Origin of the sequence: Lentzea sp. NPDC051838 (assembly GCF_040681245.1) — a bacterium.
Classification (GTDB): Bacteria; Actinomycetota; Actinomycetes; order Mycobacteriales; family Pseudonocardiaceae; genus Lentzea.
Genome location: NZ_JBFAYI010000001.1, coordinates 115,344 through 173,014, shown reverse-complemented (window position 1 = coordinate 173,014; position 57,671 = coordinate 115,344). Strand labels below are relative to the sequence as shown.

Annotated in this window: 49 protein-coding genes (1 of these 49 only partly in view); 22 read left to right on the top strand and 27 right to left on the bottom strand. The window is 69.2% G+C overall.

What is annotated here, in order from left to right:
- Positions 1-5 precede the first annotated feature (5 nt).
- Entirely contained in the window at positions 6-1,166 is a 1,161-nt protein-coding gene (locus AB0M24_RS00660; RefSeq protein WP_363758813.1) for a cytochrome P450, read from the bottom strand.
- Positions 1,167-1,168: 2 nt separating this feature from the next.
- Positions 1,169-2,839, bottom strand: a complete 1,671-nt coding sequence (locus tag AB0M24_RS00655; RefSeq protein ID WP_363758810.1) for an FAD-dependent monooxygenase — start codon at positions 2,837-2,839, stop codon at positions 1,169-1,171.
- Positions 2,840-3,049: 210 nt separating this feature from the next.
- Here AB0M24_RS00655 and AB0M24_RS00650 point away from each other — a divergent pair, with 210 nt between their 5' ends.
- On the top strand, positions 3,050-3,805 hold the full coding sequence (locus AB0M24_RS00650; protein WP_363758807.1) for an alpha/beta fold hydrolase: 756 nt from the start codon (positions 3,050-3,052) through the stop codon (positions 3,803-3,805).
- 58 nt (positions 3,806-3,863) lie between these two features.
- Here AB0M24_RS00650 and AB0M24_RS00645 read toward each other — a convergent pair whose 3' ends face one another.
- Genes AB0M24_RS00645 through AB0M24_RS00620 form a run of 6 tightly spaced genes read right to left on the bottom strand, consistent with a single transcriptional unit; the run spans position 3,864 to position 10,945 of the window.
- Positions 3,864-4,340 carry a flavin reductase family protein gene (locus AB0M24_RS00645; protein WP_363758804.1) on the bottom strand — a complete coding sequence of 159 codons (477 nt, stop codon included), beginning with the start codon at positions 4,338-4,340 and terminating at the stop codon, positions 3,864-3,866.
- Positions 4,337-5,554 carry a cation:proton antiporter gene (locus tag AB0M24_RS00640; RefSeq protein WP_363758801.1) on the bottom strand — a complete coding sequence of 406 codons (1,218 nt, stop codon included), beginning with the start codon at positions 5,552-5,554 and terminating at the stop codon, positions 4,337-4,339. The genes AB0M24_RS00645 and AB0M24_RS00640 overlap by 4 nt, the downstream gene beginning before the upstream one ends.
- 13 nt (positions 5,555-5,567) lie before the next feature.
- Complete coding sequence (locus AB0M24_RS00635; protein ID WP_363758798.1) at positions 5,568-7,106, bottom strand: tryptophan halogenase family protein; 1,539 nt, start codon at positions 7,104-7,106, stop codon at positions 5,568-5,570.
- 34 nt (positions 7,107-7,140) lie between these two features.
- Positions 7,141-8,139, bottom strand: coding sequence for a methyltransferase (locus AB0M24_RS00630; RefSeq protein ID WP_363758795.1), 999 nt, complete (start codon positions 8,137-8,139; stop codon positions 7,141-7,143).
- On the bottom strand, positions 8,139-9,356 hold the full coding sequence (locus AB0M24_RS00625) for an FAD-dependent oxidoreductase (protein ID WP_363758792.1): 1,218 nt from the start codon (positions 9,354-9,356) through the stop codon (positions 8,139-8,141). Before AB0M24_RS00625 ends, AB0M24_RS00630 begins: the two co-directional genes overlap by 1 nt.
- The gene (locus AB0M24_RS00620; RefSeq protein WP_363758789.1) at positions 9,353-10,945 is read right to left on the bottom strand and encodes a tryptophan halogenase family protein; all 1,593 of its coding nucleotides are present in this window, start codon (positions 10,943-10,945) and stop codon (positions 9,353-9,355) included. Before AB0M24_RS00620 ends, AB0M24_RS00625 begins: the two co-directional genes overlap by 4 nt.
- Before the next feature lie 375 nt (positions 10,946-11,320).
- Between AB0M24_RS00620 and AB0M24_RS00615 the strand changes: the two genes are divergently transcribed.
- Complete coding sequence (locus AB0M24_RS00615) at positions 11,321-12,724, top strand: NAD(P)/FAD-dependent oxidoreductase (RefSeq protein WP_363758786.1); 1,404 nt, start codon at positions 11,321-11,323, stop codon at positions 12,722-12,724.
- Positions 12,721-15,561: a ferritin-like domain-containing protein gene (locus tag AB0M24_RS00610; protein ID WP_363758783.1), complete on the top strand. Its 2,841-nt coding sequence runs from the start codon at positions 12,721-12,723 to the stop codon at positions 15,559-15,561. The genes AB0M24_RS00615 and AB0M24_RS00610 overlap by 4 nt, the downstream gene beginning before the upstream one ends.
- 56 nt (positions 15,562-15,617) lie before the next feature.
- On the opposite strand, the gene AB0M24_RS00605 is transcribed toward AB0M24_RS00610, so the two are convergent.
- The 3 genes from AB0M24_RS00605 to AB0M24_RS00595 form a co-directional block, all read right to left on the bottom strand.
- Positions 15,618-16,325 carry a class I SAM-dependent methyltransferase gene (locus AB0M24_RS00605; RefSeq protein ID WP_363758780.1) on the bottom strand — a complete coding sequence of 236 codons (708 nt, stop codon included), beginning with the start codon at positions 16,323-16,325 and terminating at the stop codon, positions 15,618-15,620.
- 12 nt (positions 16,326-16,337) lie between these two features.
- Positions 16,338-17,435, bottom strand: coding sequence for a cytochrome P450 (locus AB0M24_RS00600; RefSeq protein WP_363758777.1), 1,098 nt, complete (start codon positions 17,433-17,435; stop codon positions 16,338-16,340).
- A 94-nt stretch (positions 17,436-17,529) separates the two neighbouring features.
- On the bottom strand, positions 17,530-20,370 hold the full coding sequence (locus AB0M24_RS00595) for a LuxR C-terminal-related transcriptional regulator (RefSeq protein ID WP_363758774.1): 2,841 nt from the start codon (positions 20,368-20,370) through the stop codon (positions 17,530-17,532).
- Positions 20,371-20,889: 519 nt separating this feature from the next.
- Here AB0M24_RS00595 and AB0M24_RS00590 point away from each other — a divergent pair.
- The 3 genes from AB0M24_RS00590 to AB0M24_RS00580 all read left to right on the top strand — a co-directional run bounded on the left by AB0M24_RS00590 (position 20,890) and on the right by AB0M24_RS00580 (position 25,875).
- Complete coding sequence (locus tag AB0M24_RS00590; protein ID WP_363758771.1) at positions 20,890-23,589, top strand: BTAD domain-containing putative transcriptional regulator; 2,700 nt, start codon at positions 20,890-20,892, stop codon at positions 23,587-23,589.
- On the top strand, positions 23,586-24,356 hold the full coding sequence (locus AB0M24_RS00585; RefSeq protein ID WP_363758768.1) for a crotonase/enoyl-CoA hydratase family protein: 771 nt from the start codon (positions 23,586-23,588) through the stop codon (positions 24,354-24,356). The genes AB0M24_RS00590 and AB0M24_RS00585 overlap by 4 nt, the downstream gene beginning before the upstream one ends.
- 109 nt (positions 24,357-24,465) lie before the next feature.
- A complete protein-coding gene (locus AB0M24_RS00580; protein ID WP_363761524.1) occupies positions 24,466-25,875 on the top strand; it encodes an alpha/beta fold hydrolase in 1,410 nt (469 codons plus the stop codon).
- A 19-nt stretch (positions 25,876-25,894) separates the two neighbouring features.
- Here the strand turns inward: AB0M24_RS00580 and AB0M24_RS00575 are convergent, their stop codons facing one another.
- The 3 genes from AB0M24_RS00575 to AB0M24_RS00565 all read right to left on the bottom strand — a co-directional run bounded on the left by AB0M24_RS00575 (position 25,895) and on the right by AB0M24_RS00565 (position 30,032).
- The gene (locus AB0M24_RS00575; RefSeq protein ID WP_363758765.1) at positions 25,895-27,667 is read right to left on the bottom strand and encodes a CocE/NonD family hydrolase; all 1,773 of its coding nucleotides are present in this window, start codon (positions 27,665-27,667) and stop codon (positions 25,895-25,897) included.
- Positions 27,668-27,790: 123 nt separating this feature from the next.
- Positions 27,791-28,909: an acyl-CoA desaturase gene (locus tag AB0M24_RS00570; RefSeq protein WP_363758762.1), complete on the bottom strand. Its 1,119-nt coding sequence runs from the start codon at positions 28,907-28,909 to the stop codon at positions 27,791-27,793.
- Positions 28,910-28,976: 67 nt separating this feature from the next.
- Positions 28,977-30,032: a ferredoxin reductase gene (locus AB0M24_RS00565; RefSeq protein ID WP_363758759.1), complete on the bottom strand. Its 1,056-nt coding sequence runs from the start codon at positions 30,030-30,032 to the stop codon at positions 28,977-28,979.
- A gap of 86 nt (positions 30,033-30,118) precedes the next feature.
- Between AB0M24_RS00565 and AB0M24_RS00560 the strand changes: the two genes are divergently transcribed.
- Positions 30,119-31,258, top strand: coding sequence for a helix-turn-helix domain-containing protein (locus AB0M24_RS00560; RefSeq protein ID WP_363758756.1), 1,140 nt, complete (start codon positions 30,119-30,121; stop codon positions 31,256-31,258).
- Here AB0M24_RS00560 and AB0M24_RS00555 read toward each other — a convergent pair.
- The 3 genes from AB0M24_RS00555 to AB0M24_RS00545 all read right to left on the bottom strand — a co-directional run bounded on the left by AB0M24_RS00555 (position 31,251) and on the right by AB0M24_RS00545 (position 35,599).
- Positions 31,251-31,562, bottom strand: coding sequence for an EthD domain-containing protein (locus AB0M24_RS00555; protein WP_363758753.1), 312 nt, complete (start codon positions 31,560-31,562; stop codon positions 31,251-31,253). The two genes, AB0M24_RS00560 and AB0M24_RS00555, sit on opposite strands and share 8 nt — an antisense overlap.
- 20 nt (positions 31,563-31,582) lie before the next feature.
- Positions 31,583-32,854, bottom strand: coding sequence for a M14 family metallopeptidase (locus AB0M24_RS00550; RefSeq protein ID WP_363758750.1), 1,272 nt, complete (start codon positions 32,852-32,854; stop codon positions 31,583-31,585).
- Between the two features lie 63 nt (positions 32,855-32,917).
- Positions 32,918-35,599, bottom strand: a complete 2,682-nt coding sequence (locus tag AB0M24_RS00545; RefSeq protein ID WP_363758747.1) for an AAA family ATPase — start codon at positions 35,597-35,599, stop codon at positions 32,918-32,920.
- Between the two features lie 110 nt (positions 35,600-35,709).
- Between AB0M24_RS00545 and AB0M24_RS00540 the strand changes: the two genes are divergently transcribed.
- The 8 genes from AB0M24_RS00540 to AB0M24_RS00505 all read left to right on the top strand — a co-directional run bounded on the left by AB0M24_RS00540 (position 35,710) and on the right by AB0M24_RS00505 (position 42,518).
- Positions 35,710-36,030 (top strand): hypothetical protein, encoded by a 321-nt coding sequence (locus AB0M24_RS00540; RefSeq protein ID WP_363758744.1) that lies wholly within the window; start codon positions 35,710-35,712, stop codon positions 36,028-36,030.
- The gene (locus tag AB0M24_RS00535; protein ID WP_363758741.1) at positions 36,027-36,536 is read left to right on the top strand and encodes a YceI family protein; all 510 of its coding nucleotides are present in this window, start codon (positions 36,027-36,029) and stop codon (positions 36,534-36,536) included. The genes AB0M24_RS00540 and AB0M24_RS00535 overlap by 4 nt, the downstream gene beginning before the upstream one ends.
- 9 nt (positions 36,537-36,545) lie before the next feature.
- The gene (locus AB0M24_RS00530; RefSeq protein ID WP_363758738.1) at positions 36,546-37,346 is read left to right on the top strand and encodes an IclR family transcriptional regulator C-terminal domain-containing protein; all 801 of its coding nucleotides are present in this window, start codon (positions 36,546-36,548) and stop codon (positions 37,344-37,346) included.
- Positions 37,347-37,422: 76 nt separating this feature from the next.
- On the top strand, positions 37,423-38,850 hold the full coding sequence (locus AB0M24_RS00525; protein ID WP_363758735.1) for an amidohydrolase family protein: 1,428 nt from the start codon (positions 37,423-37,425) through the stop codon (positions 38,848-38,850).
- Positions 38,850-39,983 carry a CoA transferase gene (locus AB0M24_RS00520; RefSeq protein ID WP_363758732.1) on the top strand — a complete coding sequence of 378 codons (1,134 nt, stop codon included), beginning with the start codon at positions 38,850-38,852 and terminating at the stop codon, positions 39,981-39,983. The genes AB0M24_RS00525 and AB0M24_RS00520 overlap by 1 nt, the downstream gene beginning before the upstream one ends.
- Complete coding sequence (locus AB0M24_RS00515; RefSeq protein ID WP_363758729.1) at positions 39,976-40,743, top strand: citryl-CoA lyase; 768 nt, start codon at positions 39,976-39,978, stop codon at positions 40,741-40,743. The genes AB0M24_RS00520 and AB0M24_RS00515 overlap by 8 nt, the downstream gene beginning before the upstream one ends.
- A 3-nt stretch (positions 40,744-40,746) precedes the next feature.
- Positions 40,747-41,613 (top strand): dioxygenase, encoded by an 867-nt coding sequence (locus AB0M24_RS00510; RefSeq protein ID WP_363758726.1) that lies wholly within the window; start codon positions 40,747-40,749, stop codon positions 41,611-41,613.
- Positions 41,598-42,518: a zinc-binding alcohol dehydrogenase family protein gene (locus AB0M24_RS00505; protein ID WP_363758723.1), complete on the top strand. Its 921-nt coding sequence runs from the start codon at positions 41,598-41,600 to the stop codon at positions 42,516-42,518. The genes AB0M24_RS00510 and AB0M24_RS00505 overlap by 16 nt, the downstream gene beginning before the upstream one ends.
- Here the strand turns inward: AB0M24_RS00505 and AB0M24_RS00500 are convergent.
- The 5 genes from AB0M24_RS00500 to AB0M24_RS00480 all read right to left on the bottom strand — a co-directional run bounded on the left by AB0M24_RS00500 (position 42,515) and on the right by AB0M24_RS00480 (position 46,908).
- Entirely contained in the window at positions 42,515-43,513 is a 999-nt protein-coding gene (locus AB0M24_RS00500) for a hypothetical protein (protein ID WP_363758720.1), read from the bottom strand. The genes AB0M24_RS00505 and AB0M24_RS00500 overlap by 4 nt on opposite strands.
- Positions 43,514-43,577: 64 nt before the next feature.
- On the bottom strand, positions 43,578-44,096 hold the full coding sequence (locus AB0M24_RS00495) for a hypothetical protein (RefSeq protein ID WP_363758717.1): 519 nt from the start codon (positions 44,094-44,096) through the stop codon (positions 43,578-43,580).
- Positions 44,089-45,180 carry a hypothetical protein gene (locus AB0M24_RS00490; RefSeq protein ID WP_363758714.1) on the bottom strand — a complete coding sequence of 364 codons (1,092 nt, stop codon included), beginning with the start codon at positions 45,178-45,180 and terminating at the stop codon, positions 44,089-44,091. The genes AB0M24_RS00495 and AB0M24_RS00490 overlap by 8 nt, the downstream gene beginning before the upstream one ends.
- 10 nt (positions 45,181-45,190) lie before the next feature.
- Positions 45,191-45,580: a FixH family protein gene (locus AB0M24_RS00485; protein WP_363758711.1), complete on the bottom strand. Its 390-nt coding sequence runs from the start codon at positions 45,578-45,580 to the stop codon at positions 45,191-45,193.
- Positions 45,577-46,908: a hypothetical protein gene (locus AB0M24_RS00480; protein WP_363758708.1), complete on the bottom strand. Its 1,332-nt coding sequence runs from the start codon at positions 46,906-46,908 to the stop codon at positions 45,577-45,579. Before AB0M24_RS00480 ends, AB0M24_RS00485 begins: the two co-directional genes overlap by 4 nt.
- A gap of 135 nt (positions 46,909-47,043) precedes the next feature.
- Here AB0M24_RS00480 and AB0M24_RS00475 point away from each other — a divergent pair, with 135 nt between their 5' ends.
- Genes AB0M24_RS00475 through AB0M24_RS00465 form a run of 3 tightly spaced genes read left to right on the top strand, consistent with a single transcriptional unit; the run spans position 47,044 to position 49,135 of the window.
- On the top strand, positions 47,044-48,180 hold the full coding sequence (locus tag AB0M24_RS00475) for a histidine kinase (RefSeq protein ID WP_363758705.1): 1,137 nt from the start codon (positions 47,044-47,046) through the stop codon (positions 48,178-48,180).
- A complete protein-coding gene (locus AB0M24_RS00470) occupies positions 48,177-48,830 on the top strand; it encodes a response regulator transcription factor (RefSeq protein ID WP_363758702.1) in 654 nt (217 codons plus the stop codon). Before AB0M24_RS00475 ends, AB0M24_RS00470 begins: the two co-directional genes overlap by 4 nt.
- An 11-nt stretch (positions 48,831-48,841) precedes the next feature.
- Positions 48,842-49,135 carry a nucleoside triphosphate pyrophosphohydrolase gene (locus tag AB0M24_RS00465; RefSeq protein WP_363758699.1) on the top strand — a complete coding sequence of 98 codons (294 nt, stop codon included), beginning with the start codon at positions 48,842-48,844 and terminating at the stop codon, positions 49,133-49,135.
- Here AB0M24_RS00465 and AB0M24_RS00460 read toward each other — a convergent pair.
- A complete protein-coding gene (locus AB0M24_RS00460) occupies positions 49,128-50,381 on the bottom strand; it encodes a prenyltransferase/squalene oxidase repeat-containing protein (RefSeq protein WP_363758696.1) in 1,254 nt (417 codons plus the stop codon). The genes AB0M24_RS00465 and AB0M24_RS00460 overlap by 8 nt on opposite strands.
- Before the next feature lie 10 nt (positions 50,382-50,391).
- Complete coding sequence (locus AB0M24_RS00455) at positions 50,392-51,030, bottom strand: class I SAM-dependent methyltransferase (protein ID WP_363758693.1); 639 nt, start codon at positions 51,028-51,030, stop codon at positions 50,392-50,394.
- 70 nt (positions 51,031-51,100) lie between these two features.
- Between AB0M24_RS00455 and AB0M24_RS00450 the strand changes: the two genes are divergently transcribed.
- Both AB0M24_RS00450 and AB0M24_RS00445 read left to right on the top strand, forming a co-directional pair.
- Positions 51,101-52,219 carry an aminotransferase class V-fold PLP-dependent enzyme gene (locus AB0M24_RS00450; protein ID WP_363758690.1) on the top strand — a complete coding sequence of 373 codons (1,119 nt, stop codon included), beginning with the start codon at positions 51,101-51,103 and terminating at the stop codon, positions 52,217-52,219.
- Positions 52,213-52,839, top strand: coding sequence for an HIT domain-containing protein (locus AB0M24_RS00445; RefSeq protein WP_363758687.1), 627 nt, complete (start codon positions 52,213-52,215; stop codon positions 52,837-52,839). The genes AB0M24_RS00450 and AB0M24_RS00445 overlap by 7 nt, the downstream gene beginning before the upstream one ends.
- On the opposite strand, the gene AB0M24_RS00440 is transcribed toward AB0M24_RS00445, so the two are convergent.
- Genes AB0M24_RS00440 through AB0M24_RS00430 form a run of 3 tightly spaced genes read right to left on the bottom strand, consistent with a single transcriptional unit; the run spans position 52,820 to position 56,083 of the window.
- On the bottom strand, positions 52,820-54,325 hold the full coding sequence (locus AB0M24_RS00440; protein WP_363758684.1) for a glycosyltransferase family 39 protein: 1,506 nt from the start codon (positions 54,323-54,325) through the stop codon (positions 52,820-52,822). The genes AB0M24_RS00445 and AB0M24_RS00440 overlap by 20 nt on opposite strands.
- A gap of 28 nt (positions 54,326-54,353) precedes the next feature.
- Complete coding sequence (locus AB0M24_RS00435) at positions 54,354-55,502, bottom strand: PrsW family intramembrane metalloprotease (protein WP_363758681.1); 1,149 nt, start codon at positions 55,500-55,502, stop codon at positions 54,354-54,356.
- Entirely contained in the window at positions 55,499-56,083 is a 585-nt protein-coding gene (locus tag AB0M24_RS00430) for a hypothetical protein (protein ID WP_363758678.1), read from the bottom strand. Before AB0M24_RS00430 ends, AB0M24_RS00435 begins: the two co-directional genes overlap by 4 nt.
- Before the next feature lie 97 nt (positions 56,084-56,180).
- Between AB0M24_RS00430 and AB0M24_RS00425 the strand changes: the two genes are divergently transcribed.
- Together AB0M24_RS00425 and AB0M24_RS00420 are read left to right on the top strand one after the other, a co-directional pair.
- Positions 56,181-57,260, top strand: a complete 1,080-nt coding sequence (locus tag AB0M24_RS00425) for a dihydrodipicolinate reductase (protein WP_363758675.1) — start codon at positions 56,181-56,183, stop codon at positions 57,258-57,260.
- Positions 57,257-57,671, top strand: partial view of a carboxymuconolactone decarboxylase family protein gene (locus tag AB0M24_RS00420; protein WP_363758672.1) — the 5' portion only. The gene runs 68 nt beyond the window's last position; 415 of the gene's 483 nt are visible here — the first part of the coding sequence; its start codon is at positions 57,257-57,259; the stop codon falls past the right edge of the window. Before AB0M24_RS00425 ends, AB0M24_RS00420 begins: the two co-directional genes overlap by 4 nt.

The window sequence follows — 57,671 nt, the reverse complement described above, 5'->3', positions numbered from 1 at the left end:
GCCACCTAGCGCGATCGACTCACCAGGACCTTGTGCGGTCCGTGGAAAACCATGTCGTACGGGTACTCCACACCGTCCACAACAAACTCTCCGAGGCTCTCCAGCAGCAGCCCGAGGCCGATCTCCAGCTCCACCCTGGCGAGCGTCGCGCCGAGGCAGTAGTGGATGCCCAGCCCGAAGCTGACGCTCCTGCCGCCGTCCCGGTTCAGGTCCAGCTCGGTGGGTGCGTCGAACTTCGCCGGGTCGCGGTTCGCGGCGCCGAGCATCACCATCACCTTGCTGCCCTTGGGAATCATCGTCCCGGCCACGGTGACGTCCTCGTAAGCCCACCGGCTGATCGCCTGCACGGGAGAGTCGAAGCGCACCAGCTCCTCGACCGCCGCGGCCGTCACACCCTCGCGCAACGCCTTGAGCGCCTCCGGCCGCGTCGACAACGTCAGGACGGCCTTGCTGAACACGTTCGTCGTCGTCTCGTGCCCCGCAGTCATCAGGTGCACGCAGGTCGCCACGATCTCGTCGGTGTCCAGCGCACCGACCATCAGTGAGATCAGGTCGTCCCCGGAGCGTCGTTCCGCCGCCAGCACGGAGAAGTAGTCGTGCAGCTCACGTGCGGCGGCCTCGGCGATCTTGTGCGCGTCAGGGTTTCGTGCGGCACGGCTGCTGCTGCCTTCCTGGAGCGCCACGGCCTGGCTGCGCAGCCAGTCCCACTTCTCCCGAGGCACGCCGAGCAGTTCGGAGATCACCAGGATCGGGAACGGCGCGGAGAACCGTTCCACCAGGTCGAACTCCGCCGGCAGATCGGCGAGCAGATCCCGCGCGATCGCGGTGATCCGGTCGCGCAGGTTCGTGACGACTGACGGCGAGAACTCCCGGTTGAGCACCGATCGCAGTTCGGTGTGCCGGGGCGGATCCAGGAACACCAGCCAGTTGTTCACCATCGTGCGCAGGATCGAGTGCCCGGCCGGGATCGGGCCACCACCACCCGACCGGCGCCCGAACACCTGACTGGACAGGACAGTTGACGCGGCCGCATGGCTGAAGACGTAGTAGGTGGCGTCAGCTACGTGGATCGGCGACTCGGCGAGGTAGCGCGCGAAGACCGGGTAGGGGTTGCGGACGTCGGCGTCGGCCCAGTCGCGCAGGTCGAACGGAGGCAACGTGGACACGCTCATCGAGCACCGCCACGAACCTGGTCGGCGATCGCACCGGCATCGGCGGGGAGTAGGCGCCCGCGCCAGGCGACGTGGCCGTCCGGCCGGACGAGAACGAAGGGGCGCTCGTAGACCTCGGCGATCTCGGGAACGTCCAGAACGACGGAGCTGAACGGGATGCCACGTTCGGCGAAAGCCTGCGCGAACGCTTCCAGCCCGCCCGCGCCGAACCCGTCCTGCCGATCCGCGCCGCCCACGCCACTGCGCCCAGCCCCGGTCTCGGCGCCGTCCACTCCCTCTTCTTCCCCGAGGCACAGCAACACGAATCCCTCACCGAACAAGTCCAACGTGGACATCCCCGGCTTCACCCAAGCGTGTGGCGCCCTCGATCCCGGCCGGGTGTTCGGACGACGATCCTCGGTCTGCTCAGCGGTCGGATCAGCCACGATCAGCGGCGAACCGGCGTAGGTGAAGCCCAGGTGGATCTCCGGCGCGTCGAACTCCCGCGCCACTCCCCCGCGCTCCAGCCCTTCCCGGACCTTGCCCCGCAGGAACTCGCCCTGCGGAGTGTCGTCGTTCAGCTCGTCCGGCACCTGGCGCTTCATCGCGCGTTCCAGGTTCCGGTTGGCTTCCTCCAACCCTTCGAACGCGACGGGCTGTCGTTCGAGCGTGTAGCTGTCGAGCAGCCCGGGCCCGGCCCACCCGGCGATCTCCGCCGCCAGCTTCCAGCCGAGGTCGGCAGCGCCGCAGATGCCGGTGTTCATGCCGAACCCACCCGACGGCGACAGCGTGTGCGCCGAGTCGCCGACCAGGAACACCCGCCCGGAACGGAAATCGGCGGCAACCCGGTGCACCAGGTGCCATTCGTTGTCGGACAGCACCTCGACCGGCGTGTCGAAGGCGATCGCCTTGCGCACCAACGTCTCCGCGTCCTGCAACGACTCCGGATCGCCCTGCAGTCCAACGGTGAGCCGGTAGAGCCGCTCGCCGTCCAAAGCACGCATCGGGAACCGCAGAGCGGAAGAGATCATCAGGTAGTAGAAGTTCGCGCTGCTGTCTCCGAGGCGGGACCGCAGTTCCGGCGCGCTGAAAAGAATGTTCCGGAAGACCTGGGTCTCGTGGACGGTCGCCGCGGGGATCCCGCAGGCCTTGCGGATCGGCGATCCCGTGCCGTCACAGGCGACCAGATACCGCGCACGCACCTCAGCCACCTCGCCGGACACCAGGTCGGTGAGAGAAGCCGTGACACCGTCGTCGTCCTGGACGAAGTCGTCCATCCGGGTCTGCAGGCGCACGACGTCGCCGAGCTCCTCGCGCAGCAGCGGGCCGAGCCAGTGCTGCGGGCAGATCGCGTCGGGTTCGGGGGTGTGGCGGAAGTCGGCGCGGGTGTCCATCGTGGCGCGCTTCAGCCTGAACAGCTCGTGGCCGCCGATGCGCGTGGTCCAGACGCAGTCCAGCGGATGGTCGCCGGGCCAGCCGGAGTGCCGGACGCGGTCGGCGATTCCCCAGCGGCGGAAGAACTCCATCGAGCGCGGGCCGATGCTGCTGACCTTCGGGTGGCCGACCGCGCCGTCGCCCTCCTCGACCAGGACACAGGAGACACCGCGGTAGCGCAGCTCCAACGCCATCGCCATGCCGATCGGGCCACCGCCGACGACGAGCACGTCGGTCGTGAGCTGCGAGGTCATCTGGTTTCCCCTTCGAGGCGACGGCATCAGGCCTGTCCATCCTCGTGAGCGGCGCACCGGCCCCACATCCCCACAACGCACGGTTTCCAACGCTCACAACCACTCCGAGTTGAGACGCCACCCCACGCGAGCCAACGGGTTCTCGCGCACGCACGCGGAAAAGGAACCCGCGGGCGCGACACTGCAGCAAAACGAGGACAGGAGGACGCGATGCCAGCGCGCACCGCCGACACCCAGCAGCGCACCACCGTGCGCACCCACGACGGCCTGCGGCTGGCCGGCACGCTGGTCGCACCCGACCACCCGAAGCACGTGGTCCTGCTGCTGCACGGCGAGGGATCCGACCGCGACCAGGACGGCTTCTACGCCAGACTGTCCACCGAGCTCGCGGACCACGGCGTCGCGAGCCTGCGCTTCGACCTGCCCGGCCACGGCGAAAGCGAAGGCCGCCAAGAGGAACTCACGCTCTCCGGCCTGCTCAACACGATCAACGCCGGACTCACCCACCTGCGCGAGCACGTCGCCGACACCCCGGCCACCCTGCTCGCCACCGGTCTGACCGGCGGTGTCGCGGCGGGATACGCCGCCCGCAAGGCACCCGAGGTCGACCGGCTCGTGCTGGTCAACCCGATGATCGACTACGACCGCCACCTCGGCGGCCTCCTCACCGAGCAGGCAGGACGCGACCTGATCACCCGCGGCCGGGTCGAGGTCTCCCCCGCGTTCGCCGTCGGCCGCGCCATGCTCAACGAGGTCTTCTGGCTCCAGCCACGTGGCGCCCTCAACGCCATCGCCGCCCCGACGCTGATCATCCACGGCGCCGGCCCCACCGACATCCCGCGCGACTCGTCGATCTCCGCCGCCGAAGCCCTGACCTGCGCCCACCGCTTCGTCGAGATCACCGGCCCCCAAGCAGCCCACTGGCAGGCCCCGGCAATCCGCGAAGCAGTGGAGTGGATCAGCTGAAAACGATGAAGGGAACCTTCATCCACGTCAGGTGGATGAAGGTTCCCTTCATCGTTTGCTAGGCGGAGGCGGGCCAGGCCGCGTATTGGCGTTTGCCGTAGAGGAGAGGTTCCTCGGCGGAGCGGTGGGTGACGTCGTGGACCGAGCCGAAGACGACCACGTGAGTGCCGACTTCCTGGATGTGGGAGACGGTGCAGTCGGCTACCGCGTGGGCGTCGAAGACCAGGTGCGGGCCGCCCAGCGACGGCCGTTCCCAGGTGACCTGGGAGAAGCGGTCCGGATCGCCCGAGCAGAACAGCTCGGCTGCCGGCCGGGCCGCCTGGTGCAGCAGGTTCACCGTGAAGGAACCCCTGCGCAGCAACGCGTCCAGCGTCGGGCTGCCGTTGCGCACGCACACCAGCAACGTCGGCGGATCCATCGACACGCTGCACACCGACGAGATCGTCATGCCCCACGGCGTGTCGTCGACGTCGAACGTCGTCAGCACCGCGACCCCGGTGGGAAACCCGGCCATCAGCTCCCGGAACGACGTCATCGCACACCTACCAGCACCCGGCGGTCGATGAAGTCGATCACCGGACCGGTCAACGTGGTCGTCACCAGAGCCATCACCAGCAGCGCCACGAACAGCCCTGGCGTCAGCAGGCCCGCCGTGTAGCCGACCTGCAGCACCACGATCTCGGTGAGGCCACGCGTGTTGACCAGCACACCGATCTTCAACGACGTCAGCTTGGTCTCACCACCCCACCGCGCGCCCAGATATCCGCCGCCGACCTTGCCCACCACACCCAGCACGATCGCCAGCACCACACCGAACCACGGCAGTGCACCGATTCCACTCGTCGCCAGCGTCATGCCCGCGACCACGAAGAACACCGGCACGAACACCCGACCGACCCGGCTGATCAACCCGACGACCCGTCCCCACGCCGGCCCCTTGGGGATCATCAGCCCGGCGAGGAACGCACCGAAGATCGACGTCAGGCCCAGCGCGTGCACCCCGTTGCCGGCACCCAGCGCCACCAGCCCGAGCACCACCGCGAAGATCCGCGGATACGTGCTGGCCTGCGCGGAGAACCCGCCGAGGAACCGGTGGCCCGCAAAGGCGAGCACGCCACCGACAGCGATCGTCGCGAACGCGATCCACACTCCGCCCAGACCACCGGCGGCGAGCCCCAGCGCCACGGCCAGCAGCAACCACGCGGGCGTGTCGATCAGCATCGACGACATCATCGAAAGGTCACCGGCACGACCGAGCTCGGCCTTGCGTTCCTCGATGATCCGCGCCAGCACCGGCACCGCGGTCACGCTCATCGCCACGGCCAGCATGAGCACCAACGCCCACACGTCCGCCGTGCCGCGGACTTCCGCCGGTGCGAGCCACAGCACCCACGCCGAGAACACGAGCCCGGTCAGCAACGGCACCAGGAACGAACCCAGGGTGATCCGCCCGACGGTCCTGCTGCGCAACCCGTTCGTGCCGTGGTCGAGCTGGTGCACGATCCCGACCAGGAACAGCACCAGCCCGGCCTCACCGATCTGCTTGAGCAGCCCGGTGACGTCGCGAGGCACCACCGCCGCGAACACCGACGGGCCGAACGCGTGCAGCAGCACAGGTCCGAGCAGGACGCTCAACGCGATCTCGCCGATCACCGACGGCAGCCGCAGCAACCGGGCGAGCACGCGTCCGGCCGCCGCCACCACGAACAACGCGCCTAGCAGCACAACAAGATGAAGTACGTTCTGCATCGGGCGACACTCCTCAGTGGAACTGCGCGAAGTACTCGTACTGGGTGGGCAGCGTGCGTTCGAGCTCGGCGGCCTGTTCCGCGACGAGCTTGAACTCGTGCTGCGCCGACGACGGGTCGAGCAGCCCCAGCGCCGCCGACGGCTTCAGCGAGATGCCGCCGAGGCCGAGCAGCATGCAGACGTACGAGTAGGCCTCGAAACCGTGGTAATGCGGGTAGACCGACTCCGAGTCGGGAATCCGCGCCTGCCACCGCTCCAGCCGTTCCGCCAGGCCGTCCGGCAGCTCGCGCTTCTTCGTGTCGACCCAGTACTGGTTGTCCGCCCGCTTGGCCGCGTAGTAGTGCAGCACCAGGAACTCGCGCACGCCGTCCATGCAGCGGTTCACGAGCGTGTTGTAGGAGTGGCGCAGGCCCTCGTCCCAGTTCGCGTCCGGGAAGTGCTTCACCAGCTGCTCGATGCCGTGCTGGATGAAGAAGATGCCCGTCGACTCCAACGGCTCGACGAAGCCGGACGACAGTCCGATCGCGACACAGTTGTTCACCCAGTGCCGTCGCGAACGACCGATCCGCATCTTGATGTGGTTCGCCTCGAGATCTTCCGCGGCTGGGCCGATGAACTCGCGCAGCCTCTTCTCGGCCTGCTCGGGCGTCGAGTACTCGCTCGCGTAGACGTACCCGGTGCCGATCCGGTCGAACAGCGGAATCGTCCAGATCCAGCCGGCTTCCTGCGCGGTCGCCGTGGTGCAGGGCCTCAAACCCTTGCGCTCCATGTCGAGCGGCACCCGCAACGCCACCGCGGAATCGTTCGGCAACGAGGACTGATACGACTCGAACGGTTCCTCCAGCGCCTTGCCCAGCAACAGGCTGCGGAACCCGGTGCAGTCGATGAACAGATCACCGGTCAGGTCGCCGTGTTCCTTGGTGACGACGTGGCTGATCCAGCCGCGGTCGTCCAGCGCGACGTCCACCACGTCGTCGAGCACGTGCTTCACACCCCGCGCGACCGCGTAGTCGCGCAGGAAGTTCGCGACCAGCGTGGCGTCGAAGTGGTAGGCGTACGGGAACTGCGTCGACTGCTCCGACAACGTCGTCCGATACGTCGACCGCTCGCCGAGCCCGCCCTCGAACAGCGTGCCATCCAGGTTGCGCGGCGACTTCAGGCTGTCGCACAACGTTCCCACGAGGAAGCAGTCGCGGTCGAAGCGGTCCGACGACGGGTTGCGCAGCCACCAGTCCGGCAGTGTGAAGCCGTCGACCACGCGCTGCCGTTCGAACGGGTGGTAGAAGTGATGGCCTTCCTCACGCCAGTTCTCGAACCGGATCGCGAGCTTGTAGGTCGCGTTGCACTTCGGCATCCAGTCCTTCTCCTCGAGCCCGAGGTACTCGAAGAAGTGGCGGACGGTGCTGAACGTGGCCTCACCGACCCCGATCGCGCCGACGCGGGCGGACTCGACGAGCGTGACGTTGATCCGGTCGCCGAACGCGGCGGTCAGGTACGACGCGGTCATCCACCCCGACGTTCCCCCGCCGACGACAACAACACTCTTCAGCATGAAAAGAATCCTCCGAAGTGGACGAACCGCGTTCTCAGAGAGCTGCGGCTTCGATCAGGCTTTGCGGGGAACGGGTGGGAACGACGGACGTCAGGCGCAGACCGGCCTGGGCGAACAACCCCTCGTAGTGCGCGAGGTCGCGTTCCCTGCCCGGCACCACGGCGAGCATGTTGAGGTCGAGCAGCGGCGCGAAGCCGGGCTCGCCGATCGGGCCGAGCGGCATCTCCACCACCACGACCCGGCCGCCGGGGTTCAGCGCTTCACGGCAGCGGGTGAGGATCTTGACGCACGACTCGTCGTCCCAGTTGTGCAGCACGGCCTTGAGCAGGAACAGGTCACCGTGCGGGACGGGTTCGAAGAACGAGCCGCCGACGAACTCACACCGCTCGCTCAACCCGGCTTTCTCGGCCTCGGCGATCGCGGTCGACTCGACGCTCGGCAGGTCGACCACCACGCCGCGAACGTCCACGTTGGACTTCAGCAGCGCGTGCAGCAAGGCGCCGTTCGCGCCGCCGATGTCGACCGCGGTCTCGACGCCGGTCAGGTCGAGGAGTTGCGCGATCTCGCGCGACAGGCCGTCGGTCAGCTCGGTCATCGAGTTGGAGAACGTCTCGAACTCGGCAGGGTGGTTCGCGAAGTGCGTCCAGACGTCGCTGCCCAGGGCGGCTTCGGTCTGGGGCTCGCCGGCGCGGACGGCGTCGGGGAACTTGCCCCACGACAGCCAGTGCGCGGGTGAGCCGTGCACGATCGCGATGTCCCGCAACGAACCCGGGACGCCCTCGCGCAGCATCTCCAGCAAGGGGGTGGTGCCGAACCGTCCGGAGCCGTCGTAGGAGGCCAGGTCCAGGGATGCCGCGGTGCGCAGGAGGCGGAACATCGCGTCGGGGTCGGACTTGGTGAGCGCGGCGAGCTCCTCGGGGGTGAGGAGGTCGTCGGAGAGATGGTCGGCGACTTTGAGGTCGGCGAGGGCGTGGACGATCTGGGTCACCCAGTACCCCGTGATCATCTGCATCATGCGTGCCTGAGGTGGCATCAGGTCGTCCTTTCGCGTGTGCGCACGTGTTCCGGCCGGAACCCGAGCCCGATGACCCGGCTCATCAACCACTGCGCCGGTGCGAACTTCTCGAACAACTTGGGCGCGGGCGGCTGACCCGACCCGCCGAGCGCCTCGTCGATCCCGAACCGCTGCGTGGCCCGCTGCAGCGCCTGGGACAACGTCGTCGTGAGCCGCCGGCGCTTCCGCACCTTCGCGAGCCGCGAGTCGTCGAACGTCGCCCCGGTCAGCTGTGTGTTCAGCAACGGCTCGACCAGGGCGTTGGCCGTGGCCACCGCGTCTTGCACGGCGAGGTTCACGCCGAAGCCCGCCACCGGCGACATCGCGTGGGCGGCGTCCCCGATGAACAGCAGGCCAGGCGCGTGCCACCGTTCGAGGCGGTCGATCCGTGCCTCCAGCAACCGCAGATCATCCAAAGAGGACACTTCGTCGACCCGATCTGCGAGGAACGGCACGGTAGCGGCCAGGTCCGCGCGGAACTTCTCGATCCCGTCGCGGCAGACCTTCTCGTAGCCGCCTTTCGGCGTCTCGGTGAACATCTGCCAGTACGTACGACGGTCGGTGGCGCCGAAGATCTTGCCGTCGCCGACCCGCACGCACAGTCCCTCGTCCGGATCCGTTGCCCGGCGGGAGATCCGGAAGAAGATCACGTCCAGCGTCTTTCCGACCAGCTTCGGCACCACACCGACATCGCGCCGGATCACCGAATGCCGTCCGTCCGCGGCCACGACGAGCGTCGACCGGATCTCGAACTCCCCTTCCGGCCCGCGTGCCCGCACACCGGCGATGCGCCCGCTGTCCCGCACCACGCCGAGGACCTCGGTGCTCATCAGCAGCCGGAAGCCCGGATACCGCTTGGCCTCCGTGGCCAGCAGGTCGAGGAAGTCCCACTGCGGCACGAACGCCATGTACGGGTAGGGCACCCGGAGCCGCCGGAAGTCCGCGATGTCGATGCGCTTGCCGTCCTGCACCACGCCGATCGTGTGCACCCGCTGGTGCGGCAGCTCGTGGAACCGTTCGACCAGGCCGAGCTCGTCGAGGATCTGCAGCGTGGCAGGGTGCACGGTGTCGCCGCGGAAGTCGCGGTGGAAGTCGGCGTGCTTCTCCAGCACCGTGACGTCCACACCGGACCGCGCCAGCAGCAGCCCCAGCATCACTCCCGCGGGACCACCGCCCGCCACGACGACCGTGGTCATCGGCCGTGCAGCTTGCGCAGGTGGTCGTGGTGCGTCGGCAGCGTGGCGAGCAGTTCCTTCTGCTTGCGCTTCATCTCCGCGAACGCGACCTCGGCGCCGGCCACCAGGTCGCCGCGCTGCTCCAGCAACGGCAGCGGGTGCTCGGGCAGGTAGTCGAGTCCCGCGAAGATGCAGTAGTAGCTGGAGTTCGTCCAGTAGTTGCGGAACTCGGCCTCGAAGTTCGCGTAGTACGTGGTCTCGTCGACGGCCGGCATGTTGACCGCGAGACCCGCGCGGTAGGCGGCGAGCTTGTGCTTGAAGTCCGGCGCCAGCTCCAGTTCCTTGCAGGCACGCCAGAACGGCGAGTCGTCGCGCGGCGCCAGGGAGAAGTGCGCCTGCAGGAAGTCGCGGCTGTCGTCGAACATGGTGTTGATCTCGCGGTTGAACGACTCGGCGAGCACCGGGTCGAACCGCTTGTCCGGGAAGTGCTTGGCCAGCTGGTACAAAGCGGCCGTGATGAAGTAGATGCCGGTCGACTCCAGCGGTTCCAAGAAGCAAGACGACAGTCCGATGCTCGCGACGTTGCGCACCCACGTGCGGCGGTTGCGGCCGACGCGGAACCTCACGTGGTTGAGCGGCTGTGTCTCGGGGTCGAGGCCCCACATGTCGCACAGTTCCCGCGTCGCCTCGTCCGGCGTGGTGAAGCGGCTGGAGTAGACGTAGCCGGTGCCGAAACGGCCCAGCATCGGGATCTTCCAGGTCCAGCCGTTCTTCATCGCGATCGCCGACGTGTACGGCTCGACGCCGTGCGCGTCGTCGTCGTGCGGCACGGCGGTCGCGACGGCGCTGTCGTTGAGCAGGTGGTCGCTCATGTCGAGGAACGGCTCGCGCATGGCCTTGTTGATGAGCAGGCCTCGGAAACCGGAGCAGTCGACGAAGAAGTCGCCCTCGATCACGCGGCCGGACTTGGTGCGCAGCGCGGTGATGTGGCCGCGGTGGTCGATGACCGGCTCGGTCATCTCGTCCTCGACGTGGATCGCACCCTGCCGCTCGGTGGCGAACCGGCGCAGGAAGTCCGCGACGAGGTGGGCGTCGAAGTGCCACGCGTAGTTCGTCCAGCGCGAGCCGTCGGCGTGCCGGGGCGCCAGCTTCGCGTCGAGGACCGGCGACTCGCGGTAGCAGGCGTAGTCGAACTGCTCGTCGGTGCGCCCGGCGAGCCGCTCGGCCGTCCAGTAGTGCGACAGCGGCCAGTTCGCGTGGTTCGGGAGCAGCCCGAAGAGGTGGTCGAAGTGGTCGGGCTTGCCGTGGTGCTCGCGCGCCTTGCCCTCGCCGACACCAGGAGTCCGCCAGTTGATGAACCGGACGCCCATCTTGTAGGCGGCGTTGCACTCCCGCATCCACTCGTCTTCTTCGAGGCCGAGGAAGTCGAAGAACGTCTTGTGCAGGTTCGGCACGGTGGCCTCACCGACGCCGATCCTCGGGATGGACGGCGCTTCGAGCACGGTGACCGTGACGTCCGGGCCGAGCGCCTTGCCGAGGTAGGAGGCGGTCATCCAACCCGCGGTGCCACCGCCGAGGACGGTGACCTTCCTGATCCGATGATCTTCCACCAGAGATCCCTTCGTCCCGGTTCACGATTTCGATCTGGTGTCGTGAGCCGGCCCGTTGGCGACCGAATTCACGCTCAGCAGGGCGCCTCGCGGCACCGCCCCCGCGCCCCCGTACAACCAGTACGAGGACGCGGGGGCGGCACCACGATGCACCCGTCTGACCGCGAATTCGCCCGGCAACGTTCCGGCTCACGACACCGCCGAAGCTAGCCACGCACGCCGTCGTTGAGACGCGCGTGGAGGAGATCCCCTCCGATTACGCGGGGTCAGCGATTTGAGACGCAGCGTGTCGTCAACGGAACCTGCGCATCGGCTCTCAGAACCGCGCAGGATCACGTGATGTGGTGGCGACGCACCCGGCGACAAGATGCTCTGGTGATGTCACCACGGAAGAAGGTCACCGTTCTCGGTGCGGGTATGGCAGGTCTCGCGGCCGCGTACGAGCTCGAAGCGCTGGGCCACGAGGTCGAGGTGATCGAGGCCAGCCCGCGCGTCGGCGGCCGGGTCTACACCCACCGGTTCGGCGACGGGCCGGACGCACCGCTGGTCGAGCTGGGTGCCATGCGGATTCCCGCGCAGCACCGGCACACGCTGGACTACATCGAGAAGCTCGGGCTGTCGCACAAGCTGCGCGAGTTCAAGACGTTGTTCTCCGACGACAGCGCCTACCACCGCACCCGCGCGGGGTTCGTGCGCGTGCGGGACGCGGCGAAGGTTCTGGTGGAGGACTACCAGGATCTCCTCGCGGACGACCTGAAACCCGAGACCGTCCTGTTCGGAGCGTGGATCACCGCCATCGGCGACGCGATCGCGCCCGGCAGCTTCATGCGCGAGCTGCGGCCGGACTTCGCCGCGCTGCTCGACGCCGTGGACCGCATCGACATCACGCCGTTCCTCGTCGGCGAGGCGCACGACCAGATCGACCTGCACGCGTTCTTCGTGGCGCATCCCGAGGTTCGCAACGCGGGCACCGGGCGGATCAACCACTTCATCGGCGACATCCTCGACGAGACCAGCTCGGGACTGCGCCGACTGGAAGGCGGGATGGACCAGATCGCGACCGCGTTGGCCGACCGGATCCGCGGGCCGATCCGGACCGGCCAGGAGGTGTGCGGGATCGCCGTCCACGACGACCACGTGGCCGTGACCGTCCGAAGTGGACAGGTGCTGCGGTGCGAGCACGTGCTGAGCACCATCCCGTTCTCCGTGCTGCGCAAGCTGGAGCTGTCGGGATTCAGCCAGGACAAGCTCGCGGTGCTCGACGAGGTCACGCACTGGCCGGCCACCAAGATCGGGTTCCTGTGCCGGGACGCGTTCTGGGAGCGCGACGGGATCAACGGGGGCGCGTCGTACGGCGGCGGGCACATCCGCCAGACCTACTACCCGGCGGTGGAAGGCGATCCAGCGCGGGGCGCCGCCCTGCTGGCCAGCTACACGATCGGCGCCGACGCGGCCGTGCTCGACGACCTGCCCGAGTCCGAGCGACACGCGCTGGTGCTCGACGAGGTCGCCGGCATGCACCCCGAGCTGCTGGAGGACGGGATGTTCGTCGAGGCGGTGAGCCTGCCGTGGGGCAAGTACCCGTGGAGCTCCGGCGCCGGTGTGCTGCGGTGGAACAAGGACGAGGCCGCGTGCCTGGAGGAACGGGACAGGGCCGCCCGTCCCGAGCGCGGCAGGTTGTTCTTCGCGGGTGAGCCGTGCGCGACCGTCACCGGGTGGATCGACGGCGCCATCGAGTCCGCGCTGCGAGCAGTGAAGTTCGTCGAGGAGACCTCATGAGCGTGTTCGACCTGCCCCGGCTGCACTTCGCCGGTGTCGCGCTGACCAGGTTGCCGACGGGGCCGCGCAACGGGCTCGTCGACTTCACCACCCACACCGCGTTGATGGACGGCAAACCGTTCCCGCGCGACCGTCCCGCCGCCGAGTACCACGCGTATCTGGAAAGCATCGGCGCCAAGGGAGAAACGTTCGGCGCCAACGGCACGTTCAACTTCGACGCCGGGATCACGGGTGTCGAGATCGTGGCGGGCGACGTGCAGACCGACGATCTGGTCGTCGGGCGTGCCGTCGACGTGTGGGGGCACTACAACGAGTACCTCGCCACCACGTTCAACCGGGCGCGGATCTTCGACGTGGACCCTGCGTCCACGACCTCGACGACCGTGATGATCGGCCAGTTCGGGTTCGGCAGGCTCGGGCGGTCGCACGACGTCGAGTACATGTTCTCCGGTGGCGTGCACGGGATGCAGCCGCCGCGCTGGCAGCAGGACGGGCGGGTGCTCTACCAGTTCGTCGTGCCCGCGGGCGAGGAGATGACCTGGCTCGACAGCGCGGCCTCCTCCCCCGCCGTCGACCGGTTGCGTTCGGTCGCGGCCGACGGGCTCGTCGTGCAGTACGCGATGGCTGATCCCGGGCCCGCGCCGATGCCCGGCACCATGGCGTGGCAGCTGCGCGGGACCATCGCGCCCTGGCACGCCGATGAGCCGCGGACGTTTCCCGCGGGAAGGGTGCTGGGAGACCTGACCGTTGAGCTGCGGGACGGCGCGGCGACGTTCAACCGCTTCGCTCCCGCGGCCGATCTTCAGCTGTGCACCGAGTCCGGCGTCGTTCTCGCCACCGTGCCCGGAGATGTAGGCATCACCACTGTTCCGTGCCCGGCGACCGACGAAGCGTTGTGCCTCACCGGTGCGGAGGGCGTCGTGGCACGGGAGCAGGAGGTGGTGGTCGTGGTCGACGACGCGAGCCTGATCCTGGAACACCCGCGCGATGCCGGCGACAGCTCGCAGGACGTCGAAGTCGAGGTCCGCACGTTCGTACGCGGGGTTCCGGCCGCCGCGGACGTCCACATCAGACAGATCCACAACCCGCGCGCGTTCCCGCTCGACCAGCGCGAGCACATCGATGTGGTGCGGCTGAGCACCGACGCGATCAGCACCGACGAGCACGGTCGCGGAACGTTCGTGGTTCGGGGCGCGGAGGCCGGTGCGACCAGGCTGGAGTTCTCGCCCGGCGGGTCGATGACCGTGCGGGTGCTGCCGAACCACTGGTGGATGGACGACGTTCCGCAGGACGAGGTCACGTTCGACCTGCTGTACCGCGAGGTCTTCTCGTTCTACGAGCTGATGTACTCGTTCATGGCGGACGAGGTGTTCAGCCTCGCCGACAAGTTCCGGATCGACACGTACTACCAGATCACCTGGAACATGTGCGATCCGCGCAACCGGATGAAGACGTACTACATGCCGCAGACCCGCGACCTCACCGGTCCGCAGGCCCGGCTGATGCTCAAGTACCTGCGTGCCCGGCGGGCCGAGGTGGCAGTGCCGACGATCGAGCTGTCCGCGCCTCGCTCGTCTCGGCCGATCACCACTCGCGCGGAACTGATTCGCGCCCTCAAACACGGCGTGACCATCGAGCTGGCCGTGATGCTGCAGTACCTCTACGCGGCCTACTCGGTGCCCACCTACGGGGCCGGCGAGGAGCTGGTGCGGCGCGGTGACTGGACGCCTGAGCAGCTGACGTTGATGTGCGGCGACGGTGGCGAGACCCGCGAAGGCGGCCTGCGGGCGAGCCTGATGGACGTCGCCCGCGAGGAGATGATCCACTTCCTGGTCATCAACAACGTCCTGATGGCCACCGGCGAACCGTTCTACGTGCCGGACATCGACTTCGGCACGCTGAACGAGACCCTGCCGGTGCCGCTCGACTTCTCGCTCGAAGCGCTCAACCTCGGCAGCGTGCAGCGGTTCATCCAGATCGAGCAGCCTGAGGGGCTCGTCGGCGCGGTGCGGCTGGGCGACCTACCCGCTCCGTCCTCATCGGACGGTCACGAGTACGCGTCGCTGAGCGAGCTGTACGGTGACATCAGGGAAGGCCTGCAACGGGTTCCGGACCTGTTCCTCGTCGACAAGGGCCGTGGCGGTGGCGAGCACCGGTTGTTCATGCGCGAGTCGGTGAACGCCAAGCACCCCGACTACGTGCTGGAGGTCGACGACCTGCGCAGCGCGTTGTTCGCCATCGACTTCGTGACCGAGCAGGGCGAGGGCCACGTGCTGACCGAGGACTCCGCGGAGGACTCGCACTACGACACGTTCGTGCGGATCTCCGAGCTGCTGATGAAGGAACGTCTCACCGCCACCGAGAAGGGGCGCGCCCAGTGGAACCCGGCCTACCCCGTGGCCCGCAACCCGACCCTCCACGAAGGACAACGTTCGAAGGAGCTCGTGACCGACCCGGTCGCCAGAGACCTCACGGCTCTCTTCAACGGCTCGTACTACATGGTCCTGCAACTGATGGTCCAGCACTTCGGCAACCCGGACGCTAGCCTGCGCCGCTCGAAGTTCATGAACACCGCGATCGACGTGATGACCGGCGTGATGCGCCCGCTGGGCGAACTCCTGGTCGCCGTCCCGTCCGGCCGTCACGGCCGCACCGCGGGCCCGTCGTTCGAACTGGACGAACAACCAGCCTTCATCCCGAGGCCCGATGTCGCGCAACGAGCACTCTCGATGAGGTTCCAGAACCTCCTGGACGCCGCCCGCAAGTGCCCTCTGGTCCCAGAAAAGGTGATCGGCAACCTCGCCCACTTCTCCGAACAGCAGTTCTCGAACGGGTGATCGATGAAGGGAACCTTCCTCCACCTGAGGTGTATGAAGGTTCCCTTCATCGAGAACTACACCCGGCGGAGGCGGGCCAGCCAGGCTGGGAGCTGCACCTGGCCGTCCGCAGGTAGGCCTGCCTTGGCGGCCTCCTGGGCGATGAGTTCGGTGACGCGGGCCTGGTAGGTGGACAGCTCCAGGGACTCGACCTCCCAGCCGTCCGCGAAGGACTCCTTGATCACCGAGTCGCTGATGCCCGAGCTGAGGCCGGGTCCGGAGTCCGCGTGAGCCAGGATGTGCACGAGCGCGCCGGGGTTGCAGATCGAGTGCAGCACGGCCGCGTACTGCTCGGCCACGTCGAGGTTGTCGCCGTAGGCACCGAAGCCGTGAAACATCGCGACGTCCACGACCGTGTCGAACTTGGGGCTGAGGAACGGATAGTCCGACGGGCGCAACATGTTCGCGACCTCGAACCTCGCCGCGGGCACACCCTTCGAGGCCGCGGTGCGACGGGCGTACTCCACCGCACTCGGTGAGAGATCGGTGCCGAGACAGTCGTAACCCAAGCCGGTGAACAGGATCGTGTGCTCACCGGAGCCGCAGCCCGGTTCGAGCACGCGGCCGCGAATCAGCCCCTGACCCTCGAGGTCCGCGATCACCGGCTGCGGGCCGTCGATGAGCCAGGGGGCGGATTCGTCGTCGTACATGAAGTTCCAGAAGTCCGGGTTGTCGAAACCCAGATCTCCCTGTGCTTTGTCGAATCCGGGGCGGCGTCCGGACATGCAGGACCTCCTCTAGTTCAGTTGTACGGGGAGCGAGCTCAGCGCCGTGATGAGCGGCGTCTGCCTCCAGGACACCTCCCCCGCCGTGGCGCCGGGGTAGCGGCTGAAGAACGCGGTGATGCCGACCTGGCACTGGAGTTCCGCGAGGTTGGCACCGATGCACCGGTGCAGGCCGTGACCGAACCCGAGGTGCTGGCTGTCGCCCTTGCGGATCTCGAACCGCTCGGGGTCGGTGAACCTGGCCGGGTCGCGGTTCGCGTCCTTCAACGCGCACACGACGATGTCCCCGGCCGGCACGGTCTGGCCGTCCAGCTCGATCGGTTCGGTCGACATCCGGAACGACGTCATCTGCAGCGGCGGGTCGATCCGCAGCACCTCGTGCACGGCCGACGGCAGCAGGCTCCAGTCCGACAACAGCAGTTCCAGCTGATCCGGATGGGTCAGCAGCAGGTACAACGCCTTGGCGAGCAGCTGGGTCGTCGCGGTCTGGCCGCCGATCACCAGCGTGAAGACCGTGGACGCGAGCTCCTCGTCGTTGAGGCGGTCCTCGTCGTCGCGCATCGACACGAGCCGGGACACCAGGTCGTCGCCCGGGTTCCGGCGGCGATCCTCCACGAGCTTCAACGTGTAGTCCGAGAGCTTGTGGGTGGCGTCGATCGCCTCGTCGTTGCGCGTCAACAGGTCCAGCACGAACAGCTCGGACCAGTACCGGACGTCGGCGGCGTCCTCGGCGGGAATGCCCAGCAGCACACCGAGGACGGTGGTCGCGAGCGGGCCGGCGTAGTCCCCGACCAGATCGGGGTTCGAGCCGAAGCCGTCGATCAGCGAGGCCGCGACCTGCTCGACGTACGGGCGGTGGTCGGCGATCCGGCGCACGGTGAACGTCGGCGTGACGAGCCGCCGCAGCCGGGTGTGGGAGGGCGGGTCGTTGTTGAGCATGTCGTGCGCCATCACCGAGGCGACCGACTCCGGGAACGCCGAGAACGGCGCCTTGTCGCCCATGCGCAACGGGTCGGTGGAGAGCCGCGGGTCGGTCAGGACGCTCCGCGTGCCCGCGTAGTCCGAGACGAGCCAGACCTTCTTGCCGTCGGGAAGCTGGATCTGTTCCACGCCAACGACGCTAGGGGCACGCGGCCATTGCCCGACACTGCACGTTCACGCAGGTAGGTGGTCGTGAGCACGTTCCCACGACCACCTACCTGCGTTAGGGAGCGATGCGAGCCAGGTCCACTCGCGACTGGATGTTGAGCTTGCGGTAGATCTGCCGCAGGTGGAAGCCGACGGTGTGCGGCGACACGAACATCTCGCTGGCCACCTGCCGGTTCGTGAGCCCCCGCGCGACCAGCCGCGCGACCTTCGCCTCGGTGCTGGTCAGGCTGTCCCACCCGGTCTCCGGCCGCGCCTCGTGGTTCCAGTGCCGCCGGCGCACCCCGAGCCTGCGCAGCTTGCGCCGCACCCGAGCCGAGTCCCACTCCGCACCGAGCTCGTCGAACGCGGCCATCGCCCGGTTCAGCTCGCAGATCGCCGTCTCGCGATCGTCGTCGCGCAGCATCGTGCCGGTGTCCTCGATGACGGACGCCGCCGCCCACGGGTCGCCGTAGCTCTCCTCCAGCCCGGCCAGGACGCTGACATCGTTGTCCAGCAAGGCCCTGCCGTGGCGCGCGGCGGCGACGAGCGTGGTGTAGCACTGGTTTCCGGCCGCGATCTGCTCCGCGGCGACGACCACGGTCTGCGCGATGTCACGGGCACCGGCGGACAACGCGGTGCGGACCGACCACGCCGTCATCGACGGGTCCTCCAGCAGCAGGACGCGGCACTGCTCGGGATCCGACAGCACCTCGCGGAGCTCTTCCATCGCCGCCTGCACACCGCGCCGCGCCGACGTGACGAGAGCCGACAACACCCGCACCAAAGCCGACCAGGGTTGCGAACGCTCGGCGGGCGCGCACTCCTGCAGCCGCCGCAAGCCGTCCGACGCCACGGCCAGGTCTCCGCGCCGCAACGCCGAGATCACCAGCACCGCGCGCAACTGCGGTTCGTACAAAGGCATCTCCGCGCGCTCGGAAGCGGCGAGGCCGGCCGTCGCGTCCGCTTCAGCGGCGTTTAAATCACCTTGGGCCAGCAGGATCGTCGAGCGCAGCGCAAGCGGAACCGGGCTCAGCACCCCGTTGCGCTCGGTGTCGATCGCCTGGCGCGCGGCCTCGGCGGCGGCCAGGGCCTCGTCGAGCCGGCGGACCCTGGTGAGCAACCAGGCGCGAGTCCACAGTGGATCGCACTGCCACGCTCGGGTCAGCGGGCCGCGCAACCGCACCGCCTCGTCGACCGCGCCCATGGCCGCGTCCAGCCTGCCTTCACGCCAGTGCGCCATCGCCCGCACGTTCAACGCTGCCGCGCGCACGTCGTCGCTGTGCGGTCCGGGAACGTCCAGCACCCGGTTCGCCACCGCGACGACCTTGTCGTGGTCGTTGTGCGACATCGCGTTGAGCAGCAGCAGCTCCGGGCAGGGCTCGGTGGAGACACTGCGCGTCTTGGTGACCGCGATGGTCTCCTTCGAGACGTCGAACGCCGCCGCGGTGTCGCCGCGCAGCATCAACGCCGTGGCGAGCCACGTCCGCAACGGCCGGGTGAACTCGGGACAGGAGCCCGCGTGCACCCGCAGCTGCTCCTCGGCGAGCTCGACCGCGTCGCTGAGGTTGCCGAGCCGGACGAGTGCCGCGGTGGCCGTCGTCGCGAGCGCCACGTGGTCCTTGCTGTCCGGCGGCGCGATCCGCAGTCCTCGCGTCGCGAGGGCGGACGCGGCCTGCGGTGAGGCGGCCAGCATCCGTTGCGCCGCTTCACGAATCGTGCCGATCTCCTTCTCGTCGCCGGGCACCGCGCAGTGCACCAGGTGCACCGCCGCGGCCTCGATCCGGCCACGCGGGTGGTTCAGCAGCATGGTAGCGGCCTGCCGGTGCAGCATCGAGCGCAGCAACTCGGGGACGGTGTCGAGGACCGCGCGCCACACGGGTTCGCGGTGGAAGACGAACTGGTCGGACTCGCTGCCGATCAACCCGGCGGCGAGCGCCTCCTGCAACGGGCCGAGCAGCTGGGCGGGGCGTTCCCCGAGCATCTCCGCGAGATCCTGCGGCGCGAAGCTGTGCCCGAGGACGGCCGCGACCTGCAGCACCTCCTGGGCGCGGGTCGACAGCTCGCGCAACCGCGCCTGCATCAGCCGCACGAACGGGCGGGGCAGCGGGGCGCCGGGATCCGGTTCGACCGCCGAGGAGATCCCGGTCGACATCGGCCCGGACGCGAGCCGCGCGACCTGGTCGGTGACCGTGACGCAGCCTTCGCGCCGCACGTCGAGCACCAGGTCGACGATCGCCTGCGGGGTGCCGCCGACGCTCTCGCACAACGCCACGACGTCGTCGCCGGGGGTTGCGTCGAGCAGGTCGCACGCGATTCCGACGATCGCCTCACCCGTCAACGGTTCCAGCGGGCCCAGCCACTCGGCACGATGCTTGCGCGCGAGGGTGCGCAACACGGCGCTGTTGGGCGAGTCGGCGTGATCCGCGTGGACCGTGAACACCCAGAAGACCGGTGAACCGTCCAACTTGGACACAACGGCGCCGAGCGCCTGCAGCAGGGCCTGGTCGGTCCACTGCGCGTCGTCGACGGCCACCAGCACGGGGCCGCGGCGCAGGTGGCCGGCCAGCTGGGCCTCGAACCGACCGGCCAGCGTGCTGACCCGGTCGTCCTCCTGCCTGCCGTTGCGCGGGTTCACCAGGGTGACGGCCCGCACGAGGCCCGGCCGGTCGGACGCGCCGTTCACCACCGAGAACCCGCGCCTGGCAGCGGTGGCCATGACCTCCAGCAGCAGCCGGGTCTTGCCGGTACCGGCACCGGACTCGATGACGGCGACCTGTGCCCTGTGTCTCTCGACGCTTTCTCGCATCAGCTCTTCGATGCGACTGACCTGACCCGCCCGGCCGTGCAACGACCACCTGGGGCCGCCCGTTTCCGGTATCGCCGAGTCCGTGAACTCTTCCAGAATCCGACGCTCCACACTCTCTCCCCGTCGGCTGTGCAGTCACTTCGGCGGCGGCGTGCAATTGAGGATAGGTATGACAATTGACCTGAGGCTAGATACACGTCTCAGTAGGCCACCTTCTCACCCAATCACCAGCAGATACCCTGTTCAGCACATTTCAAACCCGTTTCCGCAGGCAGGGAACGCCGTTCCTGTGCCGTTAAACCGCCGGCCGCCAAGATGCTTCGTACATGAATTTAAGGTTGCCCTGACATTGTATGGGCTAGACCAAAAGGACCGAAACGGCCTCACCAAGACCATAATGACCAAAACTCTAGGGGAACACCCAGACCGGCGTAACACTTCCCAGAACAGGCCCGACGGTCCCGCCAAATGAGACGCGACCCTCACTGGAAATATCGTGGACAGTGGGTTTTGCCTAAACTTCGTTCGGGACCGAATCTTGCGAATTGCTGCTTTCCGATTCCCAGGCGAATTCCGCCGGGACCGCCCGCTCCGGCCTGGTCGATAGGCTTCGGTCCGGGACGGAAGAGGGTGGGGACACTGCTGCGCCTACTCGGGGAAGTGGCCGCGCACGCGGACGGGGTGCCGATCGACCTGGGGCACCCCAAACAGCGGTGCCTGGTCGCCGCGCTGGCGGTCGACGCGGGTCAGGTCGTGCCCGCCGACCGGCTGTTGGAGCGCGTGTGGGGTGACGACGCGCCGCAGCGGTCCACCCTGCACAGCTACGTCTCCCGGCTGCGGCTGGCGTTGGCCCGCGTCGAGGGCCTGACGGTCGAGCACAGGTCCGGCGGTTACGCGTTGATGGGCGCCGCGGTGGACCTCGTCCGGTTCCGCGAGCTTCGTGCCGAGGCACGATCGGCTCCAGACCACGCCGTGAAGCTGCTGACCGAGGCGTTGGACCTCTGGCAGGCGGAACCGCTGGCCGGACTGCCCGGCGAGTGGGCAGAGTCCGAACGCGCGCGGCTGGAGCTGGAACGGCAGGAGGCCCGGCACGACCTCGCCGACGCCCGGCTCCGGCTCGGCCACGGCGCCCAGCTGGTCGTCGAGCTGTCCGCGCGCGCCACCGAGCTCCCGCTGGACGAACGCGTCGCGGGCCAGTACGTGTTGGCGCTGCACCAGGCCGGCCGCACCGCCGACGCGCTGGAGCAGTACCGGCAGGTGCGCGACAGGCTGGTCGAAGAGCTCGGCACCGAACCCGGCGCCCGGCTGCGCGAACTGCACGGGAAGCTGCTCGCCGACGACACGCCCGCGACTCGGCTCGTACCCCGCCAGCTGCCCGCCGCGCCGGTGCCGTTCGTCGGCCGCGGCGAGGAGCTGGACAGCCTCGACGCCACCGGCGGAACCGTGGTGATCTCCGCGGTCGCCGGCGCGGGAGGCATCGGCAAGACGTGGCTCGCACTGCACTGGGCCCACCGGCACGCCGAACGCTTCCCGGACGGGCAGCTGTTCGTGGATCTGCGCGGCTTCTCCCCCGACACGTCACCGCTCGAGCCCGGCACCGTGCTGCGCGGGTTCCTCGACGCGCTCGGGGTCGAGGACGACCGAACGCCGTCCGGCACCGACGAGCGGGCCGCGTTGTTCCGCAGCCTGGTCGCCGACCGCCGGATGCTGATCGTGCTGGACAACGCCGCCACCGCCGACCAGGTCGTCCCGCTGCTGCCCGGCGCAGGGCAGTGCACGGTGGTCGTCACCAGCCGCCGAGTCCTGAACGGCCTGGTCACCCGGTACGGCGCCCGGCACCTCGACCTGCACCTGCTGTCCGACGCCGAAGCGCACGCGTTGCTGGAACAACGACTCGGCGCGGCCAGGCTCGCCGCCGAACCGGACGCGGTCACCGCGTTGCTCGGCTACTGCCGCCGTTTCCCGCTCGCCCTCGGCATTCTGGCCGGACGCGCGGCCACCCAGCCGCACCTGCGACTCGCCGATCTCGCCGGCGAGGTCCGCGAGTTCGGCGTCGACGCCCTGGACGACGACGATCCGGCCGCGAGCCTGCCCGTCGTGCTCGCCACCTCCTACCAGGCGCTCACCGCCGAGCAGCAGGAAGTGTTCGGGCTGCTGGGAGTCGCGCCCGGACCGGACATCGGTCTGGCCGCCGCCGCGAGCCTCACCGGACTGTCGCAGGCGCGTGCCTCGCGGGTGCTGCGCGCGTTGCAGGAGGCGTCGCTGCTGGAGCGCGGCGCGGACGGCCGGTACTCGATGCACGACCTGATCCGCAGCTACGCCGCTACCAAGGCGCCAGGAGACCTGCGCGACGCCGCGCTGGACCGGGTGGTCGACTTCTACCTGACGACGGCCCACGCCGCGGATCGGCTGCTCAACCCGGCCCGTCCCCCGATCCAGGTGTCCGCTCATGGATCCCCGCATCCGTTGGAAGACGCCTCGGCCGCGTTGTCCTGGCTCGCCGCCGAACACGCGTGTCTGCTGGCCGCCCAGCACACCGCCGCGGCCCGGCAGCGTCACGAGGTCGTGTGGCAGCTGGCGTGGACGCTCGCGACGTTCCACTACCGGGGAGGTCACCCGCACGACGAGGTCGCCGTGTGGAAGGTCGCGGCCGAGAGCACCGCCCGGCTGCCCGATCCGGGCAGCCACTGCCGTGCCCTGCGCAGCCTCGGTTCCGCCCACGCCCTGCTCGGAGAGCAAGAGGAAGCCGTCCGGCAGCTCAAACAGGCGCTCGTCCTGGCCGAGCAGCACGGCGATCTCACCCAGCAGGCCCACACGCACCACGCCCTCACCTGGACGCTGACGCGCTCGGGCGACGACCGCGAGGCGCTGAACCACGCCCGGCGAACACTCGACCTGCACCGCGCGCTCGGCGAACCGCTGCGGGTGGCCCGGTCGCTGAACGCCGTGGGCTGGGCCGCAGCGCAGCTCGGCGACCACGCCACGGCACGCGCCCACTGCCTCGAAGCCCTGGAACTGCACCGCGTGCACCGCAACCCGAGCGGCGAAGCGACCACTTCGGACAGTCTGGGGTACGTCGAGCACCAGACGGGCAACCACCGGCAGTCCGTCGAGCACTACCGGAGGTCCCTCGTCCTGTACCGCTCCGAGGGCAACACGGTCGAAGCGGCTCAGACCCTCGACCGGATCGGCCACCCGCACGTCTCGCTCGGTCAGCTCGACGAGGCTCGTTCGGTGTGGCAGGAGGCGTTGGAGCTGTTTCGGCAGCAGGGCCAGGAACGCGACGCCGAACGGGTGCAGGCCCAACTCGACGCACTGGAGGACGCGTGAACGACGTGCGGGTCGAGATCACCGGCACCACCACGGTGATCTGGATGAACCGGCCGGACCGGCGCAACGCGGTCGACGGGCCGATGGCCGCGGAGTTGCTCGACGCTTTTCAGGCGTTCGAGGCGGACGAGAGCCAGCGCGTCGCGGTGCTCGCCGGTGCGGGCGGGACGTTCTGCGCGGGCGCGGACCTCACGTCGGTCTCCGATCCCGCGCGCCGCAACGAGCTCGACCCCGACGGCGGGGGTGCCGGACCGATGGGGCCGTCGCGGTTGCAGATCGGCAAGCCGGTGATCGCAGCCGTCAGCGGGTACGCGGTCGCGGGTGGGCTGGAGCTCGCGTTGCTCGCCGATCTGCGGGTGGTGGAGAGCGACGCGGTGTTCGGGGTGTTCTGCCGCCGTTGGGGCGTGCCGTTGATCGACGGCGGAACCGTTCGCCTGCCTCGGATCGTGGGGCTCGGGCGGGCACTCGACCTGATTCTGACCGGACGTCCCGTGCACGCCGACGAAGCGTTGGCGATGGGGCTGGCCAACCGCGTCGTCGAACCTGGCCAGGCGGTGACGGTCGCGGTGGAGCTGGCTGAGCAGATCGCGTCCTTCCCGTTCGAGTGCGTGCTCACGGATCGCGCGTCGACCTACGCGGGCCTTGATTTGCCGTTGGTGGACGCGTTGCGGGCGGAAGGTGCTGCCGGAGTGCCGATCGTGGCACGGGAAGGTGCTGCCGGCGCTGCTCGTTTCGCGGACGGTGCCGGACGACACGGCAGGTTCTAGTCCGCCTGTGGTCTGACGCGGCACCATCCTCCAGGCTGTTGTTCGCGCGGGTTCGCGCGGTGAACGATCAAGTTCTACCGCGTAGTCCTGGAGGAAACCGTTGCGTCCCGTGCTGTCCGCCGCGCTCGCGAGCTCGATGCTGGTGCTGAGCACCGGTGTCGCGGCCGCCACTCCCGCCCTGGACTGGAAGCCGTGCGCTTCCGTCGCCGCCGGCTGGGATCCCGACGACCAGCGCACGGAATGCGTGATGGTGCAGGTGCCGCTGGACCACGCGCAGCCCGGCGGGCGCACGATCGAGATCGCGGTGAGCAGGCTCAAGGCCACCGGCTCGCGCAGCGGGGCGATCCTGGTGAATCCGGGCGGACCCGGCCAGCAGGGCGTGACGATGCCCAAGCACCTCGCGGCGAGCAAGGCGGCCGGGCTCAACGTTCACCACGACCTGATCGGCTTCGACCCGCGTGGCATCGGCTACAGCACCGCCGTGCCGTGCAGCCGGGACGAGACTCAACCCGATCCGTCGTTGTCCGCCAAGGAGAAGGCCCGGTTCGAGGCCGGACGCGACGCGCGCCGCAACCGCGAGTGCTTCGACCGCGACCCCGATCTGGTGCGGTCCATGACGACGGCGAACGTGGCGCGGGACATGGACGCCATCCGCGCTGCTCTCGGTGAGTCGAAGATCGGCTACTACGGCATCTCCTGGGGCACCGGCCTCGGCGCGATGTACCGGACGTTGTTCGACTCGCACGTCGACAAGATGCTGCTCGACTCGGTCGTGCCGCCGGTGCTGAACGTGACGGCCATGGACGACGGCCAGGCGAACGCCGGCGAGATCACCTTCCACGAGTTCGCCGCGTGGCTCGCCCGCTACGACTCGTTGTACCACTTCGGGTCGACCCAGACCGCGGTGGTGCAGACGTTGCTGGACCTGCGTGCCGAGCTGACCGCTCACCCGCGCACCTTGCCGGACGGCACCGTCGTCGACGGCGACACCGTGAACGGGATGTACGCCAACCCCCGCAAGGAATGGCGCGGCATCGCGGAGCAGCTCAGGTCCATTCGCGACAGTGGCACCGGCTCGCGCTCCACCGGGCTCGGCTGGGACGCGGACGTGCACAAGTACGACCCGTTCCCGCAGACCGCCTTGCTGTGCAACGACTCCCCCAGCCCGCGTGACTTCGAGACCGTGTGGCAGCACCGCGAGGAACGCATCGAGCGCTTCCCGGTGGCCGGCAAGTTCACGATCTACGAGAAGCGCTGCATCGGCTGGCCCGTCGAGGGCAAGCCGTGGGAGCTCGCCGAGGGCACGAGCCCGGTGCAGCTGGTCGGGCACCTCTACGAACCCGTGACGCCGATCGGCTGGGCGCTCGCGATGCGCGACAAGATCGGCGGCGACCTCATGACGATCGAGGACGACGCCCACGGCTCGCTGGCCGACCTGCCGTGCGCCGAGGCCGCCGTGACGTTCTTCGACACCGGCCGCACCACGACGAAGAGCTGCGCGGGCGAGCCCATCCGCTGATGGGCTCGCCCTCAGCTGGTCAGGTGCGCACGACACCGCCGACGATCGGCAGCACGACCTTGCTGGCGCCGAGCGACACGTCCAGCGCAATGCCGTTGGCGCCGGTGTCCTTGGCGATGTACCCGTTGTGGTTGGTCACGATCACGATGCCGATGCGGTGACCGGCCGGGATCAGCGCGTCCCTGGCGTGCATCTTCCAGGTGACGTCGACGGCTCCGTTGGTGGGCAACGGAGTCGAGGTCTCCAGCGACGCGCGGTTCTTGGCGTCGATGGCACCCTTGGTCAGCATGGTCGCGGTGACGGCCTGCACCGAGACGTCCGGCGGCCGCGCGCATCCGGTGCGCTGCCGCAGGTCCGCTCGCGTGCAGGTCTCGGTGGAGAGCTGGATCGGCGACCGGTCGGTCATCACCGCCTGCGTGCTCGGGCCGTAGTCCACCAGCAGCGCGGTCAACGGCGTCGACGCCCGGTTCGAGGCGACACGGGCCGTCAGCTTGACCTCACCGGACAGCCTGGTGGCCTGGGTGAGCGGTGGCGTCACGTAGACGAGGCGGCGCAGGTCGGTCGTCTCCGGGTTCGCCATCATGAGCGACTCGCTGAGGTTCGCGTTGTCCCCCAGGCGTTGCGTGCCGGTGCCGGGGGTCGTGGTGAGCGAACCGGACATGCCACCCGCCGCCGGGCCGAAGAACAGCGTGGTGTCCTTGGTGTTCGGCCGCGGCCACGAGGCGTCCTGCTCCCAGGTGCCGTCGGGCTTCTGGAAGTCGGCCATGGGCTCGTTCATGATCCCGTTCTGGACGCCCTTGAGCCAGTGGTCCATCCACAATCCCATGACCCGCTGCCACTCGGCCTGGCGGAACGAGATCGGGTCGAGGTGCCCGCCCCGGTGCAGCCAGATCTTGCGCGGCACGTTGCGCTCGGCGAGCTGCTGCCACCAGCGGCCGAACTGCGACGGCTTGACGTTCCAGTCGCCCTGGCCGTGCACGACGAACACCGACGCCGTCACGTTCTGAGCGCTTAGCCGGTAGTCGCGGGCCTTCCAGAACGACGTGTAGTCGAAGGACTCGTCGCCGTCCTCCGCCGCCAGCTTGTCGAGAACCGGCTTGCACTTCGCCTTCTGCGCGGAGCTGATCACGTAGTTGGCGAGGTAGGTCGGGTAGTCCTTGGCGTGCGCACCGGGATACGCGATGCCCTGGTCGCGGGAGTACTCGTACCAGCTGGAGATCGCGGCGATCGGCACGATCGTCTTGACGCCGGGGATGTTCGCCGCGGCAGCCGCGTTCGGCAGGGTTCCGTTGTAGGACACGCCGAGCATGCCCACGTTGCCCGTGCTCCAAGTAGCAGTGGCTTCACGGCCATCGGCGTAGAACGCCTTGGCGCGGCCGTTGAGCCAGTCGACGACCGCCCGCACGCTCGCGGTGTCCTCGGGGCCGCCGGTGGTCGGGCAGCCGGTCGAGCGGGAGGTGCCTTGCATCTCCATCTCGACGACCGCGTACCCGCGCGGCACGAAGTACTCGTCGTACCACCGGCCGAAGCCGCGCGGCACGTCCGTCGCCTGCGCCGCGAAGGTGCCCAGCCCGTAGTAGGGGCTGGCCTCCATGACGATCGGCACCTTGCCGGCGGTGTCCGGACGCATCACGTCCGCGGCGATCCGATCCAGCCGGCCGTCCGCGTCACTGTCGATTGTGGACTCGACGTAGACCGTTTCGGTGATCGCCGCAGGGGCTGCTTGAGAGACAGGAGTGATTACCGTCGCGGCCGTCAGCAGGGTGGCCGCGACGAGGTAGACCCTTCGCATGAGTTCCTCCGTCGGAGGACCCGTTCACCCGCAGGGGTGTGGTGAATCGGGTCCTTCCCACGGATCACACCGAAACCGGGCATGCGTCCGGTACGGCCGAAAGATCTAAACCATTACCGGAAATCAGGCGGCGACGAGTTCCTTGTCGCGGTTCGGCGTCTTGACCTTGGGCTTCTTGTTCGGCAGCGAGAGCCGGAAGACCTTGCGCCACGCCGAGAACACCTGCTTGGGCAGCGGCCCGGTCACGTACTCCAGCTCGTACTTCTCGAACAGCGCGCGCACCTTGACCGCAACCTCGGCGTACCGGTTGCTCGGCAGGTCCGGGAACAGGTGGTGCTCGATCTGGTGCGACAGGTTGCCGGTCATGAAGTGCATGGCCTTGCTGCCGCTGATGTTCGCGGAACCCATCATCTGGCGCAGGTACCACTGGCCGCGCGTCTCGCCCTTGATCGACCGGCGCTCGAAGACCTGCACGCCCTCGGGGAAGTGCCCGCACATGATCACCGAGTGGGACCACAGGTTGCGGATCAGGTTCGCGGTGAACGTCGCGGCCAAAGTCGTGAGGAACGACGGGCCCGACAGCAGCGGGTGGATCACGTAGTCCTTGAGCACCTGCTTGCGGATCTTGCGGCCGACCGCGCGAGCACGTGCGCGGAACTCGGGGTTCTTGCGGCGGCGCTTGTGCAGGTTCTTGCCGAGCTCCAGGTCGTACGCGGCGATGCCGTACTCGAAGAAGCAGGCGTTGATGAAGTTCCACACCGGCTGGCCGAGGTGGATCGGGTGCCACTTCTGGTCCTCGTCGACGCGCATGATGCCGTAGCCGAGGTCGTTGTCCTTGCCGATCACGTTGGTGTACTTGTGGTGCAGCTCGTTGTGCGAGTGCTTCCACTGGTCGGCCGGCGAGACGTGGTCCCAGTCCCAGGTGGAGGAGTGGATCTTCGGGTCGCGCATCCAGTCCCACTGGCCGTGCAGGATGTTGTGGCCGATCTCCATGTTGTCCATGATCTTCGCGACCGACAGACCGGCGGTGCCGATGATCCACGCCGGCGGGAAGAACGAGAACAGCAGGATGCCCCGGCTGACCAGCTCGAGCTTGCGCTGGGACGCGATCACCTTGCGGATGTAGGCGGCGTCTTTCTCGCCGCGGCTCGCGATCACCTCGTCACGGATCGCGTCGAGCTCGCGGCCGAGCTCCTCGATCTGCTCTTCGGTCAGGTGGGCGGTGGGGTCGATGGCGGTCATGAAGCTCGCTTTCGGGGGACGTGGCTCGGGGGAAGGGCCACTTCGCGGAAGGAGGGAAGGTCTCTGGTCAGCGTTCGAGCTCGCACGGGCCCGCCGCGGCGGACACACAGGTCTGGATGAGCACGCCCGGCTCGGCCTCGGTGATCTCACCGGTGCGCAGGTCGCGGACGGCGCCTGCCTTGAGCGGGGTGCTGCAGCCGAAGCAGATGCCCATGCGGCACCCGGACGGCATGAGCACGCCGGCTTCCTCGCCGACGTCCAGCAACGGCGTGGCGCCGTCCGCGTCGACGGTCTTGCCGGTGGTGCCGAACGTGACCTCGCCGCCGTCGCCGACCACGACGACCGTGGGGCGGAAGCGTTCGGTGTGCAGCTTCTCGGCGATGCCGTGCTCGGCCCAGTGCGCTTCGGCGGCGTCGAGCAGGCCGGTGGGACCGCAGGCCCAGGTCTCGCGCTCGGCCCAGTCGGGCACGAGCTCGTGCAGGCGGGCGACGTCCAGCATGCCGTCGGTGTCGGTGTGCAGCTCCACCAGGCGGAGGTTCTTGTCCGCGACCAGGTCGTGCAGGTCGTTGCGGAAGATCACGTCCTGCTTGCGCGGCGCGGAGTGGACCATGACGACGTCGTCGAGCTGGGCGTCGCGCAGCATGCCCATCGCGGGCGTGATGCCGCTGCCGGCCGTCAGGTAGAGCACCTTGGCGGGCTTGGTCTTCGGCAGCACGAACTCGCCGGTCGCCTGGTCGAGCTGGATCACCATGCCCGGCCGGGCTCTGCGCACCAGGTAGTTGCTGACCTTGCCGTCCGGGATGGCCTTCACCGTGATCGTGATGCGGCCGTCCTGGCGGCGCGTCGGCGAGGTCACCGAGTAGGCGCGCCACAGCCGGACGCCGTCGACGTCGACGCCCACCCGGATGTACTGGCCGGCCACGTGGCCTCGCCAGCCCTTGCCGGGCCTGATCACGACGGTCGCGGCGTCAGGGGTCTCCTGGTGCACGGCCTCGATGCGTCCTCGCAGGTCAGCGCCCGCACGAAGCGGGTTGACCAGGTCGAGGTAGTCCGACGGCAGCAGCGGCGTCGTGACCATCTCCAGCAGTTTCCACGCCCTGCTGCGAAGGGCGGCACTCGTCATGACTCCAGCTTGATGCGCCTCAGGGCGTAAAGTCCTGTCCGCAGGACGTGAATCTGGTCGGCTGAATTGTTCGCGGGGAACAAAACGTGAGCCAAGCAATCCGGAGGGCCACCGAACTGGCCCTCGATGAGACGACTGTCACCGCACTCCGGGCGGCGCTGAAGACCACGGCCGACGAGGTGGTGCAGGCCATCATCGACGAAGTCCCGTCGTACGCCAACGCACTTTCCGGACGCATGGGCGGCACCATCCGCCGAGCCGTCCGCACCGCCCTCGGCCACTACCTCGACCTCGCCTCGGGCAACGCCACCGGAGGCGACGCGGGCGACGCGGCGTACGAACTCGGCCGCGGCGAGGTGCGCGACGGCCGTTCGATGGACGCCCTGCTCAGCGCCTACCGCGTGGGCGCCCGCGTGGCCTGGCGAGGCCTCGCCGCCGGTGCCGTCCCCGCCGGCCTGCCCGCCGCCGAGGTGGCGAAGTTCGCCGAGCTGACCTTCGCGTACATCGACGAACTGTCCGCCGCGAGCGCCGCGGGCCACGCCGACGAACTGGCCGCCCGAGGCCTCGCCCACGAACGCCACCTCGAACAACTCGCCCGCGACCTCCTCTCCGGCGCGGGCTCCGACGTGCTCCTGACCTCGGCTCAACGCGCGGGCTGGCAGCCGCCCGTCTCGTTGACGGCAGTTCTGCTGCCCTCTGCCCAGGCCCGCCCCGCCTATCGCGTGCTCGACCCGAGCACTCTCGTGCTGGACGACCTGCCCGACGCTCTCGGCGTGCTGCTCGTACCCGACGCCGACCGCGCTCATCTCTTGCGGCAGCTCACCGACCGCACCGCCGTCGTAGGCCCGGCGCGTCCATGGACCCGTGCGTCCGCTTCGTACGAACGGGCCGTACGCGCGCGCTCGTTGTCGGTGGACATTCGCGACACCGAAGACCATCTGCCGGAGTTGGTGTTGAGCGCCGACGTGGACGCGTTCGCCGACCTGCGTACGCGCGCGCTCGCCCCGTTGCGCGCCCTGCCGGACTCGACCGCACGCAAGCTCGAGGAGACGTTGCGGGCATGGCTGCTGCACCACGGGCGGCGGGAGGAGGTGGCGACGACGTTGTTCGTGCACCCGCAGACGGTGCGGTACCGGATGTCGCAGCTGCGGGAGCTGTTCCCGGATCTCGGGTCGCCGCAACGGGTTCTCGAGCTGACGCTGGCAGTGGGCTTGCGGCTCAGCTGACCCGTTCGTCCACCATCCACGCACGCGTCCGCGACCGGTCGAGGAACCGTTCCTCGTCCTCGACCACCCCAGACCCCTCAGCGAGCACCAGCGCGAGCCACGCCTGGCGAGTGGCCTCGTCCGAGAACTTCATGTGCGTCACGACGTCGAACTCGGCGCCCTCCGGCAGATAGTTGCGCGCGTAGTAGGCAGGCGCCGGCGCGAGGCTGAGGATCAGCGGGACGTGGTGGTTCTCGTAGTGGTCGACGAACTCGCTGCGACTCAACCCCGCGCGGGCCTTCAGGAACGCCATGGTGGTGATCACCAGGCCTTCCTACTACACGGTCAGCAGTACTGCGCCTCCTTGCCGATGGCCTCGTACGGGCAGTCGGCGCGGTCCAGCAGCTGCAGCACCGCTTCCTTGTTGCGGGACGTCTGCGCAGGAATCACCTCATCAGGCGGGTAGAACCCGCCGCCGGAGCCGTTGCTACCGGGGTACATCTCGAACGTGTACGAGAAGACGCCCTGCGAGCCCCACAGCCAGTCGCGGATCGAGCCGTCCGTGATGTAGAGATCGCTGGCCTGCTGCGGTGTGTAGCCGTTGGACGAAGCCATCGACTGCCCGATCGTCGCGAACGTGTCCCGCTGGTCCTTGGTCAGACCGGGCGCGATGTCGTCGTAGGTCCAGCCGAACGGCCACATCACGAGCTGGCTGTAGCTGTGGAAGTCGATGGAGGCCTTGATCTGCTGCTTGCCTCCGACGACGCGGCTGCGCACGAAGTCCGCGACGACCTTGACCTCGGGCGCGGACTCGGCTCGCGCGCCGCGGTAGGTGTCGCTGCTCGGGCTGCCGGACGAACCGCCGCAGCAGCCCCACTTGAAGGACCAGTTGCGGTTGAGGTCCGTGCCGATTGCCGACGATCCGGTGTTGGGCTGGCGGTTCTTGCGCCACGAGCGGTAGCTGCCGGTCGCGATGTCGTACTCGCCGCCGTCGGGGTTGACGTCGGGCACGAGCCAGATCTCGCGCGAGTCGACCAGCGCCCTCACCCGCGGCTCGGTCGACTCCGTGAACAGCTTCACCAGGTACAGCGCCATTTCCACGGTCAGGTGCTCACGCGCGTGCTGATGCGCGGTGAAGAGCACTTCGGGCTCGTTCTCGTCGACCGCCACGTTGTCGCTGATCTTCAACGCCACGATCTCGCGGTTCTGGTACGAGCGGCCGATGACCCGCTTGCTGATCACGCCGGGATAGCGGGCGACCGCCGCGTCGATCTCGGCGGTCATCTCCGCGTAGTTGTGGTAGTTCGAGTCTGCGGCAGGGAAGTCGAACGGCCCTATGGAAGCGCCATCCTGAGTGCGGGCGGGCACGGCCTCGACGCCGAACCCTTGTGCTTTCATGGCACGGACTTCGGCCTTGGTCGCGGTGACCACGACTGTTCCGTGCTCCTCGATCTCGTCGATGGCGGCACCGATCCGCGCGATCTGGCTGCGTTGCTCGACCGTGCGCACGCCGCTGACGGCGTAGGCGGCGGTGCCGGTCTCGACCGGTGCGGCGATCGACGGGGTGGCGATGGTCGCCAGGGCGATGGTGAAGACCAGGACTCTTCGTTTACCCATGCCTCAGCACGGTCCCAGGGTTGATCGGCGCTGGGCAGAGCCGATCGGGGGGACACAAACGGTCTAAACCTGTCCGCGCAACGACCAAGCCGCGATCTCGGTCCTCGTCCGCAGCCCGAGCTTGGCCAGCACGCTGCGGACGTGCGTCTCGACGGTGCGCTCCGACAGCACGAGCCGCGTCGCGATCTCCCGGTTGGTCATGGCCTGCGTGATCAGCTCCACCACCTCGGACTCCCGTGGCGACAACGGATCCGCGGCCCGCTCCTCCACCCCGATCCGCCGCAGCAGGCGGTCCGCGGCCTCCAGGCGCACCGGCAGGTCCAGCGCGCGGAACTCGGCCGCCGCCTGGGTGGCCAGCGTCCGGGCTTCGGTCAGCGAGCCGAGGGAGACCAGGGCCCGCGCGAGGCCGAGCCTGCTGAGCGCCAGGAACGGGGTGGCGCCGATGCGCGCGTTCATCTCGGCGGCCAGGCGGTAGTGCTCGGCCGCGACCGACGGCCGGCCGCACGTCATGGCCAGATCGCCGAGCAGCTGCGGTGAGGCGGCGTTGCAGAACACCGCGCCGGAGCCGTCCGCGGAGTAGTGGGGTTCCAATGTGGACAGTCGCGAGTAGACGAGCTCGGCGGTCTCGGTGTCGTCGAGCAGGCAGGCGATCACGCCGATCTGGCTCACCAGCGGTGCCCACATCGGACCGACCTCGGTGGTGGCGGGCATGGTGCGGAACGCCTCGAACGTGGAGCGCGCCCGGTCGAGGTCTCCGCGCAGCGCGTGCAGGAACGGCACGTAGACGTGGGCCAGCGGCACGTCGGCGAAGCGGTCGAGGACGTCGAGGGCTTCCGCGGCGGACTCGGCGTCGATGGTGCCCCGGAGGTACGCGAGCCCGTGCATGAACGCGTAGTACATGCCCGACGCGGCGAAAGCGCCGATGCGCACAGCATGAGCCCGAGCGGCCTCGTTGTGTTCCAGGGCAACGGAAAGCCTGCCGACCAGAGCCGCTCGGGCGGCGCGCAGGCGGTGCAGGTGCCACCAGGCGACGGGGTGGCGGCGCGCGGCGGCGAACTGTTCGATCAGCGCGAGCTCGCGGTCGACGGCGGCCAGGTCGCCTATCTGGAACGCCGCGTCCACCAGCCAGACATGTCCCCACAGCTCGGCGTGCGGCTGGCGAGCCGACGACGCCAGCGCCACGGCGCGTTCAGCCAGTTCCACGCGTTCGGCGCGGAACTGCGGAGCGCACAACGACAGGTGGCGGGCGTGGATGCCGTCCAGCTCGGCGTCCGGGTCGCCGCTGCGGGAGGCGAGCTCCAGCGCGGTGGCGGACAACGTGCGGGCGAGCTCGTTGGAACCCGTTGCGGTGGCGGCCATCGCGCGACGGGCCAGCAGGCGGGCGCTCAGGACGTCCGACGGATCGTGTTGCAACGCCAGCACGCACAGGTGGTCGACCGCGGTCAGCAGGTCCGGGCCGCCCAGACCGGTGATCACCAGCGCGGCCTCGGCCATGAGGTCGGCGTCGCCCGCGTCCTGCGCCAGGCGGCTCGCAGTGCGGCAGTGCTCGAGGCTGCTGTCGACCTCGCCGCACAGGAACTCGGCCCTGGCCAGGTCGAGCATCAGGACGGCGCGCTCCTGCTCCGGTGCGGTGGACAACGCCAGCGACGCGAAGCGAGCCGCGTCGTCGTAAGCGAGATCAGCGGTGGCCGCACGGGCCGCGGCGGTAGCCCACCTGGTGCACTCCGACGCCTCTCCGGCCCGGTTCCAGTGCGTGGCGATGCGGCCAGGCGCGCCACCTGCGGCGACCAGGGCCTCCGCGCACCGGCGGTGCAGGTCGAGGCGCGTCGACGGCGGCAGGTCCTGGTAGATCGCGTCACGGACAAGGGCGTGCGTGAAGGCCATCGAACCCCCGTTCACGACCCGTGCGGCCACGGCTTCGTCGAGCAGCGGCCCCAACGAGGAGACGCCCGTGACATCGGCCAGCAGCGCCGGTTCGAGACGCTCGCCCAGGACGCTGGCCGCGCCGAGCACCTCACGGGACTGCGCGCTCATGCCGTCCAGCCCGGACAGGACGAGTTTGTGCAGCTCCCGGTGCACGGTGAACTCGCCGCTGTCGAGCAGCATCCGGACGTAGAGCGGGTTGCCGCCGGTGTCGCCGACGAGCCGCGCGGCCAGCGAGTCGGGATCGGCGACGGTCGTGGCACGGCGAACCCAGCCCGCCACGTCCTCGCGCGTCAGTCCGCCGAGCCGCAGCACGTGCGCCAACGGCGAACGCAGCAGATCAGCAGGAGGATCGGCACGGTAGGTGGCGATGACGACGACTCGGGCCGTGCCGAGCTCTCCAGCCAAGTGCGTCAACAGGCGCAACGACGTCTGGTCCGCCCAGTGGATGTCCTCCAAGACGATCAGCAAGCCGTCAACCGCAGAGGCGATCACGGCGTCGGTGGCGTCGGCGACCAGCGCGAACCGGGACGTCGCATCGGCCGGGTCGAAGTGCTGAGCGGCCAGCACCCGCTCCAGCAACGGCAGGTCGCGGGCGACTCGGCGCCACGGCCACAAAGGCGGCATGCCGGGGTCGTCGACGGCCTGACCTCGGGCGACCGGGATGCCGTACTCGGCCGCCATCGCCGCGGCCGCCGTGGCCAGCCGGGTCTTGCCGATGCCCGCGTCGCCGCCGATCAGCACCAGCCTGCCGGTCGGCGCCACCAGTGCGGCGCGCAGTTCGGCCAGCTCGCGGTCGCGGCCGAGGATCGGGACCTCCACGCAGCGAGTATCGCTTCCCGGTGCCGGTTCAGTACCGAACTCCGTGCTGGCACGGATCCGCCGCGGGCCCGCCTCGCCAAGACTTCGTGACAACACGAAGGAGGCACACCATGTACGCCCAGCTCACCTACTTCGACCGGCCCCGTGGCCCCGAGCAGCTGGCCGCCGAGGACTTCGCGAACAACGAGCGGATCAAGCCCCTCGCGCTGGCCGTGCCGGGCAACATCAGGACCTACGTGCTGCGCCGCGACGACGGCTGCGAGGTCGTCGTGTCGATCGCGGAGACCGAGCAGGCACTCGTCGACACGCAGAAGGCGATCATGAGCAGCACGCTGCTGCCCGGCGAGGACCCCGCGCTGCTGATCGGCCCGGACCGGGTCGAGATCTACCCCGTGCACGAGGTTTTCGAGCAGGCGGAGGCACTGTCATGACCGCCGTAGCGACGCTCGCCGCCGGTGTGTGGCAGGCGGATCTCACGCGCACCTCCGCGTCGTTCCAGGTCGGCAACCTGGGCCGCAAGGCGCACGGCACCGTGCCCGTCACGGCCGGGTCCGTCGAGATCGGAGAGGACGGGCAGCTCACCGGCGTGCACGGGACGCTCGACCTCGGCGCCATCGACACCGGGATCGCCAAGCGCGACCAGGACCTGCGCAAACCCGGCCTGCTCGACCTCGACCGGCATCCGACGATGACGTTCACGGCCACGTCGTGCCGGCCCGCGCCGAACGGGTGGGAGGTCACCGGGACGCTCCAGGCCCGTGGCACGTCCACCGAACTCAGCGGCGTCGTCGAGCTCTCCACCGCGGACGGCGAGACGGTGATGACGGCGACCGCGCGGCTGGACCGCAGGACGCTCGGCATCAAGGCACCGCGGTTCCTGATCGGCGCGTTCGTCGACATCACCGTGACAGCCGTGATCCGGACAGGTGTCCGTTAGTCTGGGGACATGCCCCGTCCTGACACCGGCCCCGACTTCATCGAGGCGCTCGCCCGCGGGCTGGACGTGATTCGCGCGTTCCAGCCCCGGCGCCCGGTGATGGGGCTGAGCGAGGTCGCGGCGGCCACCGGGCTGGCGCGCCCCACCGCACGGCGCATCCTGCTCACGCTCGTCGAACTGGGCTACGCGCGGCAGGACGAGAACGGCTTCGCGCTCACACCGAGAGTGCTCGAACTGGGCGTGGCCTACGTGCGGTCGACCGGGTTGTGGGAGGTCGCGCGGCCGCACATGGAACGACTCGGCGCCCGCACCAACGAGTCCGTGTCGATCGCCCAGCTCGACGGGTCGGACATCGTCTACGTCGCACGGGTCGCGGTGCCGAAGATCGTCACGCTGTCCGTGCAGATCGGCACCAAGTTCCCCGCTCTGCAGACGTCGCTGGGCAAGGTCCAGCTCGCCGCACTGCCCGCGGACGAGCTGGAAGCGGTCCTCGCTCAGCCGACGCGATCCGGTCTCACCCCGCGCTGGCAGCCCGAGAAAGCCGAAAGGGACGCCGAGCTGCGGGACGTCCGGGCCCGCGGGTGGGCGATGACCGACCAGCAGCTCGCACCGGGCATCCGGTCCGTCGCGGCACCGCTCAGAGACGGCGACGGCAAGGTCGTCGCCGGCCTCAACGTCAACTGCCACGCGGCCGAGACGTCGATCGAGGTCCTGGTCGAGCACCACCTGCCGTTGCTGCTGCAGGCCGCGGGCGACATCAGCGCCGACTTCGCCCGCCTCGAGACGGTTCCGCACGTCGTTGTCGCCTGACCGGGGTTGACGCCCGACCGGGAAAGGTTGAGGATTCAACGGACACTTGTCCGCATGCCGGTCGAGGAGGTCCCCGATGGTCGGCGAACGACGTCCAGTTGTCCTGCGGAACGGCACAGTCCTCACCTTGAACAGCGCCCACGACGTGCTGGTCGACCACGACGTCCTCGTCGTGGACGACCGGATCTCCGCGATCGGCCCGCGCCTGCAGGTCCCCGAAGGCACCGAAGAGGTCGACGCGTCGAACGGCCTCGTCATGCCCGGCATGATCGACACCCATCGGCACATGTGGCAGACCGCGATGCGCGGCTACGGCGCCGACTGGACCCTGACGCAGTACTTCGTCTGGTACTACCTGGAGTGGGGCAAGGTCTTCCGGCCGGAGGACATCCACGCCGGCAACCTCCTCGCCGCGGCCGAAGCCCTCGACGCCGGTGTCACCACCACGGTCGACTGGTCGCACGGCCTGCAGACGACCGACCACGCCGAAGCCGCCGTCGCCGCGCTGCGCACCGTGCCCGGCCGGTTCGTGCTGGCGTACGGGAACATCCAGGACTCCCCCGCCTCCTGGACGGCCAAGCCCGAGTTCCTCGACTTCGTGCGACGCCTGCCGAGCGACGACATGCTCGGCTTCCAGCTGGCGTTCGACGTCACCGGCGACCCGTCGTTCCCGGAGAAGCCCGCCTTCGAGGTCGCCCGTGACCTGGGCGTGGCCGTCACCACGCACGCCGGCGTGTGGGGCGCGACGAACGACGACGGCATCAAGCTCATGCACGACAACGGTTTCATGACACCACAGTCGATCTACGTGCACGCCGCGACGTTGTCCGCCGACTCGTACCACCGCATCGCCGCGACCGGCGGCTCGATCTCCGTGTCGACCGAGAGCGAGCAGAGCGCGGGCCAGGGCTATCCGCCCACCTGGGCGATCCGCGCGCACGGCATCCCGGTGTCGCTCTCGATGGACACGTCGGTGTGGTGGAGCGGCGACCTGTTCTCCGCCATGCGCACCACGCTCGGCGCCGACCGCGCACGTGAGCACATGTCCGCGCACGCGCAGAACGACACCGTCACGCATTCGGCGCTCAGAGCCGAGCACGTGGTCGAGTGGGCGACCGTCGGCGGCGCGAAGGCGTTGGGACGCGACGACCTCGGCAGCCTCGAAGTGGGCAAGAAGGCCGACATCGTGCTGCTGCGCAACGAGAACTCGCCCGCCATGTTCCCGATCCTCAACCCGTACGGGCATGTCGCGTTCCAGGCGCAACGGTCCGATGTGGACACGGTGATCGTCAACGGCAGGATCGTGAAGCGCGACCACCGGCTCGTGGGCGTCGACCTGCAAGCGATCCGGAACCAGGTCGAGCAGACCGTCGAGCACCTGCGCAAGCAGCTCGGCGACGAGGCGTGGGAGAAGGGCATGAACCCGGACATCCCCGAGTCGAAGGTGCTGGACAACCCCTACACCTACACCGAGTACCGCGGCGACACCCGGACGTCCGTCTGATGGGCCCACTCGAAGGCCTGCTCGTGGCCGACTTCTCGCGCGTGCTGGCAGGCCCGTACGCGACCATGCTGCTCGCCGACATGGGCGCGTCGGTCGTGAAAGTCGAAGGCCCCCAGGGAGACGAGACCCGCACGTGGATGCCGCCCGTGCGGGACGACGTCTCGACCTACTACCTCGGCATCAACCGCGGCAAACGATCCATCGCACTCGACCTGCGCGACGAGCACGACGCAACGCTGGCCCGCGAGCTGGCGAAGCGCGCGGACATCGTGATCGAGAACTTCAAACCGGGCGGCCTGGCCAAGTACGGGCTCGACTACCCCGCCGTCAGCTCGTCGAACGCCGGGGTGATCTACGCGTCGATCACCGGATTCGGTGCGGGAGAAGGAAAGCACGTCCCCGGCTACGACCTGATGGTGCAGGCGATCTCCGGGCTGATGAGCCTCACCGGCGATCCGGACGGGCCGCCGTACCGCGCGGGCATCTCCGTTTTCGACGTCATGGCCGGCAACCACGCGGTGATCGGCATCCTCGCGGCACTGCGCCACCGCGACGCCACCGGCCAGGGTCAGCTCGTCGAGGTCAACCTGCTCTCCTCGGCGTTGACGGGCCTGGTGAACCACAGCTCGGCGTTCGTCGCGGGCGGGGTCGTGCCGTACCGGATGGGCAACGCGCATCCCAGCGTGTTCCCGTACGAGCCGCTGCCCACCGCCGACAACGACCTGATCGTCGCGGCGGCCAACGACGGCCAGTTCCGCAAGCTGTGCGAGGTGCTCGGGTTGGACGACGTCCCGGACGACCCGCGGTTCGCGCGCAACGCCGACCGCACCCGCAACCGCGAGGAACTGCGGCCGCTGCTGGAGGAACGGCTGCGGACCCGTGGCGCGGTCGAGTGGTTCGACCTGCTCGTCGCGGCCGGGGTGCCGTGCGGGCCGATCAACACGATCGACGGCGGGTTCGCGATGGCGGAACGGTTCGGGCTCGACCCGATCGTCGAGGTCGGTGGGATGCCGACGACGCGGCACCCGATCCGGTTCTCGGAGACACCCGCGGTCTACGCGCTGCCGCCGCCGGGGTTGGACGAGCACGGGGAGGAACTTCGCGCCTGGCTGAAGGAGGATCTGCGTGGCTGACGCCTACGAGACCGCGCTCGGCGCGTCCACTCCCGACACGATCACCCTCCTCGGCCAGGACCTCGCCAACGACGTGATGGGCAACGTCGGCTTCGGCGAGCTCGCGTTCTGGCTCGCCACCCAGCGCCTGCCGACGACCGGCGAGACCAGGCTGTTCGAGGCGGTCCTGGCCGCGCTCGCCGACCACGGTTTCACCCCGACCGCGATCGTCACCCGTCTCACCTACCTCTCCGCGCCCGACTCGGTCCAGGGCGCGCTCGCGGCGGGGCTGCTCGGCGGCGGCTCGCGGTTCCTCGGCGTCACGGAGGACTGCGGCCGGTTCCTGCACGACGTCGTCAGCACCGTCGAACCACCGGTCGACTGGGACGAGCTGGCGCTGAAAACCCTTCAATCGCAAGGCAAAGCCCGGATCCCCGGACTCGGCCACCACGTGCACAAGAACGGCGACCCGCGCACGCCACGGCTGTTCCAGATCGCCGAGGAGGAGGGCCTGACCGGTCCGCACCTGGAGCTGTTCAAGGCGATCGGCCGCGTCCACCCGCAGGTGCTCGGCAAGACCCTGCCGCTCAACGGCGCCGGCACGTGCGGCGCGGTGCTGGCGGACCTCGGCCTGCCGCTGGAGCTCCTGCGCGGCTTCGCGTTGCTCGCCCGCACCGCCGGGTTGATCGGCCAGCTCGCCGAGGAGCTGCGCAACCCCGTCGCCAACCAGATCTTCCTGTCCGTCGACTCGAACACGCGCTCCGTCGCACCGGAGGAATGAGCAATGCAGCTCGTCACCGAGGACAACATCACCGAACTGGCGCAGCAGCGCTGGGCCACCGCCAAGGACCCGCGCACCGCCCAGCTGATCACCGCGCTCGTCCGGCACCTGCACGACTTCGCCCGCGAGGTCAGGCTCACCGAACCCGAGTGGATGGCCGCGATCCAGTGGCTCACCGCCACCGGCCAGATCAGCGACGAGAAGCGCGAGGAGTTCATCCTCGCCTCGGACGTCCTCGGCCTGAGCATGCTGGTCGTGCAGATGAACCACCGTTTCGACGCCGCGGCCACACCGGCCACGGTGCTCGGCCCGTTCCACATCGACGGCTCCCCCGAGCTGGACTTCGGTGGCGACATGTCCGACGACGTCGCCGGAACTCCGCTCTACATAACGGGAACCGTCCGGTCGCTCGACGGCACCCCGCTGCCCGCCGTCCTCGACGTCTGGCAGGCCGACGCCGACGGTGCCTACGAGGCCCAGCTCGCGGACGTCGACGAAGCCAGGCTGCGCGCCAAGTACCGCGCACGACCCGATGGTTCCTACTGCGTGCGCACGATCGCGCCGAAGGGCTACTCGATCCCGATGGACGGCCCGGTCGGCGATCTCATCAGCCAGACCGAGATCAGCCACTTCCGCCCGGCGCACGTCCACTTCCTGGTCACCGCCGACGACCACGAACCGCTGATCACGCACCTGTTCGAGGAAGGCGCCGAGTACCTCGACAGCGACGTCGTCTTCGGCACCAAGCAGGAGCTCGTCGTCGCCTTCGAACAACACGACCCCGGCCCCACCCCGGACGGCGGCACGAGCGAAACGCCGTGGCTCGAAGCCCGCTACGACTTCGTCCTGCAACCGTGCGCGCCGCACTGATCACCCAGCTCGGCGAGCCGCCTGCCGCAGCCGAGCAGAGCAAGCCCGCCGTGCTCACCGACCACGTGGTCGTCGACGTCCTCGCCGCCCCGATCACCCCGCTCGACCTGTTGTGCGCCACGGGAACCTCGTACTTCGGCTCCCCTGCCACGCCCTACGTCCCTGGTGTGCAGGGCATCGGCACGGTCGGCGGCCGCGCGGTCTGGTTCCCCACCACCGCCGGCATGACCGCGGGCAACGGCAGCATGGCAGAGAAGGCGTTGGTACGGCAGGAAGATCTGGTCTTCCTGCCGGACGACGTACCCCCGGTCGAGATGGCCGCGCTCGGACTCTCCGCGGTCGCCGCGCACATGGCGCTGACGTGGCGTGGTGAGCTCAAGCCGGGCGAAACCGTGATCGTGCTGGGCTGCGGCGCGGTCGGCCAGTCCGCGATCCAGCTCGCCCGTGCGGCAGGCGCCGGACGTGTCGTAGCAGCGGCACGTTCCGAGAAGGGCCGCGAACGTGCCGCACGCGCGGGCGCCGACACGGTGATCTCACTCGAACCCAGCGAGTTCGTCGGCATCGAGGCAGATCTCCTGCTGGATCCGCTCTTCGGCGCCCCGGCCGCGGCTGCCGCGCAGACACTGCGACCGGGCGGACGGTGGGTGAACCTCGGCGGATCAGCCGACGAGACCTGCCCGATCACGTCGTCCACCTTGCGCAGCCGATCTCTGCGACTTTCGGGCTACACCAACAACGAGCTCACCGCGCACCAACGCGCAGAGGCCATCTCGACGGTCGCTCACCTGGCCGCGCGAGGCGCGCTGGCCGTCGACCACGAGGTCGTCCGGCTCGCCGAGGTGACCAACGCGTGGCGCCGTCAAGCAGAAGGCGCCACGCGCGGCCGAATAGTGCTGGTTCCCTAGCGGCAGATCCAGCGCGCTGCCTTCGTCCCGGCGATCCCGGCGATCACGCCGCTCTCCCCGACAGCCTCCGCCGACCCCGAGGTGACGCCCTGCGGCAACGGCAGCGCGCCCACGAGCGTGGTGCCCTGCCACACGACCGCGGTGTAGTTCCCGTCCTTGAGATAGCCGACCGAGCGCCCGTCCTGGTTCGCCGCCTCGACCACCCCGTTGCCGGAGAACCGTTCCACCACACCGGTCGACTCGGTCCACAGCCACGAACCGACGTCCTCGCCGTAGGGGCTGCTGAAGATCACGCCGTCCCTGGTGAGCGCACGCGGGTCGACCGAAGACCCCAGGTCCGGCAGCTTCTTGGCGAGAGCGCCTCCGCGCCACAACGACGCGCCGTCCCAGGAGTCGACCAGCACGGTGCCGTCCTCACCGAGCGCGATCCCGTTGATGCCCGGCAACTCGATGATGTCGGGTGCGTGGCCGTCCGCGTGCCACACCACGAGCCCGCCCCAGCTCGACGTCCCGGCCGGCTGCACACGACCGAGCACGTCACCCCGGTCGTTGATGTCCTCCACGCCCCACACCTGGTACCCGGCGGGCGTCGGCAGCTCGCGGTAGCCGGCCCCCGGTGAGTGCGTCATGGCGACGGTGGTGCCGTCCGTGCGGTCGACGCTGGCCGCGACCACCCCGGAGGCGTTGGCCGCCCGCGTCACGAACTTCTTGGCTCCTTCCGGCCTCGGCACGATCTGCATGCCGTCCGCGGTCCACCGCGCGAGCGTGTGGTCGTCGCGGTTCGGCGAGTAGAAGCCCGAGACGTTGCCCCACCGGTCCACACCGGTGATGCGCAGGCTGCTCCAGTCCGCGCCGTTCTGAACCGGCAGGTACTCGACTGTGCAGTCCGCGGCGGCCGAGGCCGCCGGTGCGAGCAGAGTGGTCACGACCGTCGCCGCGGCGATCGAAACGAGCGCGCGACGAGACAACGAGATGATGCGCAAAGTGCCCCCCATCGGAGTCCCCAATCTCCTTGCGGCACTATGCCCGGCTGCGATCACTCTGCGCCACCGAATGTGATCAAGCCGTGGTGGTGCGGGTCCGCCTCCACGCGATGACGATGAACGCGATCAGCCCGAACAACGGAATCGTGCTGATGGCCCATGACAACCCCATCGGCGGCCCTGGTTGTTCCATCACCTGGAGGTTCTTCAGTTCGCCGGACGCCGGACCGGACGGCCCGTCGATGTCGAACTTGAACGTCCACGTGCCGGGCTCCGGCAGTGCCTCGATGTCCAGGCCCCACACCTCGCGCTTGCGGGGATGGCGCGCCAGCGGGGAGTCCGACATCAGCTCCGCGCCGTAGAGCATCGTCAGCGTGCCCTTCTTGTCCGCGATGCCGTCCTCCGGCACGAACGTGAAGTCCAGTGACTGCATGGCTTTCACCGGCCACGTGCTGAAGCCGATCGTCAGGTTGTAGGGCCCCGCCTGGACTTTCTCGGTGTGGACGACGTTCACCGGCTCGAAGGCGAGCGCCGGGGTGGCGAGTCCGAGCAGCAGCGCGGCCGTGCCCAGCAGTCCCAGCAACGTCTTACGCATGGCTGTTCTCCTTTGCCGGCGCGAGAGTGCGCAGCATGTGACCGAAGCGGCGGCCGAGCAGTGCGGCGACAGCACCGAACGCCGCGGCGAGCACGATCGTGGCGAAGTACCGGGAGTTCGCGTTGAAGGGCGCTCCGTAGGTGATTACGCGCTGCAGTGGCGCGCAGGCCGCGATCATCGCGCCACCGACCGCGCCGGGGATCCACGCGGGCAGCTTGTGCATCAGCTCCACGGCCACCGCGACGAAGATCAGGCACATCGGGATCATGTTGGGCATTCCCGGGATGCCGTCGGTGTAGTCGCGCAACGGCAAGCCGGTCGCGCTGGCGTAGACCTCCGCCGCCCACGGCGAGAACCACCAGAAGACGGCCTGCAGCACCGCGACCGCCACACCGACGGCGAGTGTGCCGCCACGGCGGTTCAGGGCGTGACCGGCCATGAAGAGGATCATCACCGAGAAGAACGCCGTCCCGACGGACACCGGGTTGACCAGCCCACCGGGCACCGCGCGCAGGCCGAGCGAGGTCACCATGCTGAACACCAGCAGCGCGGCGGCGGCCACGACGGCGCCGTACGTGCCCCAGCGCTGGTCACGTGCCACCGCGAAGACCATGACCGCACCGACCATGGTGATCGAGATCGACAGCAGCAGGCCGATGTGCGGCGGCGAGTCGATCACCGCGTCGAACCCGTACAGTCCGTGCCACCACTGGTCCCACAGGCCGTAGACGAGGAACAGCGCCGCGCCGGTGCCGGAGATCAGGTAGCCGACGGGCGCGGAGAACGTGCGGCCGAAGACACCGACCGCGCGACCCCCGACGATCGGGTCGATGTCCTTGTCGCGCTTGGCCGAAGCCGTCGTCAGCAGCACGACGACGAGGCTCGCCAGGCCCGAGATCGCGCTGCCCGCGTACAGGAACAGGTGCGGCATCGTGAAGAACGTGTCCGGCCCGACGTCCGAATGCCACTGGATGTCCCAGGTCAGGCCGATCAGCGAAAGCAGGGTACCGCCGAGCACCAGGCTCGCCGGGACCAAACCCCTGGGCACCGACCTCGTGGCCGGTGCGACCGCCGTGATGTCCACAGATCCCCCTTCAGGTGAGCAGCAGCGGGATGACGACCCGCTCCGCGCTGAGTGACACGGTGATTTCCCATTGCCCCGGCATGTTCAGGCCGACGTCACCGACCTGGTAGTGACCGGGTTCGAGCGGCCCCGCGGTGATCGGCGCGATCGCGTGGCCCATCTGCGGCATCGCGGGTTCGACGACGACCTCGTTGCCCTGTGCGGGTTTTCCCGCACGATCGGTGATCCGCAGGTCGAACGAGTTGACACCGCTCTTCGTGCTCGCGGGCGTGAGTACGAACCGCAGCTGCGCGCTCTCGGCCAGATGTGGTTGCGCCTCAACGGTTCGAGGCCACACGACGAACAACACGCCCACCGCCGCGACGACCACCGCCAAGCCGATCAGGACGTAACGCCTCACTTCTGCCCAACCCCCTTCGACGGCACCTCGACGACCGTCGGCACGGTGACGATCGAGTAGTCGCGTTCGACCTGGATCCACACGAGGTACTTGCCCGGCAACGGGAACGAGTAGGTGAACGGCACTTGAGGCCCGTACGCGGCGACACTCTCGTCCGGCTTGTCGGGCATGCCCGGCGTCGGCGGGATCATCGAGTGCACGTGCGCCCAGATCGGCGCGTCCACCGGGCTGCCGGTGACCGGGCCGACGACGATCATGTGCCCGAGCATGCCGAGCCACGGCTGCAGATCGCGCTCTCCGAACCCGGCCGTGATCGTGCTCGGCCTGCCCGCTTCCCGGATCTCCGTGGCCAGCGAGGCTTTTCCGTCGTTCTGCACTGCGGCACCTCCGGAAACGTCGACCTGGGACCGGAGCAGCTGCACTCCCCCGCCCCGCCGGGCGATCTCCGCGGCGATGGCGTGCGTGCCCTGTTCGGGAGCCTGGAGACGGGCCCGGTACTCGCCCGGCGCCGTGCGAATCGGGTGCAGATGCCTCAGGTTTCCCGACGGCGACACGACCACGAGATGCACGAACGCGCTGTCGTGCACCAGAAGGTCGTCCACAGGCCGACCGGACGACCCGTCGGTGAGGCTGAGCACGAGATCCTGGCCGTTCATGCTCGGCACGAGGTTCACCGGCGGCCGCGAGAAGTCCACTATGGACGTTCGCTGCCACGGATCGTTCACGTTGTCGAACGTCGGATCCAGCTGCGTACCCGGCGCCGCTACCGGTGGGATGCTCGGCGACAGCAACGCCGCCGTAGCCGCCACCGCGATCGCGGCGACCATGCCGGTGGTGGGAACCAGCGCGAGACCTGGCCGTCCGAAAACCGCGAACAGCAACGCCAGGAACAACAACACGCCCGCCGCGATGAACCCGCCGTAGGTCGCGTTCTCCCACGGCGACGCCACCAGCGCGGGCACGACGAACGGAATCGTCGCCTCGTCGACCGCGAGCTCCCACGGACCGGGCCGGTCGACCTGGACAACCCCCGAGTAGAACCCGGGCTTCTCGCCGAGAACGACCTTCGCCGCGCTCGAAGCAGCACCCGCCGCCCGCGCGGTCAGCACGACCTCTCCCGGAGGCGACCCCGCGTGCGTCACCACGTCGACGTGCACCGGCCCCGGCACCTCCGCGACCCGCCGGATGATCACCGTGAGGTCGCGGTCGCCGAGCGTCTGCGCCACGTGCAGGTCGGCACCGGACTGGGCGCCGTCGGCCAGCGCCGGTGCCACGATCCCCAGAATCGCCCCCAGCGCCAGCAGCAAGATCACACCACTTCGCTTCATCGTGATCGAAGCTAGGGTCATTCGCTCCCGAATACGTCCCTGCGCAGTCGGAAACCGGGTCCCCCGCGCGGGGGACTGCCGACCCCGGCGAAGTAGGACGTGCTCAGGGTCGCGATGCGGCAAGATTCCGAAGCGATGTACCCGATCAAGCTGTCACTGAAGCACCAGTCGTGGCTGGTCGCGGCCACGTGCATGGTCGCGGACGGCGGCTTCGTGCTGCTCAACCGCTGCGAGCCGTGGCAGACCGCGGTCGTGCTCGCGATGACGCTGGCGGTGAACGCGTTGCTGGCCGGTCCCGCGCGGTCGGCCGGCTGGGTCGCGGCACTGCAGGCGGCCGTCCCGTTGATCGTCCTGGCCACCATCGGCGACCGGATCCACGCCAACGAGGCGGGCCTGCTGATCGCGGGTTATCGCGCCGGAGCCTGGTTGCGCGGCATCGAGGCGTGGTCGTCGCTCGCCGTGCTCGCCGCGAGCGCGTTCGTCTGCCCCTACGCGATGGGCACGGACGTGCTCAGGTCGTCGCTCGTGGTCGCGAAGATCGCCGTGCTGCCGTTCCTGGTCGGCCGCTACACCACCGCCCGCCGCGCCTACCTGGCCGAGCTGGAGAAGCGTTCCGCGATGGAGCAGGCGGACGCGCAGGCGGCGGTCACCAAGGCGATCACCGAGGAACGCAGTGCGATCGCCCGCGACCTGCACGACGTGATCGTGCACCACGTGAGCGCGATCGGTGTGCACGCCGGGGCGGCGCGGTTGAGCCTCCCCAACGGCGACACGAAGCTGGCGGGATCGCTGCGGTCCGTCGAGACGTCCAGCCGCGCGGCCATGGTCGACCTGCGGCACCTGCTCGACCTGCTGCACGGCGACAGGTCCGAGGGCACCCGCCAACCCGGCCTGGACAACCTCGACGAGCTCTTCGACGGAGTGCGTGCGGCAGGAACGCCGGCCCGGCTGGAAGTGCGGGGGCAGCACCGTTCCGTGCCGGACTCGCTGGACATCACCGTCTACCGGATCATCCAGGAGATGCTGACGAACGCCCTGCGGCACGGCGACTCGTCCGGCGTGACCGTGACCCTGCGGTACGAACCGGACTCGCTGACGATCACCGCCGCGAACGGCACGGGTTCCGGCAACGGCCACAACGGGTCCGTGCGGCGCGGCCTGGTCGGCATCCGCAACCGCGCCGGCATGTTCGCGGGCACGACGCAGTCCGGTCTCGAACCGGACGGGCGGACGTGGCGCACCGCCGTCACGTTCCCGCTGGAGGTGTCATGACGCTGACCGTGCTGCTCGCGGACGACCACGCGATGCTCAGATCGGGTCTGCGCGCGATCTTCGAGACGCAGCCCGACCTGCACTGCGTGGCCGAGGTCGGCGACGGCCGCGCCGCGGTGTCCGAGGTCGCGCGGCTGCGTCCGGACGTGGCGGTGCTCGACATCCGGATGCCCAAGCTGGACGGCCTCGGCGCGACCGAGATGATCCTGTCCGATCCCGCGAACCGCACCAAGATCCTCCTGCTCACGACCTACGACAGCGACGAGTACGTCTACCGGGCGCTCAACGCCGGTGCCAGCGGGTTCCTGCTGAAGTCGTTGCCGCCGGAGGAACTGATCTCGGCGGTCCGGGTGGCGGCCCGCGGCGACGCGCTGATCGACCCGTCCGTGACGCAACGGCTGATCGCCCGGTTCGCGGTGAGCCTCGCCCCTCCGCCGACGCCGCCCGAGCTCGACCTGCTGACCGCGCGCGAACGGGAAGTGCTGCACCTGGTCGCGGAAGCCTTCAGCAACGCCGAGATCGCCGCGCGGCTGCACGTCGGCGACGAGACGGTGAAAACGCACGTGTCTCGCGTGCTGGCCAAGCTGGGGTTGCGCGATCGGGTGCACGCCGTCGCCTACGCGCACATCAACGGGCTGATGCGCCGGTAGGGTCACCGGCCATGCCGAAGCTGGTGCGCGACAGGATTCCCGAGATCATCCGCGCGAACGGGGAGGAGCCCGTCACGGAGATCGCCGACGCCGAGCGCTACCACGAGCTCCTGCGGGACAAGCTGTCCGAGGAGGTGGCGGAGTTCCTGGAGTCCGGTGAGGTCGAGGAACTGGCCGACGTCCTGGAGGTCCTGCACGCCCTCGCCCGTGCCGCCGGGGTCACGCCTTCCGAGCTGGAGCGCATCCGCGCGAAGAAAGCCGCCGAACGCGGTGGGTTCGCCGGCCGGATCGTGCTGATCACCTAGTCCGCAGCCAGGTCTGCTGCGCCACGAACGTCACCAGCGGCAGGATCAGGCTGAGCCCGAAGTCCTTCCACTCGATCCACTGCAGCAACGACAGCGGCACCCCGACCAGCACCGCGAGGATCAGCAACGCCGACGCCCACCACTTCCGCACGACCTCCCGCACCACGTCCCCGCGCCGACTGCGGGAGAGTTGCGCGTACGTGACCCCGCGCGGCCGCACCACGACGCCGGGACCGAGCGCGACGTTCGCACCGGTCACGTCGGGGATCCGCAGGCGCTGCACGGCCTGCAGCGCCTCGATCGCCGGCACGAGCGACCAGATCGAGATCTCGGCGGACCCTTCGACGTTGCGCCAATGCCCCTTGTCCAGCTGGAGTCGCAGCAACGCGTCGATCGCCGCGGCGGCCATCGGGTGCGGGCCGTCCGGGTGGCGCAGCAGGGCGAGCGCGGCCATCGGCAGCCCGTAGTGCGGCATGGTCGCCTGCCACTGCACCCCGGTGACCTTGTCGTGGACGTTGTAGTACTCGATGCGGGCGTCCGGGTCGTCGATCCGGGTGAGGTCGAGGTTGCCGACCAGCCACGTGTACGCGCGCCGGACGCGGTCGGGTTCCAGCCGCGGCGCGACCTCGCCGATGGTGATCAGCGCGACTGCGGTGTGGTTGATCGTGGCCGGGCGTCCCGGGTTCTGCGGGAAGCCGTGGCCGTCGACCTGCGCGGCCAGCAGCCAGTCGAGTCCCTTCGCGATCGCCGGGGAACGCGGGTCGAGCCGGTTGATTCCCCGCAGCGCCAGGCAGGTCAGCCACACCTTGGACGTCGCGCCGCGCAGCGAGCCCCAGCCGCCGTCGTCGTTCTGGTTCGCGACCAGCCACCGCAACGCCGCCGTCGCATCGGGCGCGCGCGGGTCGAGCAGATACCCGGCCTCGCCCAGCATTCGCGCGACCCAGGCCGTGCACTCCAGCACCGGCGTGCCGTGACTCGTGTTGGTGGCCCATCCGCCGCTGCGGACGGGGTCGTCACCCGGCACCTGACGTGACTTCAGCAGCCCGAGGGCCTGGTCCTCGTGGGCGCTGCGTCGTCCGCTCTGGTGCAGCAGCAACAACGTGCACGCCGTCGCCGTCGGCCCGGGGCGCGGCCCGGAGAGCTGGTGGTACCAGCCGCCTACCTCGCCGTCCGCGAGGTAGCTGCGTTCCAGCAGGGAGATCGCCGAATCCAGGCCCGACCGGACTGCGTCCAAGCTGATCTCCACGGGCCCTCCGTCAGTCCGGTCGCCGCACCGCCACGGCACTGATGAAACTGTCGGTCTGATCGCCTCCCGCGTAACAGCCCCGGTACTCGCGCACGAAACGCACGTGCCAGCCGGTCAGCAGATCCGTCAGGTACTCACGGCTGAAGAAGTGCCGGACGTGCCCCTCCAGGTCGAACATGTCGGGCTCCACCAGCGAACCCCTGCCCCACAACCGGTCCGACGTCGACTTCACCGCGAACCCGAGCACCCCGCCTGGCCGGGTGATGCGCCTGATCTCCGCGAACACCCGCCGCGTGGTGCGATCGTCGAAGTAGTGCAGCGCGAGGTGCGAGTACACGCCGGCCATCTCCTCGTCCCCGAACGGCAGGGGTTCCGCCGTGTCGTGCACCAGGCCGCGCACGTTCGCGGGCAGCCGCCGCACGGCCTCCGAGGCGACGTCCAGGCCGTGCACGACGTGCCCCGCCGAGGCGATCGCCGACGCGTCGAGGCCCCGTCCGCACCCCAGCTCGACCACCGGGCCGGGTTCGAGTGCGGCGACGAACTCGGCCAGCAGATCCGCATGGCCCTCGTTGCGCTCGCTGCGCTCGGTCTCGCCGTGCCTGGCGTGCCAACGGTTCCAGTACGCGAGCCGCTCGGAGTTCGTCGGCATGGCGGACAGTCTAGGTCGGTAACGGTTCCCCGCCACTCGCGATGCACGAGGTGCGCCGAGGGGAGAAGTCATGCCGTCGCAGGTGAATCTCGACCAAGCGAGCACATCGGCCCCGAAACCCGATCTGGTGTGGGAGGCGATCCGCGACCACGTCCAACGCGGCGGCGGAAGTCCTGGCCGCGGCGGGCACAGCGCGATGCGGCGGGTCGACGCGGAGGTCGAGGACGCGCGGGCGGTGCTGGCCAGGGTGATCGGCACGTCCGATCCCGCGCGGATCTCCTTCACGGCCAACGCCACGCACGCGCTCAACACGTGCCTCAAAGGGTTCCTGCGTCCGGGTGACGACGTCGTCATCACCACGGCTCAGCACAACTCGGTGCTGCGCCCGCTCGACAAGCTGCGCAAAGCGGGCGTGATCGGCTACCGGGCCGTCGCGGACCTGACCGGACTGCGCGACGAGTTGCGTCCGAACACCCGGCTGGTCGTCGTCAACCACGCCTGCAACGTCACGGGAGCGGTGGCGCCGCTCGGCGAGATCACCGAAATGGCGCATCGTCACGGCGCGGCGGTTCTCGTCGACTGTGCGCAGAGCGCGGGAGTCCTGGATCTCGAAGCGGACCGCGACAACGTCGACATGCTCGCGTTCACGGGCCACAAGGCGCTGCTCGGCCCGTCCGGTATCGGTGGTTTGTTCCTCCGAAGACCGGACGAGGTCGACACGCTCGTCGAGGGTGGTACCGGCAGCATGTCGCACTCGTTGAACCACCCGAAGGCGATGCCGGCGAAGTTCGAGGCGGGCACGGCCAACTACCTCGGCATCGTCGCGCTCGGAGCGACCGCGGCACTCGCCCACAAACAACAGCAGGAGAACCGCACCCGAGCCCTGGCGCTGGTCGACGACGCGGTGGAGCGGCTCTCCTCGATCCCAGGTCTGCGCATCCACCATGCCCACACGGCCGAGCGCGTGCCGCTGTTCTCGTTCACGCTGGACGACTGGTATCCCGGTGAGATCGCCGCCGAGCTCGATGAACGGCACGGCATCCTCACCCGGCCCGGCCTGCAGTGCGCTCCCCTGGTCCACAAGGCACTCGGAACCTTCCCCCACGGCACGGTCCGGGTGAGCCTCGGCCACGCGACCACAGCGGACGACATCGACGCATTGGTTGCCGGGGTGAAGGAACTGTGCTGACCCCGGAGAGCTACGCGGCCATCCGCGAGTACGGCCTGCGAGATTGCGTATTCTGCGCCCCGCCACCGGAACTGGTGCTGTACAAGGGAACCACCGTCAGCGCGCTGTTCGACATATCTCCTCTCGTGCCTGGGCATCTCATCCTGCACACGAACGCGCACCACGGTTGTGTGGGAGAAGTCCCCGCGCACGAACACGATGAGCTGGTCTCGCTGCACGATCACCTGTGGCAGCAGGTGCGTTCCGCGTACGGCAAGGTCATGAGCTTCGAACACGGCCGTGCCGGACACTGCCTGCCTGGTCCCCGTGCCGACAGGTTGTGCCACCACGCGCACGTCCACGTCCTACCCGTCGACGTCGACCTCGACCCGCCGCTGCGGGCGCTCTACCCACGTGTCCCCGCGCGCACACCTGCTGACCTGGCAACGGTTTTCGACGAGTACGGCGGCTATCTGCACGTCCGCCGCGACCAGTCGTGGGCCTACCCGGCCGAGACCACCGCGCCGCACCTGTTGCGCACGCTCGTCGCGACCGCGCTGGGCCATCCCGAACGCGCGGACTGGCGCAGCCACGCCGACCTGGACGCGGTCAACGAGGCCATCACCGCCTATAGATGCTGATGGAGTGACCGACCTCGTCGATCGGCTTGCTGCTCGCGATCAAGGCCTTGAGCCGCTCGTCGGCCTTGGCGATCGCGGTGTCGGACACGACGAGCAGCCCGTGCACCTCGCTCGGCGACGCAGTGCGCGGGTCGGAAGCCTCGATGCCGTAGTACGAAGGCACGCCCGCTCCTTTGTAGACGAGCCAGATCCGTTCGCCCGGATAGCGTTCCCGCAACCGGTCCGCCAGTCTGCCGAGATCCTGTCCCCAGTCGACGTTCGAGTCGTGCAGGTACAAATGCGTTTTCGAAGGCCCGCCGAACGCTTCGTTGGAGTACGGCAGGTAGTAAGGGAACGCTCGCACTGAGGTGACAGCCACGAACGCGACGAGGCACGCCACCGCGACGTGCGCCCACCGTTGACGCACAAGGACAACAGCACCAGCGGCCACCGCGAGGAACATCGGCACGAAGATCGCGTACCGGACCCCGAGATCGCGGTTGCTGGTCATCGCCGCGACCAGCAGCACCGCCGTCGGGGCAAGCACGTACGCGGCCGCCACGCGCATCCGGCGCACCAGCACCACCGCACCGGCGACCCACAGCACCAACGCGCCCAGCGGTGACTTCACGAGCAACGCGACCGGCAGGTAGTACCAGTGCGAGCCCTCGTAGTGCGTGCCGAACAGGAAACCGCCCCACACCCGGTTCTCCATGCCGAACTGGACGCCCATCCCCTCGATGAACGGCAAGGGAAACGGCGCCAGCGGATCCACCGCGACGTAAGAGGCCCACACCACGACAACAGCAACGAACCCGACAACTCCGGCAGCCTGGAGTCGTGACCGCCGCACCGACAACACGGCCAGCACCAACACCACCGGCACCGCGGCCAGTGCACTCATCTTCGTGGCGATCGCCGCACCCAGAGCAAGTCCCGCCAGCGGCAGGTGAATCGCTCTGGATCGCGCTCTCCACAGCAACCACACCGACGTCAGCAGGAACCCGGCCGTCGGCACGTCAAGGGTCGCCAACGACCCGTGCGCGATGACGTCCGGTGAGAGCGCGTACAGGGCAACGGACACTAACCCGCCGAGGGGCCCGAAGAGATCCCGTGCGAACAGGAACACGACCAGCCCGAACAACAACGTCAGCACGATCATCGGCAACCGCGCCAACAACAACAGCTGCCCGGGATCGTTTCCCGACTCGTACAGCACGTGCCGTCCGAGCGCGGTCTGGTCGCCGACGAACGACGGGTCGAGCCGCACGTCGGCGAACACCAGCCCGGCAGCCATGATCAGCTTGCCCAGCGGCGGGTGCTCCGGGTTGTAGCGCAGGCTGTGCTGCTCGAGCTGGACCACGGCCGCGCCGACGTAGACCGGCTCGTCGATGGTCGGCGTCTGCTGCACCGCGGACGTGACCAGCGCGATCGCCATCTGCGCGAGCAGCACGACCACGATCCAGCTCGAACGCACCTGGCGGGGTGTTTCGAGCAACACACTCATGGAACGGGCGTTCCCACCCGTCAGGTTGTCATCCCCGGCGCAATCGGATCACCTCTGCTCGTGCGAAGGCGACGCGCTCGGTCTCGTGCCCGCCCGCCAGCGCCAGTTCGCGGGCCAGGTCACCGGCGCCTTCGAGCAGGTGACGCGCCCACCGCCGGTTGCCCACGAGCTTGCGGAACGCCTTGCGGTCCCTGCGCAGCCCGCTCACCGCCGCGAGCAGCGCCGGATCGACGACACCCGCCTCGGCTTCCGGCCCCAGCAGGTCGCGCACCCACATCCTTTCCTGCCTCGCCGCGTGCCGCAGGACGTAGAACAACGTCCACAGCTCCACCGCCGCGATCAGGAACGGCAGCGTGATCGACAGCAGCACCCGTCCACCCGCGATGGCCGACATGGAGTCCCACGCGAAGTGGAAGAACATCGCCGCCAGCATCGTGAGCAGCCCGCGCAGCACCTTGCGGTCGCCCGGTGTGCGGCCGAGCACCCACATCAGCCCGGCGCAGAAGATCGCGCTGAACAGGGCGTGGGAAACGATCCCGAACGCGCCGCGGAGCAGGAAGATCTGCAGCGACGAGCCGATCTGGTCGACACCGAACGACTGCGCGGCGCCGTTGTAGACGTAGAGCACGTCCTCGAACACCTGGAACCCCAGGCCGATGAACGCGCCGATGATGAACCCGTCGTACGCGCTGCGCACCAGCCGTGGCGCGAGCCCGATCAGCAGGACGAGGCCCAGAGCTTTGCTGAACTCCTCGTTGATCGGCGCGGTGAGTCCCGCGCCCCAGTCCGCGGCGAACTGCGAGCCGCCGACCTTCGCCCAGATCTCCAGCAGCGCGGAGTTGGCGGAGAGCGCGATCCAGAACGTCGCGGCCACGCCTCCCCAGAAGAAGCCGGTGGCGAGCAGCCCGCCGGGTTGCGCGGTGTAGCGGTTCTGGCGGCGCAGGAGCAGCAGCCACGGGATCAAGTAGAGCCCGAACAGCAGCACTCCACCGGTCAGCGCCGGACGGTAGAAGTCCCCGCCGGAGCCGAAGTAGCGGACCATCGCCAGCGCGCCGGCGCCGACACCCACCGCGTAGACCCAGAACGCGAGGTTGTCCGGCTGGAACAACCGGAACGGCTGCCCCCACCCGGACTGCTCGATCGCAACCAGCTGCGCGTTCTTGACCGCGGCGGTCATTTGCCCGCTCCCGGGGTGACGGAGCGCAGGAGAGCGCTCACCGTGTCCTCGTACCGCTCGAACTGGCCCGGCGCGGTCCGCACGCGCACGAGCAACGCCACGTCGTTCGACATCTTGAACGCGACCTGCAGCCCGTCCCCGCTGGGAGAACTGCTGGTCTGCGCGACGCCGACCAGTCCACCGTCGGTCGTCACGGTGCCGCGCCCGGCGCCCACCCCGGAGCTGCCCTGCGACCGCAGCACCTGGTCGAGGAACGCGCCGGCGTCACCGGGGAACGACGCCCCGCGCAGCCCGATCGTCGCGCCACCCGTCGCCAGGTCGACCTGCAGGCTCGTCGGCGACGCACCCTTCAGAGTGCCGCTCTCCAGCTGCCAGCCGACCGGCGGCACCGCGGTCGCACCGTTTCCGAGCTCGAGCACCTGGCCGGCCTTGATCTCGTTGTGCCACGGGATCGCGGCATTCACCGCGGGCAGTCCGTACGCGAGCACGAGTGCGACGGCCAGTGCGATCAACGCGGGCCGGAACGTGCGTCTGTCGAGGCCGAGGAAGCGGTGCTCCACCGGCACCCACTGCTCACTCATCACGTGATCACCTGACCACATTTCGCGGTGTCCGGCCGGATGAACCGGTCCCCGAAACGCTAGGCAACTGGAACGTGTTCTAGTTATGCTTCTCCGCATGATCGCCGCTGTGGTGTGGGGAACGGGAAACGTCGGTCGTGCCGCCATCCGGGCCGTCGAGGCCCATCCGGCACTGAAGTTGTCGGCCGTGGTCGTCAACAACCCCGAGAAGGTCGGGAAGGACGCGGGCTCGCTGGCGGGGCTCGACGTCGAACTCGGGATTTCCGCGACGAATGACATCGACGCCGTCCTGGCCGCGAGCCCCGGTGCCGTGGTGTACGCGGCGTCCGGCGACATCCGGCCGGACGACGCCCTCGCCGACATCTGCAAGGCGATCAGGGCGGGCGCGGTCGTCGTGACGCCGTCGCTCTACGCGCTCTACGACCACCGCAGCGCGCCTGCGGAATTGCGAGAACCGGTTCTAGCCGCGATCGCCGAGGGCGGCGGCTCGCTCTTCGTCTCCGGCGTCGACCCGGGCTGGGGCAACGACGTGCTGCCGTTGCTGGTCAGCGGCCTGAGCAGCGAGATCGACGCGATCCGCTGCCAGGAGATCTTCGACTACTCCACCTACGACCAGCCCGACGCGGTCCGGTGGCTGATCGGCATGGGCCAGCCGCTCGACTACCAGGCGCCGATGATCATGCCGACCGTGCCGACCATGGTGTGGGGCGGGCAGATCCGGCTGATGGCCCGCGCGCTGGGCGTGGAGATCGACGAGATCCGCGAGACCGTCGACCGACGCGCCCTGGACGCCACCGTGACCACCCGGATCATGGGTGAGTTCGAGGCGGGCACGCAGGGCGCGATCCGGTTCGAGGTGCAGGGCATCGTCGGCGGCGAACCGCTGATCGTCATCGAACACGTCACGCGCATCCACGCCTCGGCCGCTCCCGACTGGCCGATGCCGCCGTCCGGCGACGGCGCGCACAAGGTGATCATCGAGGGCCGGCCGCGCATCGAGGTCTCCGTCGAAGCGACCGACGAGGGCGAGAACCGTTCCGCGGGAGGCAATGCCACCGCGGTCGGCCGTCTGGTCAACGCGATCGACTGGCTGGTGGAGGCGTCGCCGGGCCTCTACGACGCGCTCGACATCCCGTTGCGACCGGCTCTGGGCAAGCTTGGGAGGACCGCGCGATGAACATCGACATCCCCGAGGGCAAGGACCCCATCGGCTACGTGTGGGGCGAGATGGTGCCCGGCATCGGCATCGCGGCCGCGAACTTCTCCCTGGCCGTGTACCAGCACACCACGCTCGGGCTGCGCGAGTTCGAGGCGGCGCGGCTGCGGATCGCGCAGATCAACGGCTGCATGTTCTGCCTCGACTGGCGGACCGAGCGCGACGGCCAGAAGGTCGAGGACGAGTTCCTCGACGCGGTGACCCAGTGGCGCACCACCGACGCCTTCGACGACCGCGCGCGGCTGGCCGCGGAGTACGCCGAGCGGTACGCACTGGATCACCACGGCCTCGACGAGGAGTTCTGGTCTCGCATGACCGCGCACTACAGCCAGGTGGAGATCGCGGAGCTGAGCATGTGCATCGGCTCCTGGC

Excerpts from the sequence above, each read along its gene's own strand:
- AB0M24_RS00655 (WP_363758810.1), bottom strand. The coding sequence starts at position 2,839 with ATGACCTCGCAGCTCACGACCGACGTGCTCGTCGTCGGCGGTGGCCCG.
- AB0M24_RS00650 (WP_363758807.1), top strand. The coding sequence starts at position 3,050 with ATGCCAGCGCGCACCGCCGACACCCAGCAGCGCACCACCGTGCGCACC.
- AB0M24_RS00645 (WP_363758804.1), bottom strand. The coding sequence starts at position 4,340 with ATGACGTCGTTCCGGGAGCTGATGGCCGGGTTTCCCACCGGGGTCGCG.
- AB0M24_RS00640 (WP_363758801.1), bottom strand. The coding sequence starts at position 5,554 with ATGCAGAACGTACTTCATCTTGTTGTGCTGCTAGGCGCGTTGTTCGTG.
- AB0M24_RS00635 (WP_363758798.1), bottom strand. The coding sequence starts at position 7,106 with ATGCTGAAGAGTGTTGTTGTCGTCGGCGGGGGAACGTCGGGGTGGATG.
- AB0M24_RS00630 (WP_363758795.1), bottom strand. The coding sequence starts at position 8,139 with ATGCCACCTCAGGCACGCATGATGCAGATGATCACGGGGTACTGGGTG.
- AB0M24_RS00625 (WP_363758792.1), bottom strand. The coding sequence starts at position 9,356 with ATGACCACGGTCGTCGTGGCGGGCGGTGGTCCCGCGGGAGTGATGCTG.
- AB0M24_RS00610 (WP_363758783.1), top strand. The coding sequence starts at position 12,721 with ATGAGCGTGTTCGACCTGCCCCGGCTGCACTTCGCCGGTGTCGCGCTG.
- AB0M24_RS00605 (WP_363758780.1), bottom strand. The coding sequence starts at position 16,325 with ATGTCCGGACGCCGCCCCGGATTCGACAAAGCACAGGGAGATCTGGGT.
- AB0M24_RS00575 (WP_363758765.1), bottom strand. The coding sequence starts at position 27,667 with ATGCGAAGGGTCTACCTCGTCGCGGCCACCCTGCTGACGGCCGCGACG.
- AB0M24_RS00570 (WP_363758762.1), bottom strand. The coding sequence starts at position 28,909 with ATGACCGCCATCGACCCCACCGCCCACCTGACCGAAGAGCAGATCGAG.
- AB0M24_RS00565 (WP_363758759.1), bottom strand. The coding sequence starts at position 30,032 with ATGACGAGTGCCGCCCTTCGCAGCAGGGCGTGGAAACTGCTGGAGATG.
- AB0M24_RS00550 (WP_363758750.1), bottom strand. The coding sequence starts at position 32,854 with ATGGGTAAACGAAGAGTCCTGGTCTTCACCATCGCCCTGGCGACCATC.
- AB0M24_RS00540 (WP_363758744.1), top strand. The coding sequence starts at position 35,710 with ATGTACGCCCAGCTCACCTACTTCGACCGGCCCCGTGGCCCCGAGCAG.
- AB0M24_RS00535 (WP_363758741.1), top strand. The coding sequence starts at position 36,027 with ATGACCGCCGTAGCGACGCTCGCCGCCGGTGTGTGGCAGGCGGATCTC.
- AB0M24_RS00530 (WP_363758738.1), top strand. The coding sequence starts at position 36,546 with ATGCCCCGTCCTGACACCGGCCCCGACTTCATCGAGGCGCTCGCCCGC.
- AB0M24_RS00525 (WP_363758735.1), top strand. The coding sequence starts at position 37,423 with ATGGTCGGCGAACGACGTCCAGTTGTCCTGCGGAACGGCACAGTCCTC.
- AB0M24_RS00520 (WP_363758732.1), top strand. The coding sequence starts at position 38,850 with ATGGGCCCACTCGAAGGCCTGCTCGTGGCCGACTTCTCGCGCGTGCTG.
- AB0M24_RS00510 (WP_363758726.1), top strand. The coding sequence starts at position 40,747 with ATGCAGCTCGTCACCGAGGACAACATCACCGAACTGGCGCAGCAGCGC.
- AB0M24_RS00500 (WP_363758720.1), bottom strand. The coding sequence starts at position 43,513 with ATGGGGGGCACTTTGCGCATCATCTCGTTGTCTCGTCGCGCGCTCGTT.
- AB0M24_RS00495 (WP_363758717.1), bottom strand. The coding sequence starts at position 44,096 with ATGCGTAAGACGTTGCTGGGACTGCTGGGCACGGCCGCGCTGCTGCTC.
- AB0M24_RS00480 (WP_363758708.1), bottom strand. The coding sequence starts at position 46,908 with ATGAAGCGAAGTGGTGTGATCTTGCTGCTGGCGCTGGGGGCGATTCTG.
- AB0M24_RS00475 (WP_363758705.1), top strand. The coding sequence starts at position 47,044 with ATGTACCCGATCAAGCTGTCACTGAAGCACCAGTCGTGGCTGGTCGCG.
- AB0M24_RS00470 (WP_363758702.1), top strand. The coding sequence starts at position 48,177 with ATGACGCTGACCGTGCTGCTCGCGGACGACCACGCGATGCTCAGATCG.
- AB0M24_RS00465 (WP_363758699.1), top strand. The coding sequence starts at position 48,842 with ATGCCGAAGCTGGTGCGCGACAGGATTCCCGAGATCATCCGCGCGAAC.
- AB0M24_RS00455 (WP_363758693.1), bottom strand. The coding sequence starts at position 51,030 with ATGCCGACGAACTCCGAGCGGCTCGCGTACTGGAACCGTTGGCACGCC.
- AB0M24_RS00450 (WP_363758690.1), top strand. The coding sequence starts at position 51,101 with ATGCCGTCGCAGGTGAATCTCGACCAAGCGAGCACATCGGCCCCGAAA.
- AB0M24_RS00440 (WP_363758684.1), bottom strand. The coding sequence starts at position 54,325 with ATGAGTGTGTTGCTCGAAACACCCCGCCAGGTGCGTTCGAGCTGGATC.
- AB0M24_RS00435 (WP_363758681.1), bottom strand. The coding sequence starts at position 55,502 with ATGACCGCCGCGGTCAAGAACGCGCAGCTGGTTGCGATCGAGCAGTCC.
- AB0M24_RS00430 (WP_363758678.1), bottom strand. The coding sequence starts at position 56,083 with ATGAGTGAGCAGTGGGTGCCGGTGGAGCACCGCTTCCTCGGCCTCGAC.
- AB0M24_RS00425 (WP_363758675.1), top strand. The coding sequence starts at position 56,181 with ATGATCGCCGCTGTGGTGTGGGGAACGGGAAACGTCGGTCGTGCCGCC.